This window comes from Aquabacterium sp. CECT 9606, from assembly GCF_918741295.1.
GTDB lineage: Bacteria > Pseudomonadota > Gammaproteobacteria > Burkholderiales > Burkholderiaceae_C > Aquabacterium.
The window spans coordinates 853,215-910,415 of sequence record NZ_CAKKNB010000003.1; the positions used below are offsets into that span (position 1 = coordinate 853,215).

Below are 57,201 nucleotides of genomic sequence, written 5' to 3' on the forward strand. Positions count from 1 at the left end.
GTCAAGGCGGACAGGCGCGTAAAGTCAAGTAAATCCGCCCCCGACTCGATCCGATTGGGCCACGACAGCCCATAAGCGATGGGCACGCGCATGTCGGGCGTGCCGAGTTGCGCGAGCACCGAGCGGTCCCGGCACACCACCATCGAGTGGATGATGCTTTGGGGGTGCAAGACCACCTTGATGCGGTCGGGCGTGAGGCCAAACAACCAACGCGCTTCGATCACTTCCAGCGCCTTGTTCATCATCGTGGCCGAATCCACCGAGATCTTGCGGCCCATGACCCAATTGGGGTGGGCGCAGGCCTGATCGGGCGTGACATCGCGCAAGGTGGCCGGGTCGCGCTGGCGGAATGGCCCACCCGAAGCGGTCAACACGATGTGGTCGATGCGCTCAGCCCAGGTTCCAACGTCTTCCGGCAGGCACTGGAAAATGGCCGAATGCTCGCTGTCGATGGGCAGCAAGGTCGCGCCACCCTCAGCCACGGCCCCCATGAACAAGGCACCCCCGACGACCAGGGCTTCCTTGTTGGCCAACAGCAAACGCTTGCCCGAACGAGCCGCCGCCAAGCATGGGGCCAAGCCAGCCGCGCCCACAATCGCGGCCATCACGACGTCCACCTCGGAGTGAGACGCGATGTCGCACAAGGCCTGCTCACCGCTGAGCACTTCGGTCGACAAGCCCGCTTGCGCAATACCTTCACGCAGCCGGCGCGAAGCGTCTTCATCCGACATCACGGCAAACCGGGGGCGCCACTGCACGCATTGCGCCAACAACTCCTCCACACGTCGGCCACCACTGAGGGCAAACACATTGAAGCGATCCGGGTGCCTTGCCACCACGTCCAGCGTGTTGGTCCCGATCGAGCCTGTGGACCCGAGTACGCACAAACGCTGGCGGTATCCCGCGGACATCACAGCCTCAACCATGGCACAAGGACATCAAAGCAAGCACCAAAGGCAGAACTGGCAGCAAGGCATCGATGCGGTCAAGCACGCCGCCATGCCCTGGCAGCAACTGGCTGCTGTCCTTGGCACCGGCCTGGCGCTTGATGAGCGATTCAAACAAATCACCCACCACGCTCATGCCAACCAGAAAAACAATGCTCAGCACCAGGCCCACAGGCCCGAGGCCCGACAGCAGGTGGCTGTACATGCTGGGTGAATCAACCGACCAGTGGCGGTCAACCGCAATCCAGGCCACCGCCAAAAGGAGCACGGACAACATCCCTGACCAGACGCCTTCCCAGCTCTTGCCCGGGCTGATGCTGATGGCCAACTTGCGGCGTCCGAACGCGCGACCACCAAAGTAGGCGCCAATGTCGGCCGCCCACACCAGGCAGAAGATCGACAAGAGGAAATTGAGCCCTTGAGCCTTGCTCTCGGTCAAGGCGAGCCACGCCACCACCAAGATGCCCAGCCCCAGCAGAGCGCGCAAAACCGTGGGCGACTGCTTCCAGTACCGCGTGCCCCAACGCAAAGCCAAGGCACCGCCCAGCGCCCACAAGGCACCACTGACCCACCACACGGCCGCAGGCACGACAAAGCCGGCCAATGCCTGACCTGGCACGTGAACGTGGGCCGCTGCCGCGCTCTCGGCGTGCGGTGCCGAAGACAGGCCCCAAGGGTCGAGATGAACCGCCTCGGCCACCACATAGCCCAGCACGGCCACTCCCGCCCCCAAGGCCACGGCGCGAAGCCCTGGCCACCCATTCAAGCGCGCCCACTCCCAGCCAGCGGCACTGACGAACAGCAAACCCAAGGCGGCAAAGGGCCACAGGGCTTGCGCTGCCAACGATGGCAACAGGATGGCCATCAGGATCAGCGCCGTGATCACGCGTTGCTTGAGCATGTTCAGAATCTCTCTGACGTGGATTCGTCGTTGTCTACCGCGCCACCCACGGCGCCTTCGCCTTGCCCCGACGCCCCGACGTCGCCAAACCGCCGTTCGCGAACTGCAAATGCCGTCAAGGCCTTGTCGATCTCAGACGCGCCGAAGTCTGGCCAAAGGCAATCAGTGAAGTACAACTCGGCATAAGCGCTTTGCCACAACAGGAAGTTGGACAGCCTCACTTCACCACCTGTTCGGATGAACAAATCAGGGTCGGGCGCATAGCTCATGGCCATGAAACGCGACAATTCTGCTTCGGTCAGAGTTTCTGCCGACAAGCCAGCCGCCATGGCCTTCTGGCAAGCCTGGACAATGTCCCAACGCCCGCCGTAGTTGAAGGCCACCGTCAAGGTCAAACGGCTGTTGTCACGGGTTCGGGCTTCCGCATCCAGCAAGGCATTGCGGATTTTCTCGGCCACGGTGCTCAAGTCACCCGCGATGCGGATGCGAACCCCATCGGCCTTGAGCTTGGCGATGTGCTTGGACAAGGCGACCAGCAACAGGCTCATCAAGCCCGAGACTTCTTCCTCGGGGCGCTTCCAGTTCTCTGACGAGAACGCGAACACCGTGAGGTAGTCGATGTCGCGGTCAGCGCAGGCCTGCACCACCGAAATCAAGGCGTCAACGCCAGCTTTGTGACCCACGCCACGGGGCATGAGGCGTTTGCGGGCCCAACGGCCATTGCCATCCATGACGATGGCAACGTGGCGGGGGCCCGATGATGGACTGGAAGGACTGCGCTTGGCCATGCTGGCTCCAAAACAGATTGAGGCGGTCAAACCGCCTCAGCCTGCATCGAGATCAATGAAAGGCCGATCAAACCGCCAGGATCTCGGCTTCTTTGGCCTGAACCAACTTGTCGATTTCGACAATCGTGCGGTCGGTCAGTTTCTGGACATCATCCTGCGAACGGCGGTCTTCGTCTTCGGTGATTTCCTTGTCCTTGAGCAGGCGCTTGGCTTGCTCGTTGGCATCACGACGCAGATTGCGCACGGCCACCTTGGCATCCTCGCCCGCGCCCTTGACGATCTTCGTCAGGTCCTTGCGGCGCTCTTCGGTCAAGGCGGGCATCGGCACGCGGATCAGATCGCCTTGCGAGGCGGGATTGAGCCCCAGGTCGGATTCGCGGATGGCTTTCTCGATCTTGGCGCCCATGCCTTTTTCCCAAGGCTGCACGCTGATGTTGCGCGCGTCGATCAGGGTCACATTGGCAACCTGGCTGATCGGCACCATCGACCCATAGTAGTCCACCTGCACCTGGTCAAGGATGCCCGGGTGGGCACGGCCCGTGCGGATCTTGCTCAACTCGCTCTTGAAGGAGTCAACAGTTTTGAGCATCTTCTGCTCAAGGGATTTTTTAATGTCGGCAATGCTCATGAAATGCTCCGGATCACACGTGGACCAGGGTGCCTTCGTCCTCGCCCATCACCACACGCTTGAGGGCGCCGGGCTTGAAGATGGAAAACACCTTGAGGGGCAGATTCTGGTCGCGGCACAGCGCAAACGCTGTCGCGTCCAGCACTTGTAGATTCTTGATCAAGGCTTCATCGAAGGTGATGGTGCTGTAACGCGTGGCCAGCGGATCCTTCTTGGGATCGGCTGAGTAGACGCCATCCACCTTGGTGGCCTTGAGCATGATCTCGGCACCGATCTCGGCACCGCGCAAGGCGGCGGCGGTGTCGGTGGTGAAGAAGGGGTTGCCCGTGCCAGCGGCAAAGATGACGACCTTGCCTTCTTCGAGGTACTGCAGGGCCTTGGGACGCACGTAGGGCTCCACGACCTGCTCGATGTTGATGGCGGACATGACGCGGGCGGTCATGCCTTCCTGGCGCATGGTATCGGCCAGTGCCAGCGAATTCATGACGGTGGCCAGCATGCCCATGTAGTCAGCCGTGGCACGGTCCATACCGACCGAACCACCCGCCACGCCGCGGAAAATATTGCCACCACCAATGACGACCGCGACCTCGCACCCCAGCTTCGTCACCTCCTGGATCTCTTGCACCATGCGAACGATGGTGGCGCGGTTGATGCCAAAAGCATCGTCGCCCATCAGGGCCTCACCAGAGAGTTTCAGAAGGATGCGCTTGTAGGCGGCCATGCAGACGTCCTTTGCTAGTTGTTGTCATCAGAGTCACGGCGGGCTGCTTAAGTTTCCTTGAAAACTCAAGTTAGCAGCCCGCGGTCGGGTCAGAAATTACTGACCCTTGGCAGCAGCCATGGTGGCGGCCACTTCAGCAGCGAAGTCGTCCTGCTTCTTCTCGATGCCTTCACCGACGATGTACATCGAGAACCCCTTGACAGTCGTGTTGGCCGACTTCAGGTACTGCTCGACGGTTTGCTTGCCATCGGCGGCCTTCACGAAGACCTGGTTGAACAGCGAGACTTCCTTCAGGTACTTCTGGACGGCGCCTTCGATCATCTTGGTGGCGATGTCGGCGGGCTTGCCCGACTCGGCGGCCTTGGCCGTGGCAACGCTGCGCTCGGTTTCGATCAAGGCAGCTGGCACGTCAGACGAGGACAGTGACACGGGCTTCATGGCGGCCACGTGCATGGCCACATCCTTGGCAGCCGTTTCGTCACCCGTGTACTCAACGACCACGCCGATGCGGGCACCGTGCAGGTAGCTGACCAGCTTTTGGTCGCCGCTGAAGCGCTTGAAACGACGGATGGTGATGTTTTCACCGATCTTGCCGATCAGGGCAGCGCGGGTGGCTTCCACCGTTTGACCGGCGATCTCCAGGTTCGACAGGGCCGCCACGTCAGCAGGGTTCTGCTTGGCGATCAACTCGGCCACGGCCTTGCTGAAGCCCAGGAAGTCGTCGTTCTTCGACACGAAGTCGGTTTCGCAGTTGATCTCAACCAGTGCGCCGGTCGTGCCTTCGATGAAGGACATGACCACGCCATCGGCGGTCACGCGCGAGGCGGCCTTGGAGGCCTTGCTGCCCAGCTTGACGCGCAGGATTTCTTCGGCCTTGACCGAGTCGCCCTCGGCTTCAGTCAGGGCTTTCTTGCACTCCATCATGGGAGCGTCGGTCTTGGCGCGCAGTTCGGCGACCATGCTGGCGGTGATGGCAGACATATGCTTTCTCCGTAAATCTGAATCTGTTGTGAAAAAGGGGCTGAATCAGCCCCTGTGGTGCCAAGTCAGCAGCGATCAGGCAGCTTCGTTGACTTCCACGAATTCGTCGCCATCGGCAGCCACGGCTTGCACGACTTCATTGACGGCGTTGGCACGGCCTTCCAGCACGGCATCGGCCACGGCCTTGGCGTACATCGCCACAGCCTTGGAAGAGTCGTCGTTGCCAGGAATGACGTAGTCAATGCCTTCGGGCGAGTGGTTGGTGTCAACCACGCCAATCACGGGGATGCCCAGCTTCTTGGCTTCCAAAATGGCGATCTTGTGGTAACCGACGTCGATCACGAACAGCGCGTCAGGCAGAGCGTTCATGTCCTGAATGCCGCCGATGTCTTTTTCGAGCTTGGCCAGGTCGCGTTGGAACAGCAGGCCTTCCTTCTTGCTCAGTTGCTCCAGGCCACCGGTCTCGATTTGAGCCTGCATGTCCTTCAGCTTCTTCAAGGAACCCTTGACGGTCTTGAAATTGGTGAGCATGCCGCCCAACCAGCGTTGGTCCACGAAAGGAACGCCAGCGCGTTGAGCTTCGGAAGACACGGCCTCACGGGCTTGGCGCTTGGTGCCGATCATCATGATCGTGCCGCGGCGAGCCGACAGCTGACGGATGAACTTCAAGGCATCCTCGAACGCGGGCAGCGTCTTTTCGAGATTGATGATGTGGATCTTGTTGCGATGACCGAAGATGTACGGAGCCATCTTGGGGTTCCAGAAGCGGGTTTGGTGACCAAAGTGGACACCGGCTTCCAGCATTTCGCGCATGGACACTGCCATAAGTAACTCCAGAGGTTGGGTCTAGAAGCCATCAAAAATCACAACGATGCATCAGTAGCACCAGTTGCAACACCTGAGGTTTGTTGGCTTCGGGATTTTGAGGTTTTGGATGTTTTATCCGAACTATTTCGGAAAAACCCGAAGATTATAGCACGGCGATGGGGGTTTTGACACCCCACCTCCTGCCACCCCCGTTGGCGGCTCAGCGCTTTCGAGAGGTCTTGCGGCCCACCGGGCCTTTGGGCGCGGCCTTGCCGCCCTTCCCTGATGCGGCGCCTGCGGGCTTGCCCGCGGCAGACGCCCGCTTGGCGGACCGCTTGGTTTCCCGGTCTGCGAGTTGCACTTCTGCCAATTCGTCCTGGGCTGAAACCTGCGGAGCGCGCCCCGGGGCGTCCCCACCGCGATGTCTACGGCGCCCGCCCCCGCTGGCCGGCTGATCCTCGCCTTCACGAACCAGACGGAAATCAATCTTGCGACTGTCCAGATCGACGCGGCTGACCTGTACGCGCACGCGGGCACCCGAGGCATAGCGCAAACCGCTGCGCTCACCACGCAATTCCTGGCGGGCCTCGTCGAAGCGGAAATACTCGCCACCCAGCTCGGTGATGTGCACCAGGCCTTCGACGTACAGACCATCCAGGTGGACGAACAAGCCAAAGCTGGTCACCGTGCTGACGGTCCCACCGTATTCCTCACCCAAGCGCTCGCGCATGAACATGCACTTCAGCCAGGCCTCCACGTCTCGCGAGGCCTCGTCGGCACGCCGCTCGTTCGAGCTGCAATGGATGCCTGCGGTTTCCCAGGCAGCAGCCTCCTCCGGCGGAAGCTTGATGCGGGCGGCCACCTTGACGGGCACCTTGGGCAGCCCCTTGGCAGATTGGCCCGCCCCACCCTTGGCGCCTGGGCGCCCCTTGAAATAACTCGGCGATGACTGCACCGGGGGCAATTTCAGGATGTAGCGGTCACTGCCCATCAGCGCCTTGATCACGCGGTGAACCAGCAAATCAGGGTAACGGCGGATCGGGCTGGTGAAATGCGTGTAAGCCTCGTACGCCAAGCCGAAGTGACCGCTGTTGGTTGGCGTGTAAATGGCTTGCTGCATGGAACGCAGCAGCATCGTGTGAATCTGCTGCGCATCCGGGCGGTCCTTGCTGGCTTGTGCCAGCGCCTGGAACTCACCTGGCGTAGGCTCATCGCTGATGCTCAAACCCAGCCCCAAGGCCTTGAGGTAGTTCTTGAGCAAGGTCCGCTTTTCAGGCGTCGGCCCCTCGTGCACTCGGTACAGCGACGGTTGCTTGGCCCGCGAAATGAAATCGGCCGAGCAGACATTGGCCGCCAGCATGGCCTCTTCGATCAGCTTGTGCGCCTCGGTGCGCACTCGCGGCACGATCTTGGCGATGCGACCGTTGTCATCGCACACGATCTGCGTTTCGGTGGTCTCGAAATCAACCGCACCCCGCACCGCACGCGACTTCAACAGCGCCCGGTAAACCTCGTGCAAATCCAGCAGGTTCGGCACCAATTCGGCACGGCGCTGGGCCTCCGGGCCACGCGTGTTGCCCAGAATGGCCGCCACTTCGGTGTAGGTGAAGCGTGCATGCGAACAGATCACTGCAGGGTAGAACTGGTAAGCGTGGACCTCGCCTTCAGCCGTGACCAGCATGTCGCACACCATGGACAGGCGCTCGACTTCGGGGTTGAGTGAGCACAGGCCGTTGGACAACTTCTCGGGCAGCATGGGGATCACGCGGCGCGGAAAATACACCGACGTAGCGCGCTCGTAAGCATCACGGTCCAGCGGATCACCCGGCTTGACGTAATGACTCACGTCGGCAATGGCCACCAGCAAGCGCCAGCCGTTCGGCCCTTTGCTGCGACCAATCTTGGCCGGCTCGCAATACACCGCATCATCGAAGTCGCGTGCATCTTCGCCATCGATGGTGACCAGGGGCACGTCGGTCAGGTCGATGCGGTTTTTACGGTCGGCCGGGCGCAGTTTTTCAGGAAGCTTTGCCGCCTGGGCCAACACATCATCATTGAAGCGATGCGGTACTTCGTACTTGCGCACCGCGATCTCGATCTCCATGCCGGGATCGTCAATGCCACCAAGCACCTCGACAACGCGGCCCACCGGCTGGGCATGCAATGAAGGCAATTCGGTGAGCTCGACCGACACCACCTGGCCTGGCTCTGCATTCGCAATGCCTTTGGCAGGAATCAGGATGTCTTGACCGAAACGGCGATCCTCCGGCGCGACCACCCAGGCCCCACCTTCATGCAGCAGACGGCCAATGATGGGGGTCTTGCGGCGCTCCAGGATTTCAAGCACCTGGCCTTCGGGGCGGCCTTTGCGGTCAAAGCGCAACACACGCACCTTGACCCGGTCCCGGTGCATGACGCTGCGCATCTCTTGCGGCGGGATGTAGATGGTGGACTCGCCGTCGTCCGTGCTCACGAAACCGTGGCCATCGCGGTGGCCATGCACAGTGCCGACGATTTCACTCATCAGGTTCACTAAATGTTGTGGTTGAGTTGTCATATGTCTTATTTTGATGCTAGAATTGCGCTCTTCGCAGCTGACGCCGGAAACATATTTTCCGGATGTTGAAAGCGAAGAAACTGCAGAGTTCTGGCCCAGGTGGCGGAATTGGTAGACGCACTAGTTTCAGGTACTAGCGGGTAACTCCGTGGAGGTTCGAGTCCTCTCCTGGGCACCAGATGCTGCGGTTGATGCTGAGAAATCGGTTGCAAAACCATCGGTTGCAAAACCGGTCGAAAAATTCGAAGAGATTGAACACCTGCCCAGGTGGCGGAATTGGTAGACGCACTAGTTTCAGGTACTAGCGGGTAACTCCGTGGAGGTTCGAGTCCTCTCCTGGGCACCAGAATCAAAAAAAGCCGCATGAATAACATCATGCGGCTTTTTTTATCGTCCCTGAAGCTCAGATAAACCAGGGCGCAAGAAAAAAGGCAACAGACCCACAGCCTGTTGCCTTTCGTGAACACCGCTATCAACGCGGCGTCAAACCTGAAAGCGCTTGAGCAAAGCCTCGGGCCGCAAGGTGTCGTAGTCCTCGAAGGGCTGATGGATCCAGGGACTGGTGGGCAAGGTTTCAACGTAGAAATCTGGCGTGTAACTGGACACACCCTTGACCCACAACACGGCCGACTTCAACTCGGTGATGGCCGGCATGCTGCGCAAGCGGTCCACCACGGCACGCAGCGTCACGCCCGAATCGGCCAGATCATCCACCAGCAACACCCGCCCGGCCAACTCACCCTTGGGCATGGTGATGTACTGGGCCATGTCAAGACGGCCTTGCAGGGTGCCACCGTCATCGCGGTAGGAACTGGTCGCCATGATGCCCAAAGGGCGGTCAAAAATGCGAGACAGCACGTCGCCGGGGCGCAAGCCCCCACGCGCCAAACACAGGATCTGGTCGAACTCCCAGCCCGATTGATGCACCTGCAGCGCCAGGCGCTCGGTCAGATGGTGGTACTCCTCCCAAGACACATACAAGTGCTTGCCGTCATCGGTGAGCATGGGGTCTCCTATCTCGTGATCTCTGATGCTGTGACTGAGCGCCATGGCCGAATTGGGCTTCAAAGCGCGTCAGCTTTGTAGGGATGGCGAAGCAAGATGGTGTGGTCACGGTCGGGGCCGGTGGACACCATGTCGATCGGCGCGCCGATGAACCCTTGCACACGCTCCAGGTACGCACGGGCGTTGGCGGGCAGCTTGTCCCACTCGGTGATGCCGAAGGTCGTGCCTTCCCAACCTGGGAAGCTTTCATAGATGGGCTCACAGGCGATGATTTCATCGGCGTCCAGGGGCAGGATGTCCACGCGCTGGCCATTGAGCTGGTAGCCGGTGCAGACCTTGATTTCATCGAGCCCATCCAGCACATCCAACTTGGTGATGCACAAACCGGAGATGCCGTTGATCAGCACGGAGCGCTTGAGGGCCGCCGCATCGAGCCAGCCACAGCGGCGGGCACGGCCTGTGACGGTGCCACGCTCCTGGCCCACAGTGGACAGGTGGTAGCCGACGGTGCCTTCTTTTTCCCACTCGAGCTCGGTTGGGAAGGGGCCACTGCCAACGCGGGTGGTGTAGGCCTTGGTGATGCCCAGGATGTAGTGCAGCTTGTCGGGACCAACGCCCGAGCCAGCCGCAGCATTGCCCGCCACGCAGTTGCTGGAGGTGACGTAGGGATAGGTGCCGTGGTCGATGTCGAGCAAGGTGCCTTGAGCCCCTTCGAACAGGATGCTGCCGCCCTTGACGTTGGTCTCGTGGAGGCGCACACCCACGTCAGCCAACATCGGCACGATCTGCTGGGCCGCCTTCATGGCGTTGTCATAGATGGGCTGGAATTCGAGCGCGGTGCCGTTGAGGTAGCCGGTCAAGGCGAAATTGTGCAGATCCAGCAATTCGCGCAGCTTCTTGGCAAAGCGCTCGGGGTGCTTGAGGTCCTGCACACGCAGTGCGCGGCGAGCCACCTTGTCTTCGTAAGCGGGGCCAATGCCTTTGCCGGTGGTACCGATCTTGCCGTTGCCGCTGGACTCGCGCAGCAACTCGCGGGCTTTGTCCACTTCAACGTGGAATGGCAGGATCAAGGGGCAGGATTCGCTGATGAACAAACGCGAACGCACGTTGAGCCCAGCAGCTTCCAGTCGCTCGATTTCGAGCAGCAAGTGGGCAGGATCCACCACCACGCCATTGCCGATGTAGCAAGCCACACCATCGCGCATGATGCCCGACGGAATCAGCTGCAGCGCCGTCTTCTTGCCATTGATGACCAGCGTGTGGCCGGCATTGTGCCCGCCTTGAAAACGCACCACGCCCGAGGCGTGGTCGGTGAGCCAGTCGACGACCTTGCCCTTGCCTTCGTCACCCCATTGGGTGCCGACGACGACGACGTTGCGGCCGGTTGATGCAGTGCGGGGGCGAGCCGACGCGGTTGAGCTTTGCATGACTGAATCCTGTAATTCCAAAAAAAGCCGGAGGTATCGAGGCTTGCTGATTGATTGATCAGCGCGAACGCACCGACCACTGTCCATTGAGCAGCGCCAATTCACGGTCGCAGTCAAACTCTTGGACTTCGTGTTCATGACCAGGCAGCACACACACCACGGTGTGCCCCTCCAAACGCAATTGACGCACAGCTTGGCGCAACGCGGGATCCTCACCCCATGGCGCGCGAATCGCCGAACGAACCGCCGAGCCATCACGGCCGGACAACAGATCCCCGACGATCTTGAGGTCGAGACTGAAGCCCACCGCTGGACGGCGGCGTCCGAAGATGGCGCCAACTTCATCGTAGCGACCACCCCGCAACAACGCGTCGGCATGGCCTTCGCCGTAGACGGCAAAGCGCGAGCCACTGTAGTAAGCGTAACCGCTGAGATCGGCCAGGTCGAAGCCGATGCGCACGTCGGGGTGCGAGCGGCGCAAATGCGAAGCCAGCCATTGCAGGTCATCCAGGGCAGCGCGCACCAAGGGATGATCAGGCAACACACGCCTTGCTTCGACCAGGATTTCTTCGTCACCGTACAGGTGTGTCAAGGCCACCAAGGCCTGGACAGCCTGCGGTGACCATGGGCCCGCCAGTTCGCGCAGCGTGGCGGCATCCTTGGCCGCCAGCGCGGCCAGCAATGCATCTTGAGTGGCATCGTCCAGGCGGTCGGCCACGCTCAGGCCCTGCAGCACGCCTTGAACCAGGCGCACGTCGGCCAGATCCAAGACCAGGCCTTTGAGGCCAATGGCCTGCAAGCCCTCGAGGGCCAACTCTTGAACCTCCAGGTCGGCTTCCAGGCCTGCATGGCCAAATATCTCGGCGCCAAACTGCAGGGGCTCGCGGCTGGCGTGTGGGCTGGCCGGACGCGTGTGCAACACCGGGCCGCAATAGCAAAGCCGGGTCAGGCTGTCGCGGTTGAGCAGGTGAGCATCAATGCGGGCCACCTGGGGCGTGCTGTCGGCGCGAACACCCAGCGTGCGACCGCTGAGCTGGTCCACCAACTTGAAGGTCTTGAGGTCGAGCGCATGACCGGTGCCTGACAGCAGGGATTCGATGTGCTCCAACAAGGGAGGCATCACCAACTCGTAGCCGCAACCACGCGCTGCGTCCAACCATGTTCGGCGCAACTCTTCCAGGCGTCGAGCCTGAGCAGGCAAGACATCAGCAATGTGCTCTGGCAGCAGCCAAGCAGACGACATAAGAAATTGGGAGGGGATTAAAAACAGGATTTTACCGGGGTCTGGCGTCAATTTGACGGCCAAATTTTTCCCCGGCGCGAATCTGCACCTGAACCAATGGAATCCTTGTTCAAAAAGTCCAGGTTCAGGTGACTGCTGCAGCACTCAGGGGATACACCCCTGGGCTTTTACTTGCGGGCAGGCGCGGGCGCAGCGCCGCTGTTGCCACGCATGGCTTTGAAGAACTCGCTGTTGGGGTCCAGCACCATCACGTCCGTCTTGCTGCGGAAAGTGGCCCGGTAAGCCTCCAGGCTGCGGTAGAACTGTGCGAACTGGGGATCCTTGCCGAAAGCCTCTGCATAGATGGTCGATGCCTTGGCATCGCCCTCGCCTTTGACCTTCTGGGCATCGCGGTAGGCTTCCGCCACGATGATTTCGCGTTGACGATCCGCATCAGCGCGGATTTTTTCGCTTTCGGCAAAACCGGTGGAACGCAGCTCATTGGCCACGCGCTTGCGCTCGGATTCCATGCGGCGGTAGACAGACTCGGTGATGTTGGCCGAGAAGTCCACTCGCTTGATGCGCACATCGATGATGACGATGCCGAACGCCTTGGCATCATCGGCCAGGCGCTGAACCACGCCTTGCATGACCTTCTCGCGCTCGGTGGACAGCACCGCACCAACCGTGCGCTTGGTCACCTCTTCATTGAGCGCCGCCTGAACGATGGGGCTCAGGCGGTTCTCGATGTTGCGGATGTCCGTGCCATTGTTGCGAATGAACTGGCGCGGATCGGTGATTCGCCACTTGACCAACCAATCGATCACCAGGCTTTTCTTCTCGGCCGTGAAAATGGGGCGCGCTTCCACGCTGTCAAGCGTCTGAATGCGGCGATCCAGAAAGACCACATTTTGAAGCGGCGCTGGCAGCTTGAATTTGAGGCCCGGCTCGCTCTTGACGTCCTTGATCTCGCCCAAGGCGTAGACCACGGCGAACTGGCGTTGATCGACCACGAACAAGGTCGAGGCCAGGATGATGATGACCAGCAGAGCGCCGGCCACGAAGATTCCAATGCGGTTCATGTCAGGTTCCTTGCCTTTGACATTCAACGACTGTCACGTTCACGGCCGCGCAAGCCGTCACGCGATCGAGGGTCTGCGGCGGCGGTGGGTGTTCCACCTGCCACCGCAGCGCTGCCGGTGTCGGCCACTGCCGCACTGCCGGGAGCAACCGGCGTGCTGGTCGACGCGGTGCTGGTCGCGTTACCCGATGCGGCACTCATTTGAACAATCTTGTCCAATGGCAAGTAAAGCAGGTTGGAACCCGAGCGGGAATCCACCATGACCTTGGTCACGTTGCTGTACACCTGCTGCATGGCATCGATGTAGAGGCGATCACGCGTCACACCGGGCGCCTTCTGGTACTCGGTCAACACCGATTTGAAGCGTTGCGCGTCACCCTCAGCATGGGCCACCACGTTGGCGGAATACGCGGCCGCTTCTTCACGAAGACGGGCAGCCGTGCCTTGCGCTTTGGGGATCACGTCATTGGCGTAGGCCTGGCCTTCGTTCTTGGCACGCTCGCGGTCGGCACCGGCCTTGAAGGCGTCATCGAACGCGGCTTGCACTGGCTCGGGCGCCTGCACGCTCTGCACATTGACGTTGGCGATGATCACGCCAGCGTTGACCTTGTTGACCTGCGCCTGAATGGACTTGACCAGCTCAGCGGCAATCGCATCGCGCTGCTCGTACAACACCGAGTCCATGGTGCTGTTGCCCACGATCTCACGCACCGCTGATTCAGCGGCTTGCGCCACGGCTTCATCAGAGCTGCGGTTCTCGAACAGGTACTGGCGAGCATCGCTCAGGCGGTATTGGACCGTGAAGCGGATGTCAACGATGTTCTCGTCGCGGGTCAGCATGGAGGACTCGCGCGAACCGGTCGCCTGCATGACTGAATTGGTGCCCACATCGATCGACCGCAGTTGGGTCAGGTTGACGATTTCATGGCTTTGGAAAGGGTACGGCGCACGCCACTGGAAACCGGCTTCGGCCGTGTGGCTGAAGCGGCCGAAGGACATCACCACGGCCTGCTGGCCTTCCTGGACGATGAAGAAGCCACTGCCCAGCCAGATCAAGGCCACGAGGCCCGCGATCAAACCAACGCCAATGCCGGCATTGTTGCCATCGGGTGACAAACCACCACCGGGGCTGTTGTTGTTGTCACCACCGCCCTTGCCTGCGAACAGGCCGCTGAGCTTGCGGTTGAAGTCGCGCCACAACTCGTCAAGGTCAGGCGGGCCATCATTGCGGCCGTTGTTGTAGACCACTTGCGGCCCGGCGGACTGCGGCAAAGCGAGCTTGAGCGTCCGACGGCCCAGCCAGCCCAGACGCCGAGCAGTGCCGGCGACCAGTTGAGCTGCGGCAGCCAGCACACTCAAGGCTGGCTGGCGAGGGCTTTCAGGCACTTGGCCTGGCTCCAGGGATTGCATGTTCATGATTGGACAGTCGTCGAAGGAGTTTCCAGGGGCCCGGCGCCGGGCTCCTGTTGAGATTTGTCGGGATTGTGCATTGTGAATGGGCTTTGCAAACCGGGAAACGCGCCAGGGTCATCGCCCAAGCCATTCAAAGCGGCTTCGGCAATGACTTGCCGCAACACATCGAGCCCCTGCCCCCGCAAGGCACTGACAAAAACGCGCAGGCAGCGGCGCCCGGATGGCAGCTCGAACACGTCAAGGCTGTGCCGAGGCTGCTGGTGCTCGGGCAGGCAATCACACTTGTTGAAGACCAGGACCTGGGGGATGTCGGCCGCGCCGATGTCGCCCAGCACACGGATCACCTCGCTGAGTTGCTCCATCAGCACAGGGCTGGCAGCGTCAACCACGTGCAGCAGCACATCGGCCTCGGCCGCCTCTTGCAAGGTTGCCTCGAAAGACTCCACCAGGGTGTGCGGCAGATCGCGGATGAAACCCACGGTGTCGGACAAGGTCACGCTGCGCTGCGCCTGCGCCAGGTAGAACTGCCGCGTGGTGGTGTCCAACGTGGCAAACAACTGATCGGCCGCGTAAGTGCCCGCCTTGGTGAAGGCGTTGAACAAGGTCGATTTGCCGGCGTTGGTGTAGCCCACCAGCGACACGCGGAATGTGCCCGTGCGTTCACGCGAGCGGCGCTGGGTGTTGCGCTGGCGCTTGACCTTGACCAGTTGTTCTTTGAGCGACTTGATGCGCTGGTCGATCATGCGGCGGTCCAGCTCGATCTGCGTTTCCCCAGGGCCGCCACGCATGCCGGCGCCGCCACGTTGGCGCTCCAAGTGAGACCAACGGCGAACCAGGCGAGTGGACAGGTATTTCAGCCGGGCCAGCTCGACTTGCAGCTTGCCTTCATGGCTTCGGGCGCGCGCGCCGAAGATCTCAAGGATCAACCCGGTGCGGTCCAAGACCTCAACACCCAGGTGACGTTCAAGATTGCGTTGTTGAGCGGGAGAAAGTGCCTGATCAAAGATCACGGCCTGGGCCTGGTGCAGGGTGACCAGCTCTTTGATCTCGTTGGCCTTGCCCGAGCCGACAAAAAAAGCGGGGTCGGGGGCTTTGCGCTTGGCAGTGACTTTTTCAACAGGCTGGTCGCCTGCGGATTCAGCCAGCAAGGCAAGCTCGTCAAGGGTGGGATCGAATGACGATCCCGGCCCAAAATCGACGCCTACCAGCACAACCCGAGGTGCATCGGACGGTTTTTGCACAGACTGCGATGAGGATGTCAAGGCGTCAGTGCGTCAGTGCAACACGGATCGGTGCTGGATAAGCGTGAAGACATGGCTGACAAAATCAGGCCGCGTCTTCGGTCGAGTCGTTGGCGTGGAAATTCACCGCACGGCCGGGCACGACGGTCGAAATCGCGTGCTTGTAGACCATTTGGGTGACCGTGTTGCGAAGCAGCACCACGTATTGGTCGAACGACTCGATGTGTCCCTGGAGTTTGATGCCGTTGACCAAATAGATGGACACCGGCACATGTTCTCTGCGCAAAAGGTTCAGGAAGGGGTCTTGTAGGAGTTGCCCTTTGTTGCTCACGATATGCTCCGTGTTGAAAAGTTTCGGACTTGACACCTTAACACAGCGCCTAAGCTGCGTTCGATGAAGGGATTGTGAAGCGGGGGTAAAGCGCCGCTATTTATCGACGAACGGATTGCTGGACGATTTGGTCTGGATGCGCAATGGCGTGCCGGTGAGCTTGAAATGCGCCCTGAACCGCGTTTCCAGGTAGCGCTTGTAGGAATCCGTGAGGTGTTCCAGAGAATTGCCGTGAATGACGATGATGGGCGGATTTTGTCCACCTTGGTGCGCGTAACGCAATTTTGGCCGAGAAACACCACCACGCTTGGGCTGCTGAAACTCAACCGCCTCCAGCAGCAAACGCGTCAGGATTGGTGTCGGCATCTTACGCGTGGCGGAGGCCCAGGCGTCGGCGATCGATTTCCATACGGGCCCCAAACCTTGGCGTTTGATGGCTGAAATGTGCAGGATAGGCGCGAACTTCAAGAACGCAAGGCGGGTCTCGATGGAACGGGCCAACAGTTCGCGCTGGTAGCTGTCAACCGCGTCCCACTTGTTGATGGCCAGCACCACTGCACGGCCTGATTCCAGAATGAACCCGGCAATGTGGGCATCCTGGTCGGTGACGCCTTGTGTGGCGTCCAGCAACAGCAGGACCACATTGGCGTCAGAGATGGCTTGCAAGGTTTTGACGACCGAGAACTTCTCGATGGCCTCGAACACCTTGCCCTTGCGACGCAGGCCGGCGGTGTCGATCAACTCGAAGCGCTGACCCTCGCGCTCGAAAGGCACGCTTATGGCATCACGGGTGGTGCCGGGCATGTCGAAGGCGACCAGGCGCTCTTCGCCAAGCCAGGTGTTGATGAGGGTGGATTTGCCCACATTGGGGCGCCCTGCCACGGCCAGCTTGATGGGCGCATTGGCATCAACCTCGGCTGACTCGTCCTCGTCTTCCTCACCCTGGAAGAAATCGTCCAGCGCCATGTCGAGCAGGCTGCGAATGCCCTGCCCGTGCGAGGCGGAGATCGGAATGGGATCGCCAATGCCCAGCTCGAAGAATTCGGCCAGTTGCACGCCTTCCTGCATGCCCTCAGCTTTGTTGGCGGCCAGCAGTACCTTTTTGTTGGCGGTGCGCAAGTAACGGGCGATGTCGTGGTCTTGTGCGGACAGGCCGCCGCGGGCATCCACCACGAAGACCACGGCATCGGCCTCGGCCACGGCTTGGCGGGTTTGCTTGGCCATCTCCTTGAAGATGCCCTCGGTGCAATCGGGTTCGAAACCGCCAGTGTCGATGACCAGGAACTCGCGCGAGCCCATGCGGCCTTCACCATAGTGGCGGTCGCGGGTCAACCCGGCGAAGTCGGCCACGATCGCATCGCGGCTCTTGGTCAGGCGGTTAAACAACGTCGATTTGCCGACGTTGGGTCGTCCGACCAACGCAATGACAGGTTTCATGAAACTCCAGGAGAACTTTTAATTGGCACGCAAAGCGTAAAGCGTGCCGGAACGGGTGGCAACCAAAAGCAAGCCGTCGGACACCACCGGAGCAGCGCTCAAGGCGCCATCCAGGGAAAGGCGGGCCACGGTACGGCCGTCGTCCGAGGCGAGGATGTGCAGTTGCCCATCGTAGTCAGCCACAGCGATGAACTTGCCCCACACAGCAGGCGCGCTCAGCTTGCGGTGGGTGAAGCGGTCGACGCGCCAGCGGATTTCACCGTTTTCAGTGCGCCAGGCGCTGAGGCGATCAGCACTGTCCGCCCCCACCACCGTGGTGTCGTCGGCAGCCACGGCTTGTGTGCCGGATTGAGGACGCGACCAGCGCAAGCTGCCGCGGTTCATCTCGATGCAGGCCACCGACAACTGGAAGGCGCGAACACAAATCTCGTCGTCCGCACGTGCACCAGGGCCCACGAGGTCGGCCAGGCGCTCGACTTCATTGGTGCCCCGAGGCGTGCCCACGCTGAAATCAAACCGAGGTGTGCCCTTCAAGGGATCCAGCCCCACAAAACGAGCCCCCTGCCCCACCACCAAGGTGTCGCGGAAGGCGGACAGCAAGCCGGGCGTGGACAGGGAAAGCGGGTCACCACCGGGGCGCTGGTAGTTCCAGAGCCAGCGGCCATCCAGGATGTCATAGGCGCGCACGCTGCGGTCCACGCTTTGCACGAAAACGCGCTCGCCAGCCACCAGTGGCGCGGTGATGACACGGCCCGGCAGGCGCTCACGCCACAAGACCTTGCCTTGATCGAACGTGATCAACTCGTTGTCGGTGGTGACCACGGCCGCGTAGCGGCCATCGCTGCCCACCGCCGCACTGAGCTTGGCGTTGGCTTCAGCACGCCAGCGCTCTTGCCCGGTTTTGATATCCGCCGACAAGACTTGCCCGTCGCTGGCGGCCCAGGTCACCGAATCTTTGGTCACGGCCAGCGAGGTGGTGCCCTCCACCGATCCCAGGCGCTTGCTCCAGACCGTGCTGATGCCCTGGGTGGCGGTGAAGGACTCGAGCGGTGCGGGCTTGGGCTTGGTCGAGCCACAGGCTGACAAAAGTGCAACGGCGGCGGCCAAAGCCGTGGCGCCAAGAGCGCGTCGGAAAGGAGTCATGGTCAGAAGGTGGTCCATGGACAGAGGTTCGGGTGTGGGGTCAGTTGGTGGGGGCCAGTCCGGGCGGCATGCCGGCAGGTGCGGCCACATCGGTGGCTGGCACAGCCGGAGCCTCAGGCGCCTGGCCCGCTGCGGTCAGCTTGCCTTCGACAAAACGGCGGTATTCCACGGTGGCCGGCAAGGCCTTCCAGGCTTCTTTGTAAGCCTTGACCGCCTCGTCTTTCTTGCCCTGCGCGAACAGGATGTCACCCCGGCGGTCAGCGACCAAGGCCGCGTAGGCGGGGGGCGTCTCGGCGCTCAACACCTTCAAAGCTTCGTCATGTTGCTTGATGTCAAGCAGCAGGCCAGCCAGGCGCAAACGGCCAATGGCCACCAGGTCTTTGTTCTTGCCGTTGTCCACCAACCATTTCAGGCTGGCCCGCGCCAGCTCGGGCTTTTGACGGCCAGCTTCGACCTTGGCGACCAAGAGGGCACCTTGCTCGGCAAACGTGGTGCCGGCATAGCTGTCTTTCAGATCGGCAAAAACCTTCGCCGCTTTGTCGACTTCACCTGCGCTGGCGGCACGGTCCAGCTCTTCGTACAGGCTGCCGGCGCCCACAGACAGCTTTTGCTGCCAGTAGAGGTACCCGGTCCAGGCGGCGTAACCGCCCAGGGCCAGCACCAGCACCCAGGTGACCAGGTTGCCGTACTGTTTCCAGAGGTGCTTGACCTGATCAAGCTGTTCTTGTTGTTCAAGGTCGTAAGTGGCCATGACGTTTTTATAGGTGTAGGTGGAAGCGTTGGATTATGACTGGCGATGGGCTCGCAATGATTCCGCCCATGCCGCAGGCTGCGCGAGGGGCTGAGCGAGCTGTTCGCCACCGTCGCGCAATGGCTTGACGGCGACCTGCCCTTGGGCGACCTCATCGGGCCCGAAAATCAGGGCGAAACGCGCGCCGCTGGCATCGGCTTTCTTGAACTGCGCCTTCGGGCTGGCGGGACCATCTCTACCTGCGGGGTTGAGCAAGACGCGGACACCTGCCTGGCGCAAGGCCTCGATCGTGCTCATCACCGTGGACAGCGGCGTACCTGCAAAGACCAGTGCCACGGCGTCTGGCGCGTTGGACGGCGACTCGATGCCCAGTTCTTGCAACAGCAGCAGCAAGCGCTCCATGCCCAGGCCCCAGCCCACGGCTGGCGCAGGTTTGCCGCCCAATTGTTCGATCAGACCATCGTAGCGCCCACCGCCACAGATGGTGCCCTGGGCACCCAATCGATCGGTGACCCACTCGAACACGGTGAGGTTGTAGTAGTCCATGCCGCGCACCAGGCGCGGGTTGACCTTGTAGACGACCCCTGCGGCGTCGAGCACTTGCTTGACGGCATTGAAGTGGGCCAAGGAAGCCTCACCCAGGAAGTCCATGAGCTTGGGGGCCGCCTCGACCACGGGCTGCATCGCCGGGTTCTTGGTGTCCAGGATGCGCAAGGGATTGCTGTGCAGGCGGCGTTTGCCATCTTCGTCCAGCTTGTCTGCGTGCAACTCGAAGTGCTTGATCAGGGCTTCGCGGTGGGCGCGGCGCTCGTCGGGCTGGCCCAGACTGTTGAGTTCCAGGCGAACATCGGTGCCGACGCTCAAACCCAGGTCGCGCCACAGGGCCACCGTCATCAGGATCAGTTCGGCATCGACATCGGGGCCTGCGAAACCCAGCGCTTCGGCGCCAACCTGGTGGAACTGGCGATAGCGCCCTTTTTGGGGGCGCTCGTGGCGGAACATGGGGCCGATGTAGAACAGGCGCTTGCCGCCTTCGTACAAGAAGCTGTGCTCGTTCATGGCACGCACCACGCCAGCCGTGCCTTCGGGGCGCAGGGTCAGCCGGTCGCCGTTGAGGCTGTCGGCAAAGGAGTACATCTCCTTTTCGACGATGTCGGTGACTTCACCCAGGCCGCGCACGAACAGGGCCGTGGGCTCAACGATGGGCGTGCGGATGTTGCTGTAACCGTAGCGGCGCATGAGGGCGCGCACGGTCTCTTCGAGCCATTCCCAGCGCGCCGAGTCGGGCGGCAGGATGTCGTTCATGCCTTTGATGGCTTGGAGAATGTCGGCCATGAAATGAAATTGGAGACGGTGTCTGTGAGAGCGGCGCAAAGCCTGCGCCGGGAAGGAAAATCAAGCCTGTACGGCCGCGCCAAAACGCCGATCGATGTAGTCCTGCACCAGCTTCTGGAAATCATCGGCGATGCGGTCGCCACGCAGGGTCAGGGCCTTCTCGCCATCGATGAACACAGGCGCCGCAGGTGCCTCGCCTGTGCCAGGCAGGCTGATGCCGATGTCGGCATGCTTGCTTTCGCCCGGGCCGTTGACGATGCAGCCCATGACGGCCACCTTCATGTTTTCCACGCCCGGGTACTTGACCCGCCAGACCGGCATCTGGGCCCGCAGAAAATCGTCGATCTGTTTGGCCAGTTCCTGGAAGGTGGTGCTGGTGGTTCGGCCGCAGCCTGGGCAGGCGGTCACGCTGGGCACGAAGGTGCGCAAGCCCAAGGCCTGCAAGATCTCAAGCGCGACCACGACCTCCTGGGTGCGTGACTCGCCCGGCTGAGGTGTGAGCGAGACGCGGATGGTGTCGCCGATGCCCTCTTGCATCAGCACGGACAGCGCCGCGGCAGAGGCCACCGTGCCCTTGGTGCCCATGCCAGCCTCGGTCAAGCCCAGGTGCAGCGGGTAGTCGCAGCGCTGCGCCAAGCCTCGGTACACGCTGATCAAATCCTGAACGCCGCTGACTTTGCAAGACAGGATGATTTGCTCGGGCGCCATGCCCAACTCACGGGCAGCCTGGGCTGATTCGAGCGCCGAATTGATCAGGGCCTGATACATCACCTGCTGGGTGGTCCAAGGTTGGGCTCGCCGGGCATTGTCGTCCATCAGCGAGGCCATCAACTCCTGATCCAGGCTGCCCCAATTGACGCCGATGCGCACAACCTTGTCGTACTTGAGGGCCGCTTCAATCATCTGCGCGAACTGCTTGTCGCGCTTGTCGCCCTTGCCCACATTGCCAGGGTTGATGCGGTACTTGGACAGGGTCTTGGCGCACTCGGGGTAGTCGGTGAGCAAGCGGTGACCGTTGTAGTGGAAATCGCCCACCAAGGGCACATCAATGCCCATGCGATCAAGCTGTTCACGGATGTGGGGCACAGCCTCGGCGGCTTCCGGTGTGTTGACCGTGATGCGCACCATCTCTGAGCCAGCTATGGCCAGCTCCTTGACCTGGATGGCCGTGCCAATGACATCGACCGTGTCGGTGTTGGTCATGGACTGCACGCACACGGGTGCGTCGCCTCCAATCTTCACGACACGCTGCCCCCAGACGACGCGGGCCTGCCGCGATCGCCGTGGCGCCGGCCTGGCTACTTCGATCGGGTTGACCAAGGAGGAAGAAAAGTCGTTCATTTCAGTTCAAGCCGCGCCACATTGTTGCGCGTGTGAGAGGCCAGATCAACCGGCTGACCTTGGTAGATCACATCCAGGGCCGAAGAGTTTCCAAGGTGCAGTTTGAAAGGCGGCGTTCCGCTCAACTCTACAGTTTCACCCTCTTTGAGGTGGCGTGACAACAAGATGCCCTTGCCATCACGGATCTCGACCCAGGCAGGCCGGCTGCTCTTGAGCACCAAAGGCCCTTCGCTCGCGCTGCTGGGCGACGAGGCGGCCTGCATGGGCAAGCCACTCTCTGTCTGCGAGGCAACTGGCTCGGGCATGGCGGATGAGGCTGTCACCTCGACCTGAGACGGAACCACCTCGGGCGAGTTGACCGCCGAATGTGCGGAAACCTGAGGCGCAGAGGCGGTTGCCGCCACCGTCGCGGGAGCCGTTTGGGCATTTGGCAGTGCCCACCGGGGCCACTGCACTGAATCGGGCATGAAATAGACCACCAGCGAAGCCAGCAGCAACACGATTGGCGCCAGCCACTGCGGCTTGAGCACAGCTTTCCAGTCAAACGACTCGCCTGAATCAAACGACAAATTGGCGCCGCGCGATTCCTTGAATGGTTGGTTCAAAGCAGGCTTTTGCGGCGACAGCGGGATGGCTTGGGCCGCCGGCAAAGCGGCCAGAACGGGTGCCGGATCGATTTTCAGGCTACGGCACACCGTCATGGCCAGCGCACGCGTGAAATTGGCATCGGGCAATTGGTCATGGCGACCGCTTTCAAGCGCCTCCAGCTTGGCCGGAGACACTTTGATCATCGAGGCCAGGCCATCGATTTCCAGGCCCTGCGCTTCACGGGCCTCGCGCAGTAAATCGCCCGCTTTGGAGCCCATCGGAGGCTGCGCGGTGAACGCGTTTGGGTCACTCATCAAAACGCCCTAACTCCAACGCCGTGGCCTCGCGAGAATTGGGGAAGCGACTGCGCAAAATACCGGCCAGTTCATCGCGGCCGCCCACATTGCCCATGCGATTTTCGACACGGGCGCCCAGCCAGATGGACTCGGGCGTGATTTGCTCAGGAATGTTGTTCACCCGGCGAATGTAAAAGCGCGCGCGCTCGTAGTCGCCTCGGCGGTACAGCACGGCGGCCAGGTTGTAGGCGGTGGCCGGGTTGGTCACGTCCAGCTCGTAGGAACGCGCCAAGGACTTCTCGGCCTCCGGCAACAGGCCAGCGCGCACCTGGCAAACACCGCGCGCCATCAAGGTCTTGCTGGTGGCAATGCTCTGCGGCAAATTGGCGGCGCGCTCGAACAGCGCATCGGCTTCCGGGTAGCGCTGCCTGTTGCACAACCACCAGGCGTAATTGTGGATGGCGCTGCCATTGCGCTCGTCCAGCTGGATGGCACGCTTGAAACTTTCGTCCGCCAGGCCAGGCTCGTTCATGGCGCTGTAGATCAGGCCGCGCAACTCGTGCGCCTCGGACATTCGGGCGTCAAGGGCCAGCACATGCTTGAGCTCGTCCAGGGCCGTGGTGAGTTGGCCTTGCGCGAAATACGCAGTTGCCAGTTCGAGTCGGATGCGCGCCCGTTTGCGCACCTCGCTCTCATCCGAGGCCGTGACCACGTCATCGGACACGGAAGCGGCAGCCGACCTGGCCATGGTCGTGCTGGGGGAAACACGGTCAGCCTGGGGTCCGTTGACACAGCCCGCCAGGGAACCAAGACTCAGGGCCACAACAACGCCCAGGCAAGCCAGGGGCGTACAACGGGAAATGGTCATGCGGTCGGTCTCCTGCGCCGGGAACGGGCCGCTGGCGCTCAATTCGATGGAGGGGTACCGCGGCCAGCGGCCCCCGGGATCAGGGTGACAACAACGGGTTGACGGGTCATGCGGCCCTTGGCATTGGTGCGATCTTGCACCTCACCAGCCAGTTGACCACAAGCGGCATCGATGTCATCGCCACGGGTTTTGCGCACAGTGGTGATCAAGCCTGCATCCGCCAGAATCCGGGCAAAGGCCTGCACGCGGGCGTTGTCTGAGCGATGCAAGCCAGACGCGGGGAATGGATTGAATGGAATCAGGTTGAATTTGCACGAAATGCGGCCGCGCACCAAGTCAATCAATTGATGCGCATGTTCATCAGTATCGTTCACGCCATCGAGCATGCAGTACTCAAAGGTGATGAAATCACGCGGTGCAGCGGACAGGTAATCTGAGCAGGCCGACAACAACTCGTCAATCGGGTATTTGCGGTTGATGGGCACCAGCTCATCGCGCAACAAATCGTTGGGGGCGTGCAATGACACGGCCAGGGCCACCGGGCAGTCATTCTTGAGACGCTCGATCATGGGCACGACACCCGAGGTGGACACCGTGACCCGACGACGCGACAAGCCATAGCCATGGTCGTCGAGCATCATGCGCAAGGCCGGCATCACGGCCGAATAATTTTGCAAAGGCTCACCCATGCCCATCATCACCACATTGCTGATAACGCGCTCGGTTTGCCCCAGGCGCTTGCGCAGCGAATGCTCGGCATACCAGAGCTGGGCGATGATTTCGCCGGTGGTCAGGTTGCGGCTGAAGCCTTGATGGCCGGTCGAGCAGAAGCGACACCCCACGGCACAGCCGGCTTGGGACGAGATGCACAAGGTGGCTCGATCGTCCTCGGGGATGTAGACGCTTTCGACGGCGTTGCCGGCACCCACATCAAACAACCATTTGATGGTGCCATCGGCAGAAACATGTTCGCTGATGATGGGCAGAGGCTTGAGGGTGGCGACACCTTGAAGCTTGCCACGCAGCGACTTGGCCAAATCCGACATCTGTTCGAAGTCAGAAGCGCCTTTCTGATGAATCCAGCGGAACAGCTGGGTGGCGCGAAAACGCTTTTCACCCAGTTGTTCACAGAACGCGGCCAAGCCATCCAGGTCGAAATCAAGAAGGTTGGCAGCGCTCATGGGCAATCGACTCAGCGGCTGTAAACGTTCAGGCCGGGGAAGAAGAAAGCGATTTCTTGAGCAGCGGTTTCAGCAGCGTCAGAGCCGTGGACAGCGTTGGCATCAATGCTGTCGGCGAAGTCGGCGCGGATGGTGCCCTTTTCGGCCTTTTTCGGGTCGGTGGCGCCCATCAGGTCGCGGTTCTTGGCGATGGCGCCTTCGCCTTCGAGCACTTGCACGAACACGGGGCCGGAGACCATGAAATCGACCAGGTCCTTGAAGAAGCCACGCTCTTTGTGAACACCGTAGAAGGTTTCGGCTTCTTGACGCGACAGTTGCACCAGCTTGGCAGCGGCGATCTTCAGGCCAGCGCCTTCAAAGCGGGCCACGATTTGGCCGATCACGTTCTTGGCAACAGCATCAGGCTTGATGATCGACAGGGTGCGTTCGATAGTCATTATTCAGTTCTCCTAAGTCTAGATTTGACAAAACCCAGCATTGTATCGCCGGGACATGACGGTCAGGTCAGCGGCGTCCGCGGCCACCACCACCGCCGCCGTGATTGCCACCACCACCGCCCTGGCCGCCACCGCCTCGGCCGGAGCGCCCGCCCACCTTGTTGAAGTAGGCATCGGCGCCGATGTAGCCAACCGAAGTTTGCAGAGGATCAGGCTGGCGAGGTCCGCCCTTTTTATCGGAAGGGGAATGCCCCGCGTCGTGGTCCGGACGGCCAAAGCCCTGGGTGATGCGCTTGGAGCCTTTGACAAAACGCTTGTCAAAGGTCTGCTCCAGAGGATTGGGAATGGGGCCGATGTGGTCGAAATCGTCGTTGTGGTCGCCTTGCGGGCCTTGCTGAGCCTGCACACCGCCTTGCGGGCGATCCATGGGCGGGCGGCCAGAACGATTCTGGTTTTGATTGTTGCGACCCTGGTTGCCGCCTTGCGGACCATAGCCGCCTGGCCCCTGGGGACCACGGCCATTGCCTTGCTGGCCATTGCCCGCCTGCTGGCCACGGCCTTGGCCTTGGCCACCTTGACGGCCCTTGAAGTTGTCTTGGCCTTGCAGTGCTGGCTGCTGGCCGCCACCTTGGGGCTTGCCATTGCGTCCACCCTCCTGGCGACCACCCTTCTGGAAGTTGTCAGGGCGGTCAAAGCCGGCCAGCGACTTCACGGCGCGAACGTCGGATTCGCCCAGTTCGACCCACACACCGCGCTTCAGGCCACGCGGCAGCACGATGGCGCCATAACGCACGCGGATCAGGCGGCTGACGGCCAGGCCCACGGTCTCGAACAGCTTGCGCACTTCGCGGTTGCGGCCTTCGGTGATGACCACGCGGTACCAGTGGTTCACACCTTCGCCACCGCCATTTTCGATGGACTTGAAGGAAGCCATCTGGCCTTCGATGCTGACACCTTCCAGCAGCTTGTTCTTGGAGGATTCAGGCAGCGTGCCCAGCACGCGCACAGCGTATTCGCGTTCCACGCCAAAACGTGGGTGCATCAGCTGATTGGCCAGCTCGCCCGATGTGGTGAACAACAGCAGGCCTTCGGTGTTCAAGTCCAGGCGGCCCACCGACATCCACTTGCCGTTTTGCAGGCGTGGCAGGCGGCGGAACACCGTTGGACGGCCTTGCGGATCGTCATGGGTGACCACTTCGCCCACGGGCTTGTGATAGGCGAGGATGCGTGCCGGCTGAGGCGCGATGCGGATCCGGATGGGCTTGCCGCCGATCTTGACCTGGTCGCCATAAGACACGCGCTGACCGATGTGGGCGGCGTGCCCGTTGACGGTGATGCGACCGTCCTCGATCATCTGCTCGATATCGCGGCGCGAGCCCACGCCCGATTGGGCCAGGACCTTTTGCAGCTTGGGCGCATCGGGCTCGGGGCGCAAAACGCGCTTTTGCGGATCAGCCTCGGCACCCTCGGCCTCGTCTGCAGTGGCTTCGTCACGCACCGTGTCGAAATCACCCGACAGCAGCTCGGCAAACACCTCATTGGCCTGCTCGGCGGCGATCGCTGCTCGACGCGATGGCAATTGATCCGGATCGCGGGCTTCATCGCCCTCGCCTTCCAGGGACTCACCACCGGCTTCAGCACTTTGCTCGCCAGCCTGATCGGGGGCATTGCGCGCAGGGCGCTCACCTCGCTGACCACGAGGGCCGCGATCTCGCCGACCACGCTCACCGCGCTCTTCGAAGCGCGGCTCGGCATCGGCTGGCACGGCTTGCTCACCGCCTTGCGACACTTGTACCGAATCGGGCGCCGGCTCGCTCATGTCGGGGCCCAGTTGCAAGAAGCCGTCACCGGCAGGCTCACGGACCACGGGCACCTCTTCACCAGCCACCTCGGCCTGCGCTGGCGCTGCGGCTTCAACCTCAGCGGCCGGCTTCTTGCGCGGCGCGCGCTTGGGCTTGGCTTCAACAGCTTCTTCAACCACGGGCTCGACCACCGCTGGCGGCACATCCTCAGCCGCCGCGGCCGCCTTGCGCCGACGCGGAGCAGGCTTGGCAACCTCTTCCGCCACAGCCTCAGCTTCCGGCTCGACCTGGCTTTCGGCGGCCTTGGTGCGGCGCGCCCGCTTGGGCTTGGGCGCATCTTCGGACGCATTGAGCGCGGACGGGTCCAGCTCAGGTGAGGATTCGTTGGGGTCTTGCATAGGCGCGTTGTCTGAAGTCATGGAACGGGAGAGGATTCGGCGGGATCGGCTGGGTCAGCCGCATCGGCATCGGGGGTAGAAGGATGTTCGGACTCGAGCAATTCGGCTTGCGCCTCCAACAGCGTGCCCTGCCCTTGTTCGTCGTGTTCTTGTTGTGTGGCGCTGGCGGCTTGAGCCGCTGCGTCAGGGTCATTGTCCAGACCAGGCAGCATGCCCTGGGCGCCCAACATGCCATCCAGCGCCGGCAGTTGGTCGAGCGATTTCAAGCCCATGTCGTCCAGGAAATGACGCGTGGTGGCGTACAGGCCGGGCCGGCCGGGAGCGTCACGGTGGCCGATCACCTCGATCCAGCCACGGTCTTCAAGCTGCTTGACCATCTGGGTGCTGACGGTCACGCCACGAATGTCTTCAATGTCGCCCCGGGTGACGGGCTGCTTGTAAGCAATGATCGCCAGGGTTTCCATCGTCGCCCGCGAGTACTTGGGCGGCTTTTCAGGGTTGAGCCGATCCAGGTACTCCTGCACGTCGGCGGTAGTTTGAAAGCGCCAGCCCGAAGCCGACTCCCGCAACTCCACACCCCGACCCTCCCACTGCTGGGAAATCTCGGCCAACAAAGCACGCACCCCGTCTGCCGACAAGGTGTCTTCGAAGAGGGCACGCATTTCGCGCACCGTCATGGGCTGATGTGCGCATAAAAGCGCCGCTTCTAGTACGCGTTGAGCGTCCTGAGGATTGAGGACTTCCATCTCTTCAATCGGTAAACACACGCCACCCGTTCAGGGTGGAGGTTCAAACGCCGCGCGCCCTGGCTGTCGGGCTGCGCGGCACGGACCCAAGTGGCATCGGCCGGCAAATGAATGCACACGCCTGATGACCGAGTTTGACCGCCTGGTTGGGCTGGTTGGACGCCTTGGGTTTGATCTTGTGCCCCATCGAAGGGCATCCGCTTATGGGCAAAGCCGTCAGATCAAACGTTCTTTGCCGGATGGTTGGCGCGCCTTGGCGAACCACCAGATTTGCGGGCCATTATGCACCAGTTACAGGTTTTTGGTTGGCCATTTGCAGACGGCCCCAAGCCTGGGCCAAGTCGTCTGGCAAAGGCGATTCAAATTGAAGGGCTTGCCCGGTGATGGGATGCTCAAACCCAAGCCGATACGCGTGCAGGGCCTGGCGAGTCAGACCCAAGGCCGGGGCGCCAGCGTAAACCGCGTCGGCCACCAAGGGGTGCTTGCGGCTGGCCATGTGAACGCGGATCTGGTGGGTGCGCCCGGTGTGCAAGGTGCACTCCACGGCGCTGAAAGTGCGCCGGATCGGCCCTTGCGGGTGGTCCTCGTCGAGCACGGCACGCCCCAGACAACGCACATCGGTTCGCGCCGGCTTGCCCGAGGCCAGCACCGCCATCTTCACGCGCGAAGCCGGATCGCGGCCGATGGGTGCCTCAACCGTGAAAGCGTCGGCCACCGCACCGTGGACCAAGGCCACGTATTGGCGCTTGACCAATCGATCGGCAATGGCCCGCGACAAAGCGGTGACCGCCTCCAGCGTCTTGCCCACCACCATCAAACCACTGGTGTCCTTGTCCAGGCGGTGAACAATGCCGGCCCTGGGCAGGTTGACCGCGCCCGCATGGTGGGCCAACAGGCCGTTCATCAGGGTGCCACTCCAATGACCAGCCGCCGGGTGCACGACCAGGCCCGCCGCTTTGTCAATGACCAACAGGTGCTGGTCTTCGAACACGATGGGCAGCACCATGGGCTCGGCCACGAAAGCCTGGCTTTGCGCGGTGGGCCGCAGCTCGATCCACACACGCTGGCCACCGCTGACTTTACGCGAGGGTGAATCGGCCAATTTGCCATCAACGCGCACGCAACCCGCCTCGATCAAGCTTTTAAGATGGCTGCGCGAGAACTCGCCCGCCAGGCCGACCAGCCAGGCGTCCAGGCGCGCCCCGTGCTGAGCCGCCGTGACCACGCCCTCGCGGGTCACCACGGGCAAAGGCTGACTGACCGGCGCCGTGGCCTCGGCGCCCCAATCTTCGTCCAAAGCGTCAATGTCCAAAAGCGGCGAAGGTGAAACAGGAGATCGGGACATGAAAGCTTTGCAGACAGGTGGATGAAAGGGGCGGTGCCATGCTTCTATACTGCCGGGTAATGCGCACCTCGTGCGAAACTCTACGCGGTTCCAACCTCCGCCTTATACACACGTGAAACTGCTGAAAAACACCTTGTGGGGCCGGTCATCTGGCGTGAAAAACGGACTGGCCACCAGCTTGGCCGCCGTGCTGATGGCGCTCAGCCTGAGCGGCTGCGGATCAACGCCTGAAGACGAGTTTGGCGGCATGGCACCTGACAAATTGTACGCAGACGCGAAAGAAGAAGCGGCTGACGGCAATTACGAGAACGCCATCAAGCGCCTGGAGAAAGTGGAAGCCCGCGCTTCGGGCACGATGCTGGCCCAGCAGGCCCAACTCGACCTGGCCTACGCCTATTACAAGACCGGCGAAAAGGCTCAAGCACTGGCCAAGCTGGAGCGCTTCATCAGACTGCACCCCACCAGTCCCGCCGTGGATTACGCCATGTACCTTCAAGGCCTGGTGAACTTCAATGACGACCTGGGCTTGTTTGGCCGTGTGGCCCGCCAGGATCTGGCCGAGCGTGACCAGCAGGCGGCACGCGATGCGTATGAATCGTTCAAGCAACTGTCGACGCGTTTTCCAACATCCAAGTACACCGCCGACGCCAAGCTGCGCATGAACTACATCGTCAATTCGCTGGCCTCTGGCGAAGTGCACGTGGCACGCTACTACCTGCGCCGTGGCGCCTACCTGGCGGCCGCCAACCGGGCGCAACAGGCGCTGACCGACTACCGCAGCTCACCCGCCATCGAAGAGGCCCTGTACATCATGGTGCGCGCCTACGACAAGCTCGGCTTGACTCCGTTGCGGGATGACGCCGAGCGCGTGCTGAAGCAAAGCTTTCCCAACAGCCCTTACCTGGCTGGCGGCGTCAAAGCCGCCGACAAGCCCTGGTGGCAACTGTGGTGAGTTAGTTGGCCGAACTGCCCCCGGCGGTGAATCCGGTCAAGCGCCCCTGGTCATGAACCGCCGGCCCCTCGGCGGGCACATCCACGGGCTCTTCCACCGGCGTGGTCTCTGAAGAAGATTCAGAGTCCGCCGATGCCAAATGGAGCTTGTGCACAAAGCGGCGCCCACGGTCGTAGGGGAACACGTCGTGCACATAGCCGGCTTTGATGCGCTCCTTGTGTTGCTGCCAGAAATCAGCTTCCAGCAACTCGGCGTGGTGCTTCATGAAGATGGCCCGCACCCGCGGGTCGCCCAACAGGAAGGGCCCGAAGGTCTCTGGGAAAACGTCATGGGGGCCGACTGAGTACCAGACCTCGCCAGACATTTCTTCTTCCTCGTTGCGCGGCAAGGGCACCGTGCGGAAGTTGCAATCGGTGATGTATTCGATCTCGTCGTAGTCGTAGAACACGACCTTGCCGTTGCGGGTGACGCCAAAGTTTTTCCAGAGCATGTCGCCCGGGAAAATGTTGGCGGCCACCAGGTCCTTCAATGCATTGCCATACTCGATCACCGCGTGCTCCAGCTGCTCGCCATCGGCCTCCTGGATGTAGATATTGAGCGGCACCATGCGCCGTTCGATGTACAGGTGCTTGAGGATGAGCACATCGCCCTCCTCTTCCATCACGCTGGGCGAAAAATGCTTGAGTTCGGCGATCAGTTCGTCATCGAAGCGGTCGCGCGGGAAGGCCACGTTCGTGAATTCGAGCGAGTCGGCCATGCGGCCCACCCGGTCGTGCTGCTTCACCAACACGTACTTGGACATGATCAGATCCCGCGTGGTCTCTTTCTGCGGTGGGAAGAAGTCCTTGATCACCTTGAACACGAAGGGGTAGGACGGTAGATCGAACACCAGCATGACCATGCCCTTGATGCCCGGAGCAATGCGGAATTTGTCGCTGGAATGGCGAAGGTGGAATAAAAAGTCGCGGTAGAACAGGTTCTTGCCGTGCTTCTGCAGGCCCAGGGCGCTGTAGATCTCGGCGCGCGGCTTGCGTGGCATCAGCGTGCGCAGGAACTGCACGTAGGCCGAAGGCACCTCCATGTCGACCATGAAATAGGCGCGGGCAAAGCTGAACAGCGCCAGCAGATCGTCCTCGCCAAACAGAGCCGCGTCGATGTAAAGGCGCTTCTTGGAGTTGTGCAGGATGGGGATGGCAAACGGCAGGCTGCGGAAACCGTTGATCACCTTGCCGACGATGTAGGCGCCCTTGTTGCGGAAGAACAGCGACGACAGCACCTGGATCTGGAAATTGGTGCGCAGGCGCACATTGCCGACCTGCTCTTGCAGCGCTTCGAACACAAAACCGACATCACGGTTCAAGTCTTCAAACGGCTCGTCCAGCTCGTAGCTCTGGATCACCGTCTTGAGCATCGCACGCAGGTTCTCACGCGTGGGGTAGTAGGCGCGGAAAGTGGGCTTGGCCTTGGGGTCCTCGTCCTCGATGTACTCGGTGGACACCGCCGGCCGCACAAAGATGAAATCGTTGCGGAAATAGCGCCGGTGCAGCATCCGGATTGTGACCGAGTTGAAAAAGGTCTCGGCCAGTTCGGGCTGCTTGTGGTTGGTGAGCAAGCCAATGTAGAACAGCTTGATCTGGTGCCAGACCTCCATGGGCAGTTCGCTGGCCAGATAATCGTTTTCCAGCCGGGCAACGGCCTCGTTCACGCGCAGGTCATAAAACTCGATGCGCACCCGCTGCGCCAGTTGCTGGCCATGCCAGTCGGCCTGCTCAAAACGCACCTTGGCGTCGGCGCTGGTCTCGCGGAAGATCTTGTAGTGGCGGTCAAACCCATCGAGCATGGCCTTGGCGATTTCAAAGGCGCGCGAATCGGTCAATTGCGTTGGAAGCATGGGGCTGCCTGGATTTAAACCGCTGAGTCGGCGGCGGGTTGCGGGGTGTGGCGTTTCTTCAGTTCGGACAAGGCTTTGGCATAAGCCACCGCGAGCGCCTCTGGGTGCTCCACGGTCATGCGCATGTCCTTGATGTGGCCATCATGCAAGCCGTAGACCCAGCCATGCACGACAACCTCCTGGCCGCGCTCCCAGGCGTCTTGCACCACGGTGGTCTGGCAAACGTTCAAACTTTGTTCCAGCACGTTGAGCTCGCACAGGGCGTCCAGCCTGGCGGGGCCGTCTGGCAACTGGAAAAGCCAGTCACGGTGCTGGTTGCGCACATCCTGCACGTGGCGCAACCAGTTGTCGGCAATGCCGATACGCTGGTTGTTCATCGCCGCTTTGACGCCGCTGCAACCGTAGTGCCCGACCACGATGATGTGCCGGACCTTGAGCGAATCGATCGCGAATTGCATCACCGAGAGACAGTTCAGGTCGGAGTGCACCACCACGTTCGCCACATTTCGGTGCACAAACAACTCACCTGGCAGCAGGCCCACGATTTCATTGGCCGGAACGCGGCTGTCGCTGCAACCGATCCACAGATACTGCGGCGACTGCTGTTGCTGCAGACGGGTGAAGAAACCGGGCGTGCGGTTTTCAATGTCGCGGGCCCAGGCCCGGTTTTTTTCGAACAGGGATTCAAGTGTCATGGGTGAGAGTGTAGTCAGGCTTGATTGGGTCACAATGGGCCGATGCAAGAGACTTCACCCAAGGCCACGCTCGACTACCCCATGGGCGACACCCTGCCCGCCATTGGCCAGGCTTTGGCCGTGGCGCCTGGTGTGCGCTGGGTCCGCATGCAGTTGCCCTTTGCGCTGGACCACATCAACTTGTGGTTATTGCGCGATGAACTGGATGGCCGCCCTGGCTGGACGATCGTTGACTGTGGCATTGCCAACCAAGCCACCCAGGAAGCTTGGTCACAGGTCTTTGCGACGCAGTTGGAAGGCATGCCGGTTCTGCGCGTCATCGTGACCCACATGCACCCTGATCACGTGGGCAACGCACATTGGCTGACCGAGCGCTGGAGCATCCTGGACTGGCCCTGCCGCCTGTGGATGAGCGCCACCGATTTCCACGCCGCCCAACTGGCCTGCCAGCACACCACCCATGGCGGTGAGCGCGCCGCTTCGTTTTTTGCCAGCCATGGCCTGACGGACCCGGAATCAGTGGCCAAGATCAGGGCACGCACCAACTACTTTGGCTCGATGGTGCCGCAGATGCCCGCCACCTTTCATCGCTTGCTGGATGGATTGAGCGTGCAGATTGGCGGGCACCGCTGGGTTTGCCATGTGGGCCACGGCCATGCACCGGAGCACATGGCCCTGCACTGCCCCGAGCTGAACGTGCTGATATCGGGCGACATGGTGCTGCCGCGCATTTCAACCAATGTCAGTGTGTACGACACGGAGCCCGAGGCCAACTCGCTGACCCTGTTCCTGCAATCGCTGGACAGGATGCGTAGTTTGCCCAAAGACACGTTGGTGCTGCCATCGCACGGCAAGCCATTCACTGGTCTGCACACACGCATTGACCAGTTGCACGAACACCACCGCGATCGCCTGGCCGAGGTGGTCGCGGCCTGCCGGCAGCAGCCCACCACGGCGGCAGACCTCCTGCCGGTGCTGTTCAAGCGCCAGCTCGACTTGCACCAGACCACCTTCGCGATGGGCGAGGCGGTGGCCCACCTCCATGCGCTATGGCACCAGGGCACGCTCACGCGGGCCCTGGGCACTGACGGCGTTTACAGGTTCAGCTGCTCACGGGCTGCTGAATGGATTTGATCAGGCGGCGACGGCGAACCACGCCCAGAACGGCCAGACCAGCGAGGGCACTGGCCCAGGCTTCCGCCTCGGGCACCATGAGCACCAACTTGCCATTGATCCCCATCAGGTAAAGGCGGCCAAGGCCATCTTCGCCAAAGGAGGTCGGCCCGCTCAAGCCCGTGCCCGCGAGCAAGGAGGCGGTATCTTCACGCAAGTCGATCGGTTTGCCATCAGCGCCCAACAGGAACGAAAACACCCGGCTGGACACAAAATCGCTGAAGAAATACCGACCGTCGGCACCATCAATGCCGGGCCCTCGGTAGACATACCCACCAGTGATCGAATTACCCAATCCACCCGGTGCATCCAGATGCGCATAATCGAACAAGGGGTCGGTCAGGCCTGAGGCATCCCCGCCCACGATCGGCGTTTCAACCGAGCCCTCGCGCAGGCGCCAACCGTAGTTGTGGCCACCCGGGTCGCTCGCTTTTTCAAGATTGATTTCCTCTCGGACATCCTGGCCAACGTCGCCAATCCAAAAGTCACCGGTTTGCCGGTCAAAGCTGTTGCGCCACGGATTGCGAAGGCCCAGGGCCCAAATCTCCGGCCGCGTGTCCACCTGGTTCACCAGCGGATTGTCAACAGGCACGGTGTAGCCCGTCCCTGCCCCGCTCACATCGATCCGGAGCACCTTGCCCAGCAAACTGTTTCGATTTTGCCCGTTGTTATGCGGGTCATTCGCGTCGCCGCCATCACCGGTCGCGATGTAGAGGTTCTTGCTGTCTCCGGGCCTGAACGCCAGCCAACCCGCCTTGTGGTTGGCATAGGGCTCCTGAGGAATGCTGATGACGTTTTGCGCCGAAGCCGGATTGGCCACATTGCTGGACGGATTGGCCACGGTGTAGCGCTCAACCACCGTGTTGAGGGTCGTTTTGTCGATGTAGTTGACGTAGAACCTGCCATTGCTGGCATAGCCAGGGTCAAATGCCAAACCCAAGAGACCGCGTTCGCCTGCGGTATCGACTTTGGTCGACAGGTCCAGAAACGGGGTTGCCAAGGTTTGCCCATTGGCAATGATTCGAACCGTTCCGCCTTTTTCAAGAACGAAAAGGCGATTGTCTCCGGTAGGGGCGGTCAGGTAGACAGGCTGGCTCAAATCACTGGCGACAACCTGGCCACTCAGCGCGTGGGCCCCTGACATTGCCACGGCCAAGGCCATGGCTGCGCCCAACTTTGCCAAAACAAAGCGTCCTCTCATGCTTTTTCTCCTTGTGGCCTATGCTGGCCGGTGGCGGAGATTAAGCATGGATGGCAGGGCTTGGCAAGACTAGGGCTTTTCAGGCCCAGTCGGGAATCATGGCGTGGCGGAGTTGGTCCCGCGCTTTTTCATAGTCGGGCATGACGGACATGACGACCTCCCAAAAGCGTGGGCTGTGGTTCATTTCGCGCAAGTGGGCCAACTCGTGCACCACCACATAGTCGATCACGTGATCAGCGAAATGCATCAGCCGCCAATGCAAGCGGATGGAGCCATCCACACTCGCACTGCCCCAACGCGTGCGAGCCGACGACAGGCTGATCCGGCTGACGCTCACACCCATCAAAGGCGCAAAGTGCTTCACCCGCGCATCAAAGCGCAGTTTGGCCTGCTTCTTCAGCCATGACTGGAAAAGCTCACCGATCTGCTCGGAGGCTGCATCCGGGCTCAGCCCCATCAACAAGGCCCGCCCGCCTTCGCTCAAGTTGACGCCTTTCGTGAGGGGATCCAGCACCAGGGTCAGCGGCTCGCCAAGGTAAGGCAATTCGGCACCATGCTGCCAATCGATGCGGGTAGCCTTCTGCTTCAATGCGCGCTCGCGCTGCTCGACCAGCTTGTTGCAGATCCAACGGGATTTGGCATGCAGGGCGGTTTCGATGTCGCCGGACGACACCCACCGCGGCGCGCGCACGCTCAGCCCTTCGGAACTGACCACCATGCCGATGCTGCGGCGGCGAACACGCTGGAATTCATAGGCCACGATCACATCGCCCAGGCGCACTTCGCGCTCGGCCTGGGGATGGCGAAATACGGGGATGTCGGGCTGGGCCGGAACGGGCATCGCGGGCGACTGGACCAGGGCCGCGGATTGCGGCTCCTTGCCAGTGGCACCATCCACCCAGGGCAGGCCCATCTGCTCACCCGACGACACTGGTGTCACTGTCTCAGGCGTTCGGTCACTCATCACTCAAACTTGTCTTTCATGTCAGCTCGCCCATGTGTGTGGCCACGGGGCTGTCTTCGCCATGTGCACGCCGATCCCGCAGGATCAGGAAGTCGGCAAAGGACGACAGATCGGGATGGATCGTCAGATCGGAAACCTGCTGACGCAGGTCGATCAATTCTGTTTCGCTCATGGAGGCGGCCTGCCCGGTGCGGACCAGGTGAGGCTCGCAGCCCACCGACTGCGCCGCCAGAACGTCGCGCGGAAGGTCACCCACCATGGGCACGCCCGCCAGGGACACGCCGAAGCGTTGCCCGATCATCTTGAACAGACCAGGCAGCGGTTTGCGGCAGGTGCACTGGTCTTCGGGCGTGTGGGGGCAGAAGAAAACGGCCTCGACCCGGCCACCATGGCGGGCCAACAATTGGTTCATCCGCGCATGCATGGCGTTCAGGGCCACCATGTCGAACAAACCGCGGCCAATGCCAGACTGGTTGGTCGCCACGACCACATGCCAGCCGGCGTGGTTGAGCCGGGCGATTGCTTCCAGCGCACCGGGCAAAGGCACCCACTCGTCCGCCGACTTGATGTAGTCGTCCCGCTCGTGATTGATGGTTCCGTCGCGGTCTAGGATGACGAGTTTCATGCCCACTCCGAAAGGGGTCATGCAGCCAACCTGGACAGGTCGGCCACGCGGTTCATGGCCTGGTGCAAGGATGCCAGCAAACCGAGGCGATTGGTGCGCAATGCGGCATCTTCCGCGTTGACCATGACGCCATCAAAAAATGCATCCACGGGCGTCTTCAGAACCGCAAGGGCCTGCAGGGAAGCGGTGTAGTCCCCTTGCTCGAAGGCGGAGACCGCCTTGGCCCCCGCGGTGGTGAGCGACTCGTACAAGGCGGCTTCGGCCGGTTCTTTCAGCAAGGAGGCATCAACCTTGGCCTCGACTGCGTCCTCGACTTTCTTGAGAATGTTGCCCACGCGCTTGTTGGCCGCGGCCAAGGAGGCGGCCTCGGGCAAGGCAGCGAAGGCACGCACCGCCGCCAGGCGCTGGCCGATGTCGGCCAGGCGCTGTGGGCGCAAGGCCAACACGGCGTCGACTTCCTGGGCGCTGTAGCCCTGTTCGCGCAGGCTGCCCGCCAGGCGGTCGTAGATGAAGTCGGTCAGGGCTGGCGTGGCATCGGTGATCTTGTCGCCGAACGAAGCGGCGGCCTGGCGCAAAGTGGGCTCCACGGCCAAAGGCAGATCGCGCTCGATCAGCATGCGGATCACGCCCAGCGCGTGGCGGCGCAATGCGAAGGGGTCTTTGTCGCCAGTGGGCAATTGGCCGATGCCGAACAGGCCCACCAAGGTCTCCAGCTTGTCGGCCAAAGCGACGACCACACCGACCAGATCGCGGGGCAACTCATCCCCAGCGAAACGTGGCTTGTAGTGGTCTTCAATGGCTTGCGCCACCTGGTCGCCCAGGCCATCGTGGCGGGCGTAGTAGCCACCCATGATGCCCTGCAGCTCAGGGAACTCGCCCACCATGTCGGTCAAGAGATCCACCTTGGCCAGGCGCGCCGCGGTGTCGACGCTGGCGGCCAGCGATGCCTGACCCAATGATTCGACCAAGCCTCTGGCGATGGCGCGCACGCGCTCCACGCGCTCGCCTTGCGTGCCCAGCTTGCCGTGGTACACCACCTTGGACAGGCCTGCCGCGCGGGACTCCAAGGTCTTCTTGCGGTCCTGGTCGAAGAAGAATTTGGCGTCGGCCAAACGTGGGCGCACCACGCGTTCGTTGCCGCCCACCACCGCACTGGCATCGTCGGGGCTGATGTTGCTGACGATCAGGAACTGGTTGGTCAATTTGCCGGAAGCGTCCAACAAGGGGAAGTACTTCTGGTTGGCCTTCATGGTGAGGATCAGGCACTCTTGCGGCACTTCCAGGAAGGCGTCCTCGAAGCGGCCGGTCAGCACGTTGGGGCGCTCGACCAGGGCAGTCACCTCGTCCAGCAATGCATCGTCGTCGATGGGATGCAGGTTGGTGCCGGCCTTGCTGGCGGCCAATTTGAGCAGGCGCACGATCTCACCGCGGCGAGCCTCGAAACTGGCGATCACAGCGCCTTCCTGCGCCAACTGATCAGCGTAGGTGTCTGCGTTCTGAAGCACCACCGGGTTGACCTTCGCCTCGAAGCGATGGCCTTGGGTACTGCGGCCCGACACCAAGCCAAGGGCGCTGACGGACACCGCCTGGTCGCCATGCAAGGCCACCAGGCCATGCGCGGGACGCACAAAGTTGACACTGGTCCATCCTGGCTGGAAATCAGCGCCCGGGCCTTGCTCCAACTGGTAGTTCATCACCTTGGGGATGGGCAGCTTGGCCAGGGTCTCATCCAGGGCTTTTTGCAGGCCTTCGCTCAAGGTCGCGCCAGCCTTCACGCTGTCAAAGAACAAGGCTTCGGCCTTGCCATCGGGCAGGCGCTTCAAGCTGGCAACGGCCTCAGGGCCCGCGCCCAGCGCCGAAAGACGCTTTAGCAGGGCCGGCGTGGCCTGGCCTTCGGCGTTCAAGCCAACGCTCACCGGCATCAGCTTTTGCTGCACGGCTTGGTCGGCGGCCTTGGCCAGCACTTTGGTCACATGCACGGCCAGGCGGCGAGGCGACGCGAATGCCGTGACCACCGAATCGCCACCTGCCAAGCCTTGCGATTTCAGGCTTTCGGCCAGCACCTGGGCAAAGGATTCGCCCAACTTTTTGAGCGCTTTGGGAGGCAACTCTTCAACGAACAACTCAACGAGCAAATTGGAAGCGCTCATGCTCAGGCGGCTTTCTTTTCTAATTGTGCAAGGACCTCTTGCGCCCAGGCTTTGGGGGCCATGGGAAAGCCCAGACGGGCACGGCTGTCGAGGTAGGCCTGGGCCACGCTGCGGGCCAGGTTGCGGATGCGGCCGATGTAGGCAGCACGCTCGGTCACGGAAATGGCGCCACGTGCGTCCAGCAGGTTGAAGCTGTGCGCTGCCTTGAGCACCTGCTCATAGGCGGGCAAGGCCAAATGTTGTTCGATCAGGTACTTGGCCTGCGTTTCATAGTTGGTGAAGGCACCCAGCAGGAACTCGACGTTGCTGTGCTCGAAGTTGTAGGTGGATTGCTCGACCTCGTTCTGGTGGAACACATCACCGTACTTCAGCGTGCGCTGCACTTTCACGCCATCGGGGCCCACTTCTTCCCAACTGGTCCAGACCAGGTCATAGACGTTTTCAACGCCTTGCAGGTACATGGCCAGGCGCTCCAGGCCGTAAGTGATCTCGCCTGTCAAAGGCTTGCAATCGATGCCGCCCACTTGCTGGAAATAGGTGAATTGCGTCACCTCCATGCCATTGAGCCAGACTTCCCAGCCCAGGCCCCATGCGCCCAAGGTCGGGTTCTCCCAGTCGTCTTCAACAAAGCGGACGTCGTTCTTCTTCAAGTCAAAACCCACGGCCTCCAAAGAGCCGAGGTACAGCTCCAGGATGTTGGAAGGCGCCGGCTTGAGCACGACCTGGAACTGGTAGTAATGCTGCAGGCGGTTGGGGTTCTCGCCAAAGCGTCCATCCTTGGGGCGGCGGCTGGGCTGCACATAGGCCGCGCGCCAAGGCTCCGGACCCAGTGCGCGCAAGAAAGTGGCGGTGTGGCTGGTGCCGGCGCCCACTTCCATGTCATAGGGTTGCAGCAAAGCGCAGCCCTGGGCATCCCAGTAGCTTTGAAGGCGCAAGATCAATTGCTGGAAGGTCAGCATGGTATTTTTCAGGTCAGAGGGGGAGCATCAACAAGTGACGCGAATGCCCGATTCTAAAGACTCGCGGCGGCACCCCGCGAACGGCGCCTCAAGGCCAGCACGGCCAGGCTCGCCAAAGCCACCATCGGCCACAAACCGAAACGCCCTGCCCACTCGGCATAAGGCGTGTTGCCTGCACGTCCCTGGACCGATGCCGCCAAGGCACCGCGGGTGTTGGTAGGCAAGGCGGCGGTCACCTTGGCAGTGTGGTCAATCACGACCGTGGCGCCGGTATTGGTGGCCCGGATGGTGGGCAATTGGAACTCCAGCGACCGCATGCGGGCGATCTGCAAATGCTGGTAAATGGCCACGGTGTCACCGAACCAAGCGAGGTTGCTCACATTGGCAAACAGCGTTGGGGCGGGCTGCTCAGGCGCCACGAAGCGCTGGGCCAACTCTTCGCCAAACAAATCTTCGTAGCAGATGGTAGGCGCGATCCATTGGCCTTTGACGCCGAACGACGGCGCAGCACGGGGGCCCCGGGTGAAATCGCCCAAAGGCATGTTCATCATCTGCACGAACCAGTGGAAGCCCAGTGGAATGAACTCGCCAAAAGGCACCAGATGATGCTTGTTGTAGCGGTAAAAGCCATCAGGCAAGGCCTTGGTGGCCGACGACAAGCCCACCACGGAGTTGGTGTAACCCTTCTCGAAACTGCCCAGCGGAACCCCGATCAAAGCGGCCCGATCGCCTTCATGGAATGCGCCGGCCAGCTCAGCCCAATAGCCATCGGGCATCTGGTCAGGCAGCAAAGGAATCGCCGTCTCGGGCGCCACCACCAGGTCGCCACGCGCCGCCAACAATTGCTGCGCGTGCCAGACCAGTTGGTCAATCAGATGCGATTGCGCGAACTTCTCGTCTTGAGGAATGTTGCCTTGCAACAAGGTCACCGACAAAGGGGCACCATGAACGCGAGTGAAGGCATTCGCTGGCCGCCCATCGACAAAATGCAAGCCGCCCAAGACGAGCACCAAGACCGACGAACTGGCCAACAATGACCGCAGCCTGGGCGCGGACAGCACCACCCAGGACAACATCAACACCCACGCCGCCCCCATGGCATAGACGCCAACCCAGGGCGCCAGGACGGCCAATGGAGAGTCCACCAAGGCGTAACCGCTGGCGGCCCACGGAAAACCGGTGAATATGCACCCCCTGATCCACTCGGCCAGCCACCAAAGTGCCGCCAGCAAGACACCATCCGAGAGCCAGGCGCCACGCCGCCAACCCACCCAGGCTGCGGCCATCAACGCCATGAAGCTCGACAAGGCGGCACAAAGGGCCAACACCGCCAAGCCCGCGATCCAGGCCGGCAAGCCCCCAAATTTGTTCAGGCTCACGAACATCCACCCGGTGCCACTGACCAGCCAGACCGTGCCAAACAAGGCGCCACATTGGGTAGCCAGCGCGACCGACGTCAAACCCCGAAGAACAGCGACAAAAGCGGCCACCGCCAGCGACAGCAACAGGGTCGGCCAAGCCGCCCCCCAAACCGCAAGCCAAGGAGAAAAAGCCCCCGCCACACAGGCCCCGGCCAGCATGGATGAGCACAACGCCCAGCCCGCACGCAATCCGCCCGGAACGGCCCGGGCACCTGAAACCAGCGTTGTCACAGTCAGGATCCGCTCATTTCAGCGGCATCGGGTGCGCGCGTGACCTTGAACCAGCGCACCGCACCACCCCTGGCCAACATGACCGAAAATCTAAGTCCAGCCACCTCGACAGCCTCCCCTCGGCGCGGCACCCGGCCCAGTTCGTGGGCCACGAAACCACCGATCGTGTCGAAATCGTCCATCGGCAAATGAATCCCGAAAGCCTGGTTCACAGCCTCGATCTCAGCGTCGCCAGCCACCCGTTGGCTGCCATCGGCCAACGTGAAGATGCCGCTGTCGCTCTCGCCCACGTCAAATTCGTCCTCGATCTCGCCGACGATTTCTTCCAGCACATCCTCGATGGTGATCAGGCCGGCGGTTTTGCCGAATTCGTCGATCACGATGGCCATGTGACTGCGGTTGGCGCGAAAGTCGCGGAGCAACTCGTTCAACCCCTTGGATTCGGGCACGAACACCGGGGGCCGCAACAAAGTGCGCAGGTTCAACTCCGGGGCCCGCTGCAGCTTGAGCAAATCCTTGGTCATGAGCACGCCGATGATGTTTTCACGGCTGCCTTCAAACACCGGAAAACGCGAGTGCCCGGCATCAATCACCTGGTTGAGCAGATCTTCGTAGGGGGCGTTGATGTCGAGCAAATCCATGCGCTTGACGGCGACCATCACATCGCCGGCGCTCATCCCGGCCATGCGGATCACCCCTTCCAGCATCACGCGGGATTCAGGTTCGATCAACTCCCGCTGTTCGGCGGTGGCGAGCGATTCAATCAGCTCATCGGTGGAATCCGGACCAGGCGAGATGAATTCAACCAGCCGCTCAAAAAGACTGCGACGGTCTTTTTCACGGTCATGTTGTTGCAGGAAGGCGGTTCTGTCGGCTTTGGTGGGCCGACTCTGGGAAGGTTCGGACACGGCAGGGGTGTCTTGGTGGCGATGTTGCAAGAATACCCGATCAAGATCGCGATTGTGCAACCCCACCGCTTCAAAGCCTTGGCAGCCGGGGCTACACTCTCAGGATGAGCTTGATACCTGTCACCATCCTTACCGGTTTCTTGGGCAGTGGAAAAACCACTTTGCTCAAGCGCATCCTGACCGAAGCACACGGTCAGAAGATCGCCGTCATCGAAAACGAATTCGGTGAAGAAAACATCGACAACGACATCCTGGTGGCCGACACCAAGGAGCAGATCATCCAGATGAACAATGGCTGTATCTGTTGCACCATCCGGGAAGATCTGCGCGCCACCCTGACCGACCTGGCCGCCAAGAAACGCGACGGCAGCCTGAAGTTCGACCGGGTCGTCATCGAGACCACCGGCCTGGCCGATCCCGGCCCCGTGGCGCAGACCTTCTTCATGGACGACGAGATCGCGGAGATCTACCTGCTGGACGCCATCGTCACCCTGGTCGATGCCAAGCACGGCCAGACCCAGCTTGACCAGCGCCAGGAAGCCCAGCGCCAGGCCGGTTTCGCCGACCAGATCTTCATCAGCAAGACCGACCTGGTCACCACGGCCGAAGCCGACGACCTGTCACACCGTCTCAAGCACATCAACCCACGCGCGCCTCAGCAACGGGTGCATTTTGGCGAAGTACCCCTGGGCAATGTGTTCGATTTGCGCGGCTTCAACCTCAATGCCAAGCTGGAAATCGATCCCAGCTTCCTGACAGACGACGCGCATGACCACGGTCACCACGACCACGGCCATGATCACGTGCACGACGAGCACTGCGATCACCCGCACCACCACAAGCACGACGACGATGTGAAATCCTTCGTCTACAAATCCACTCGCCCTTTCAACCCCAGCAAGCTTGAAGACTTTCTCGGGTCGATGGTGCAGATCTATGGCCCGCGCATGCTGCGCTATAAAGGCGTCTTGAACGTCGTTGGCATGGACCGCAAGGTGATTTTCCAGGGTGTTCACCAGTTGATGGGCAGCGATGTAGGCCCCAAATGGTCACCCGGCGAAGACAAAACCAGCAAAATGGTCTTCATCGGCATCGATTTGCCCCAAGACCTGTTCCGCACAGGCCTTGAACAGTGCCTGGCTTGAGGGGCAGATGGGGCCGAGGGATAGTCTGGTGAAGTTGAGCTAGGAGCCTCGCTACAATCCGCGCGCCTTCATTCATGCCCTGATTGCCAAAAAGCAGCACAACCAAGGCGATGGAGCCATTAGCTGGCCATGCGTCTCTTAGGAGGATCCTGTGACGAAAGCATCTGACAAGCCCTCGACCAAATCGAGCGCCACCGCCCCCGCCAAAACGGCCAAGGCGGTCAAGGACACGCCGGTCAAAGCCGCTGCCAGCAAGCCCGTCGCCAAGGCCCCTCCTCAACATGCTTCGCCGACTTCCGCCAAAAAAGAGACTCCCGCCACCAAGAAAACCAGCACGGTGACCACAGCCAAACCGGCTCCATCCCCTGCTCCCGCTCAAGCTTCCCCTAAAACGGTCGAAGCTGCCGTAGTGGCCAAACCCGTGGCCCCGGCACGTTCACCGTCCAAAATCAGTACCCCAGATCACATGTCTACTACCGCAACCAAGGTTGACAGCAAGCTCGCCAACGCGTGGAAAACCAAAGCCGGCCGGGACCTCACCGAGCCCGAGCTGATGGCCATGCCAGACTCCGAGTACATGAATGAAAAGCAATTGGACTTTTTCCGTGGTCGCCTGACCGTGCTGAAAGACGACCTGCTGTCCAACGCCGGCGAAACCACCGAACACCTGCGTGAAGACACCTCCATCGTCCCCGATCCGGCCGACCGCGCCACCATCGAGGAAGAGCATGCCCTGGAACTGCGCACCCGCGATCGCGAACGCAAGCTCCTCAAGAAAATCTCCCAAGCGCTGACTCGCCTGGATTCTGGCGAATATGGTTACTGCGACGAAACTGGTGAGCCCATCGGCCTGGGCCGCCTGATCGCCCGCCCAACCGCCACCTTGTCGCTGGAAGCCCAACAGCGCCGCGAGCTCAAGCAAAAGATGTTCGGTGACTGATCTGCTGCTGCGCACCCTCACTTCTATGCCCTATTTCGGCCTGCGATCATGAGCAAGGACTCCGGCGGATTTTTGCGCAAGGTGGCGCGCTTCGTCGCCAATCCCACCACGGATTGGACGCAGCTGGACGCGCCTACGGGCGGATCCCCCGAAAGCGAGTACGCCAAGACCGAAATCAAGGCCATGATCGAGCGCAAGCGTCGCAACGATTTCGTGCGCAAGCGCGAACTCGACATGCTGCGCAAGATCCGCCGCGAGGGCCTGAGCCAGGACAACGCCCTGGCTTTGTCCGGTGCCTCCAACCTCGACTCTGAGTCACGCCCCCACAGCGGCCCTCGTTCCGACATCGCGGTCAAGGCCAAAATCGATGCCATCGAGCAGCAGATGGTCGGCGATCAAAGCGCGTCGCGACAAGCAGCAGCGCCGGTGGCCCACAGGCCCCCTCCTTTGCCCTTGAACGCCGCCGCGGCCTATGCGCCCACTGCCCCCAATGAGCTGGGTTCACCCGAGAAGTTCAAGGCTCGGTCCGAATTGAGCCCCCTGGAATTCGATCCCCCCGAGATTTCGCAGGCCGTGTTCGATTCGGCGCGCGCCAATCAGCCTCGCATGAGTGGCTCCTCATCGCCACCGCCCATGCTCAACGATCACCTCTCATCGGCAGGTTTTGCAGACGGCGCCGGCGTCGACGTGACCGAAATGGAGCACGATCCCGAGCTGGATGAAGCCGTGATTGCCTTCGCGAATGCCGATTTTGACGAATGTGAACGGGCTTTGCTGGCCCTGATCGCCCCAGGTGGCTCGCGGCACCATCAGTCGGAAACCTGGATGGCGGTCTTCGACCTTTACCGAGCCCTTGACCTGCCGCAGAAATTCGACCACTTGGCCGTCTCGTTCGCACACCAGTTCGGGCTGTCCGCGCCACATTGGTATTCGCTGCCTCAGCGGGTGCAGGCCTTCGTGGCCATCAGCGAGCGGCAAGCTGCAGCAGCCGCCAAGGAAAACCAGGACGACCAAGAAGGCCCGATCACGGAGCCCGGCGAAGGCACGCCTCCAGAGGCTCGGGGCGTCGAGGGCTGGTTGTCACCGGCCGTGATCGACTCCGAGGCCGTTGCTCAACTGCGTTACGAAATCCTGCAGTTGCCCCGTCCATGGACCATGGACTGGAGCAGCGTCCAGAAAGTCGCCCCCGAGGGTGCCGCCCAACTGAGCCAGTTGATGAAAGCCTGGGCCAAAGAGCCCATCGGCATGGCCTGGATTGGCGCCGACCAGTTGCTGTCCGTGCTGGCCGAAAGCTCACCCTCCGGCGTGAGGGACACCGACCCCGCTTACTGGATGCTCCGCCTGGACACCTTGCGCCTGTGCAACCGGCCTGACCAGTTCGACGAAGTGGCCATCGAGTACTGCGTGACCTATGAGCTGTCGCCGCCCTCCTGGGAGGCTTCGGCATGCCAGGTGCGCCACATGCGCGATGGCGTCACGCCCCAGACGATGATGCTGTCTCACGTCAGCGACGTGACGACCAGCTTTGTCGAATCCCAACTGCACGACGACATCGAGTTCGTGCAGGTCGCCGCCTTGAACCTGTCAGGCCAGTTGATTGGCGACATTAGCGAGACCTTGCGCAAGCTGGACAACCAGCTGGGTGCCAGCATCACGCTGGACATCGATTGCGAGCACCTGCTTCGCGTCGATTTCATCGCTGCCGGAGACTTGCTGAACTGGGTCCTGGCACGCCGCGCCGAGGACCGCGAAGTCACCTTTGTCAAGCCGCATCGGCTGGTGGCGCTGTTCTTTGGTGCCATGGGAATCAACGAGCACGCCAAGGTCAAGCTGCAACTGATCTAATGCCTCAGCCCGATCACCGGGCCAGGCACTCACTTGAAAAACCCCATGGATTCTTATCACGGCACCACCATTGTCAGCGTGCGCCGTCAAACACCGACCGGCTGGCAAGTGGCCATCGGTGGCGACGGACAGGTCACGCTGGGGCACATCATCGTCAAGGCCACCGCCCGCAAGGTGCGCAAGCTTTACCGCGACCAGGTGCTGGCCGGGTTCGCGGGCGCCACGGCCGATGCCTTCACCTTGTTCGAGCGCTTTGAATCCAAGCTGGAAAAGCACCAGGGCCACCTGGCACGCGCCGCCGTCGAGTTGACACGCGACTGGCGCACCGACCGTGTTCTGCGCCGTCTGGAGGCCATGCTGGCCGTGGCCGACCGCGAGACCTCGTTGATCATCACCGGTAATGGCGATGTGCTGGAACCCGAACACGGCATCATCGCCATCGGCTCAGGTGGGGCCTATGCCCAGGCAGCTGCGCGCGCCCTGGTCAGCCACACCACCCTGGACGCCGCAGATGTGGTCAAGAAGTCGCTTGAAATTGCTGGCGACATCTGCATCTACACCAACCAAAGCCACACCATTGAAACCCTTGGATGACGCCATGAGCGGCATGACACCTCAAGACATCGTCGACGAACTCGACCGCCACATCATTGGTCAACGGGAAGCCAAGCGCGCCGTGGCCATCGCCTTGCGCAACCGCTGGCGCCGTCAGCAGGTTGAAGGCAGCATGCGCGGCGAGATCACGCCCAAGAACATCCTGATGATTGGCCCGACCGGCGTGGGCAAGACCGAAATCGCCCGCCGCCTGGCCAAGCTGGCCGACGCGCCTTTCATCAAGGTCGAGGCCACCAAGTTCACCGAGGTGGGCTATGTGGGCAAGGACGTCGACACCATCATCCGCGACTTGGTGGAGTACGCCGTCAAGCAAGAGCGTGCCGTGCAGATCCAGACCCAGCGCGTGCGCGCCGAAGACGCCGCCGAGGAACGCCTGCTGGATGTGCTGGTGCCCCCACCGCGCTCCGAGTTCGGGATCTCGTCACCGCTGCCCGACAACACTGCCCGGCAAGTCATGCGCAAGCGTTTGCGCGAAGGTTCGCTGGACGACCGCGAGATCGACATCGAACTGGCCGACAACAAGACGCCGGCCCTGGAAATCATGGGGCCGGCCGGCATGGAAGAAATGGCCGAGCAATTGCGCGGCCTGTTCGCCCAGGCCAGCGGTCAGCGCCGCAAATCGCGCAAGGTGACCGTGGCCGAAGCACGAGTGCAACTGATCGAGGAAGAAGCCGCCAAACTGGTGAACGACGACGACATCAAGACGCGGGCGCTGGAGCGCGCCGAGCAAAACGGCATTGTCTTCATCGACGAGATCGACAAGGTGGCCAGCCGTGTGGAGGGCCAGGGGGCGGAGGTTTCGAGGCAAGGCGTGCAGCGCGACTTGCTGCCCTTGGTTGAAGGCACCACGGTGAACACCAAATACGGCATGGTCAAGACCGACCACATCCTGTTCATTGCCTCAGGCGCCTTTCACCTGTGCAAGCCCAGCGACTTGATTCCCGAGTTGCAAGGCCGTTTTCCGATCCGCGTGGAGTTGTCTTCCCTGTCGGTCGGCGACTTCGAGGCCATCCTCACGCAACCCAGCGCCAGCCTGATCAGGCAGTACCAGGCCTTGCTGGCCGCCGAAGGCGTCACCCTGGAGTTCACGCCCGACAGCATCCGCCGGCTGGCGCAGATCGCCTACGACGTGAACGAGCGCACGGAAAACATTGGGGCGCGCCGTCTGGCCACCGTGATGGAGCGCTTGCTAGACGAGATTTCGTTCAATGCACCCAACTTGGCAGGCCAGACCAAGACGATCGACGCTGAACAGGTGGATGCTCGCCTGGGCGAGTTGTCGCGCAACGAGGATCTGTCGCGCTTCATCCTTTGAATCAAGCCTCGGAGGCCAGGGTCAGCAGGCCCTCGAAGATGAGGTTTTCGACCACGCGCACCGGCAGCTCGGTCACATGGGCCAGGCGAGACACCGCGCCACCCGACATCACCAGCAGGGGCTCGCGCCCCGTGTGCTGCTGAAGCCGGCGCAGGCTGCGCTCGATCGCCCCAGCGATGGCGTCCGTGCCGCCGCTCATCAGGGCATCGCTGGTGTTGGTGGGAAAGTCATGCACCTCGCCGGTGGGCACTTTCAGGCCCGCAGTGCCACTTTCAAGTGCGCGGTACATCAGGCCAAAGCCCGGCATGATCAGGCCGCCCAGGAAACGCCCTTGCACATCGACAGCGTCCACCGTGACCGCGGTGCCGACCATCACGGCCAGCACGGGCGGTGGCGCATCCGCAGACACCTGCAGGGCACGTTGCCGGGCACCGATGATGGCGGCCCAGCGGTCGGCGCCCAGGCGTGCGGGGTGCTCATAGCCGTTCACCACCCCCGACGCGCGCGCCGAAGACACCACCCAACGAGGCTTCACGCCCCAGTTGGCCAGTTGCTCTTCAACGCGCCGCTTGATGGCATCGCCAGCGACCACGCAACCCAGCATGGCATCCGGAGCCGCCAATGCTTGCCACTCCTGGGTCCAGAGGTGGTCAATGTCTTCCAGGACCACGGCCGCATGTGCCAGCAATGTGGCGCCGGGCAGGCCCTGCGAATACAAACCCCATTTGAGCCGGGTGTTGCCAATATCGATGACTAAAAACGACATGCATCTTTCTCGCGAACAAAGCACCCGAACGATAAGGTGAAACCCGATTTTGCCTGCAAGACCAGGTGTCCATCGTTGTGGCAACGCAGCATGTCGCAACAAGCACCTGTGTGTCGTCATGGACAAGGCATAGTATCGACCCGCCGTCTGGGCAAATGCATGGCTGGGCACGAAAACTGCCCGCATCCAAACAATGAACATCACAATGACATCAATCGCGCGCGCGCTGCTTCTCTCGATCGCCATGCTGGCCCAGCCAGTCCTGGCGAACACCGAGGTCAAGGGCATTAAATTCACCGATACATTGCAGCTCGCCTCGCAACCACTCCAGCTCAACGGCGCGGGATTGCGGGTCAAGGTGATCATCGACCTCTACGCGGCCGGCCTGTATGTGCCCAAACCAGACACCAACGCGGCCAACGTCATCAGCCAGCCCGGCCCCAAGGTCATGAAGATCGTGCTGCTGCGCGATCTGACGGGAGAGGACTTTGCCGACGCCACCGTCAAGGGCTTCAAAGCCAACAACAGCGAGTCCGACCTGGCCAAATTCCACGCCAAGCTGGATGAAATCAGGGCCATGATGCTGGACTTTGGCCCGGTCAAGAAAGGCACGGTCATCCAGATCGATTTCGTGCCGGGTGAAGGCACACACGTGCTGCTGGATGGCAAACGGCGTGGCCCCGAGGTCACAGGTGATGATTTTCAGCAAGCCGTGCTGCGCATCTGGCTGGGGCCCAAACCGGTGGATGCTGACTTGAAGCAATCGCTGTTAGGCGGCAAATAACGCACAAAACACCCAACTGTGATCAATGTCATGGCCGAAACGACTTGAAACAAGTTCGTTTATTGTCGATAAGGTGATCATCTGCATTGATTTTGCAGGCCCCTCATGATTGATCAAGCATTGCCCACCCTCCAGGACTGGATCACGGTTTTCACCCGTGCAGTCATTCCCGTCCTGCCCGCCTCAGTCGCCGAGCTGGCGGAATTGCGGGCCATGGAGGACGTCAAGGGCAATGTCGATGCGCACATGCTGTCGCACAACCTGGGCGGCGATCCTTTGATGACGCTGAAGGTGTTGATGCAGGTGTCGCGAGATTGCCACCGCCGTCACGTCAACTCGCCCGAGACCCTGACTGCGGCCATCCTGATGCAAGGCATTGGGCCGTTTTTCAGCTCCAACGAGAACGTGCCCTCGGTGATTGACTGGCTGTCAGAGTACCCTGAGGCCTTGAGTGGATTGCTCAAGGTCATCAAGCGGTCCCGCAGGGCGGCGCACCTGGCCGTCACTTTTGCCAGCCACCGTCAAGATGAAGATGCCGACATGATTCAAGAGGCGGCTCTGCTCCATGACTTTGCAGAGATGCTGCTTTGGTGCCATGCCCCTGTCTTGGCCCTGACCATGGCGCAACGTCAGAAAGCCGACCACACACTTCGTTCAGCAGATGTGCAGAAAGAAGTGCTGGGCATCGAATTACCAGACTTGGCGCACTCCCTGATGGAGGCTTGGCACCTGCCGGAACTTCTGATCAAGAACACCGACGACCGGCATGCGGACCACCCTCGGGTGCAAACCGTGCTGCTGGCCGTTCGCATTGCCCGCCACACGCAGTATGGCTGGGACGACCCCCATGCCCAAGCCGCCCTGCCTGATGACATCGCCGATGTGGCGCGGTTGCTGACGCTGTCCGACGAGTCGGCCAAACGCAAGATCATGGAAATCGACGGTTGATCAAACCCCGCCCCAGATCAGCGAATCGACACTGAACTGCGCATGGCGTGCACCACGCCACTGCCCAAAGCCGCGCCAAAGCGCTTGGCCAGGCGTTCAGCCAGGTTTTCCTTGAGCGTGTAATCGATGATGTCTTCGGCCTTGATGACATCGCGCGCCAGGATGTCCAGGCTGCCCAGGTGATCGGCAAGCCCCAGCTTCACCGCCTCCTGGCCATTCCAGAACAGGCCAGAGAACGTGTCGGGTGATTCTTGCAGGCGCTTGCCACGGCCCTGGCGAACCACGGCGATGAATTGCTGGTGGATCTGGTCCAACATGGCCTGCGCAAAAAGCTCGTGCTGCGGATTGCGCGGCGAATACGGATCGAGCATGCCTTTGTTGGTACCTGCCGTCAGCAAGCGGCGCTCCACACCTGCCTTGTCCATGATGCCGACAAAGCCAAAGCCGTCCATCAACACGCCGATGGAACCCACCATGGAAGCTTTGTCCACGTAGATTTCATCGGCACCCACGGCAATGTAATAGGCGGCCGAGGCGCACATCTCCTCGCACACGGCATAGACCTTCTTCTTGTGCAAGGCCTTCAGGCGGCGAATCTCGTCATTGACCAGGCCTGCCTGGACAGGGCTCCCCCCCGGAGAGTTCAAGCGGATGACCACGGCCTGGGCGCCGGTATCTTCGAATGCGCTGCGCAAGGCGGTGGTCAGGTTGTCGGCATTGGCTTCGGTGTCGCCACCAATCTCGCCGCGCACCTCGACCAGGGCGGTGTGTGGCGCCGAAGGTGCCGTCGACGCGGGCATGTTCTCCAGCGCCGCCCAGACTATGCTGGCCGCGATCAGGAGCCACACGATGCGCCAAAGCCAGCGCCAGCGCTGCTCTCGGCGCTGCTGCAGCAAATAGGCCCGGGCAAATTCCTCCAACATGCCCTGCTGGGCGGCAGCGACAGGGGAGGACGACGGATCAACTGCGCTCATGGACAAGACACTCTCTTAGAAAATAGGCTGAATTCGGTCGGTAGGATACCAATACACCTGCTTGTCACGCTCTTGCACGGTCATCTTGACCAGGCGCTTGCCCACGCAAGGGCCGCCCACACACTGGCCATTGGGCGGGTCGTACAAGGCGCCGTGGACCGAGCAGATGATGAAGCGCTTGTCCTGGTCCCAGAACTGGCCGGGCTGCCAGTCCATCTGGGTGGGCACGTGGGCGCACTGGTTCAGGTAGGCGACCACCTCGTTGTCGTAACGCAAGGCAAAGGCCGACACACTCTGGCCCCATTCCAGCACATCAAAGACCACCGCCTCGCCGCATTCTTCCAATGCAGACGACTCGCACAAGAACTGGGGCTCTTTGTTCAATTCAGGCATGTTGCATCAGCCAACGCTGCAGTTCGGCCACCGAATGGGCCACATAGCGGGTCGGGTAGTCGGCAAAGGCGGCGGGCTCGTGGGCACCGTAGCTCACTGCCACCGAATGTGATCCCGCGTTGACCGCCAGTTGCAGATCGTGTGTGGTGTCGCCAATCATCAAGGTGCGGTCAGGGCTGATGCTGAACTCGGCCATCAGTTCCTGCAGCATCAGCGGGTGCGGCTTGGATTGGGTCTCGTCGGCGGTGCGGGTGGCATCGAACACGCCGCGCAAGGCCACGTGCTCCAGGGCTTCGTTCAGGCCAGAACGGGTTTTGCCCGTGGCCACGGCCAACCAGTGGTGGCGAGATTTGAGTTCGGCCAGCAGCTCCAGCGAGCCCTCGAACAGGCTGAGCTCATGTTGACGCTGGAAATAATGGTGCCGGTAACGCAAGCCCAGCTCGGGCACGCGCTCTTTGGGCAAGGTGGGGGCCACGTGCGCCAAGGCATCGTGCAAGCCCAGGCCGATCACGTAAGACGCCGCCGTGCGCGAAGGAATGGGCAGTTGCAAGTCACCGCAGGCCGCCTGGATGCATCGAACGATCAGCGCGGTTGAGTCGTACAGCGTGCCGTCCCAATCAAAAACGATCAGATCGAACTGGCGCGGGCGAAGTGGAGAAGAGGGTTGCATGTGGGCACTTTACTTGGGCACTGCCGCCAGCGCGGTCAACAAGGACTCGCAATCGTCGGGCAAAGGGGCTTGAAATGTCATGTCTTCGCCGGTGAGGGGATGCGGCAGGCGCAAATAGCGGGCGTGCAGGAACATGCGTTCGAAACGCACGCCAGCAACCGCACTGCCCCGGGCCATGGCCTTGTTCAGGGCGAAATCACCATATTTGTCATCGCCCACGATGGGGTGGCCCTCGCTGAGCAGGTGGACGCGGATCTGGTGCGTGCGGCCGGTCTTGATGGTCACGTCCAACAGGCTGAATCCGGCGTAGCGATTCATCACCTTGACCAGGGAAATGGATCGGCGTCCATCGTCGTTGTCATCTGCCACGGCTTTGACACGGCGTTCGCCATCGGCCGTCAGGAACTTGTGCAAAGCCACGTCAATGACCTTTTTATGGCCAGGCCAGGCGCCGATGACCAGGGCCGCGTAGGTCTTCTGAACCTTGCGCTCGCGAAAATGGTCTTGCAGTGTGGTCAAAGCGCTGCGTTTTTTGGCCACCAGCAATATGCCGGAGGTTTCTTTGTCCAGTCGGTGGACCAATTCCAGAAACTTGGCTTGGGGACGCGCGCGGCGCAATTGCTCGATCACGCCGAAACTCACGCCACTGCCCCCATGCACCGCCACGCCAGCGGGTTTGTTGATGGCGAGCACGTGCTCGTCTTCAAACAATATCGGGAACTCCTTGGCCGGTACCGTGCTTTCGGATTCGGTGGGTTTGTCCGTGAGACGCAGGGGCGGCACGCGCACTTCATCTCCCAGGTTCAGGCGCGTGTCGGCCGAGGCGCGGCCTTTGTTGACCCTCACCTCGCCACTGCGGATGATTCTGTAAACCAAAGTTTTAGGCGCCCCCTTGAGCACCTTGATCAGGTAATTATCAAGACGCTGCCCAGCGCCGCCTTCGTCGATGGTCAAGCGCTGCACTGCAGCAGGCGTCGAAGTGCTTGAATTCACTGGCTTTTTTGGACTGTGAGATGCGGTTTTCGCACCTATAATGGGCTGAGCCACGTGATGAAGTGTTGTGATTGTTAAATTGCAGTCGCAATCTTTGGCGAAGCCAAGCGAGAGTTTACCTTTTGAGACCGCTTGGCATCGCCCAGACGTGGCCCGGCGGGGAGTCCCGCCAAATTGATGGTGATGCAACTCGTGCTGCGTTCCGGAGAAAACCACCCAAGGTGTGGTCTTGCCAGGTCGCCGCGTGTGTCAGAGCCAATGTCGAACGAACCACGACTCAAGGTTTTCATGGCGCCAGAGATTCATTTCGCTGGTGTCCGCGTCGAGTGACCGCACTAATGTCCCGGCCTATCCTGCACGTTTCCATTGCCGCCCCACACCTCGCCATGCTCCGCACAACGGAACGTGGCGCTGAGGTGCGCGCGAGCCACTGGACAATACGGCCCGATTCGCCCTCCCCCTGCCCGATGCCCTGGTTTGACGAGGACTTGCTGTACAGCGGTCCCGACATTCCGTGGTGGTCGCCAGGGGTTTGTGCCATGTCACCCGCGCACGCGCCCCTGCTGCACTGACCCTTCGGGGTCACCAGCCACGGCAATTCCTTCTCGGTTCTTTCTGCGTTGACTCGTGCATGAAGGTTGCCACTGACTCCGGTCGGTGGTGAATCGAGGTCTGCCTGGTGCCATCCAGGGCCGGCCTCGCATGGACTGGAGTTCACATGAAACGCATGCTGATCAATGCCACGCAGCCTGAAGAGCGCCGCCTGGCCATCGTCGACGGACAAAAGCTCCTCGACTTCGAGACCGAAATCGAGGGTCGCGAACAGCGCAAGGGCAATATTTATAAAGCCGTTGTGACCCGCGTCGAGCCTTCGCTCGAGGCCTGCTTCGTCGACTACGGCGAAGAGCGCCACGGTTTCCTGCCCTTCAAGGAAATCTCGCGCCAATACTTCCGCGAGGGCGTTGACGTCCGTTCGGCCCGCATTCAAGACGCGATCAAAGAGGGGCAGGAACTGCTCGTCCAGGTCGAAAAAGAAGAGCGTGGCAACAAGGGCGCAGCCCTGACCACCTTCGTGTCGCTGGCCGGCCGCTATTTGGTCCTGATGCCCAACAACCCCCGTGGTGGTGGCGTCAGCCGCCGCATCGAGGGCGATGACCGCGAAGAGCTCAAAGAAGCGATGGATCAGCTCGAGTACCCCAAGGGTATGAGCCTGATCGCCCGCACTGCCGGCATCGGCCGCACCGCTGCCGAGCTGCAGTGGGACCTGAACTACATGCTCAAGCTGTGGACGGCCATCGACGAGGCCTCCGGCACGGGCAAGGGCGCCTTCCTGATTTACCAGGAATCGTCACTGGTGATCCGCGCCATCCGCGATTACTTCACCTCCGACATCGGCGAAATCCTGATCGACACGGACGACATCTACGAGCAGGCCAAGCAGTTCATGCTGCACGTCATGCCCGACACGGCCAACCGCGTGAAGCGATACCGTGACGATGCCCCCCTGTTCTCGCGTTTCCAGATCGAACACCAGATCGAAACGGCCTTCAGCCGCACGGTGAACCTGCCTTCCGGCGGCGCCATCGTGATCGACCACACCGAAGCGCTGGTGTCGGTGGACGTGAACTCGGCGCGCGCCACCCGTGGCAGCGACATCGAGGAAACCGCCACCCGCACCAACCTGGAGGCGGCCGACGAAATCGCCCGCCAGATGCGCTTGCGCGACCTGGGCGGCCTGATCGTGGTCGACTTCATCGACATGGAAGAGTCGAAGAACCGCCGCGAGGTCGAAACCCGGCTGCGCGATGCCCTTCGCTTTGACCGTGCCCGCGTGCAACTGGCCGCCATCAGCAAGTTCGGCCTGCTGGAAATGTCGCGCCAACGCCTGCGCCCTGCGCTGAGCGAAGGTTCGCACATCACCTGCCCGCGCTGCAACGGCACCGGCCACATCCGCGACACCGAATCGTCGGCGCTGCAGATCCTGCGCATCATTCAAGAAGAATCGATGAAGGACGGCACGTCCGCCGTGCACGTGCAAGTGCCGGTCGAGGTAACCTCGTTCCTGCTGAACGAGAAGCGCACCGAGATCACCAAGATTGAACTGAAGCAACGCGTGACCGTGCTGTTGATCCCCAATAAGCACATCGAAACGCCGAACTACAAGCTTGAACGCCTGCGCCACGATGATCCGCGCCTGGAAAACATCCAGACCAGCTACTCGATGATCGAGGAGCCCGAGGAAGACGTCGGCATCACGCGCCGCGAAAAGAGCAAGCCCAAGCAAGAGCCGATCATCAAGGGTGTCTTGCCCGATCAGCCCGCGCCCACGGCCGCCCCCAAGCACGAGCCCGCGCTGGAATCGGCCGTCACGCCTGTCGCCATCGTGCCCAAAGCTGTGGCAGCGCCCGCCCCCTCGACGGGTGGATTCTTCGGCTGGATCAAGAGCCTGTTCTCCAGCACGCCAGCATTCACGCCCGCACCTGAAGTCAAGCCCGTGGAAGAGGCACCGAAGGACACCGCCAAGGATGATGGCAAGGGTGGCCGAGGTGGAAACAAGGGCCGTGGCCGTCGCGATGGTCAAGGCCGTGGCGGCGAACGCAACGGCAATGGCGAACGCGCCGAGCGTGGCGGTGAACGTGGTAGCCGTGGCGAACGCAGCGAGCGCCCCGCCGCCGAAGGCCGTGAGCCCCGTGAAGGTGGCCGTGGTGGCCGTGGACGTGGCCCGCGTGAAGACCGCGTCGCCGCAACCGAGATCACCAATGAGCTGAATGCCCGCGGTGAAGCGGCTGCACCACGCCAGGCCGACGAGCCCCGCCCCGAAGGCGGCCGTGGACGCGGTGGACGTGGCCGTGGCGACCGTCAGGATCGTACCCCCCGTGACAACGTCACGGTGGATACGCCTGAAAACGCCTTCGTCGACAC

The 57,201-nt window shown here is 61.6% G+C and carries 52 protein-coding genes and 2 tRNA genes (2 of these 54 running past the window's edge); 12 read left to right on the forward strand and 42 right to left on the reverse strand.

Going from position 1 to position 57,201, the window contains the following annotated elements:
* The 8 genes from ispC to rnr all read right to left on the reverse strand — a co-directional run.
* Window positions 1-911 carry the 5' portion of a 1-deoxy-D-xylulose-5-phosphate reductoisomerase gene (gene ispC / locus LQ232_RS16610; RefSeq protein WP_230181477.1) on the reverse strand. Its footprint begins 286 nt before the window's first position, so the window shows 911 of its 1,197 coding nt (coding positions 1-911); the start codon lies at window positions 909-911; its stop codon lies off the left edge, out of view.
* A gap of 7 nt (window positions 912-918) precedes the next feature.
* A complete protein-coding gene (locus LQ232_RS16615; protein ID WP_230181478.1) occupies window positions 919-1,848 on the reverse strand; it encodes a phosphatidate cytidylyltransferase in 930 nt (309 codons plus the stop codon).
* Between the two features lie 2 nt (window positions 1,849-1,850).
* A complete protein-coding gene (gene uppS / locus LQ232_RS16620) occupies window positions 1,851-2,636 on the reverse strand; it encodes a polyprenyl diphosphate synthase (protein WP_230181479.1) in 786 nt (261 codons plus the stop codon).
* A gap of 67 nt (window positions 2,637-2,703) precedes the next feature.
* Complete coding sequence (gene frr / locus LQ232_RS16625) at window positions 2,704-3,264, reverse strand: ribosome recycling factor (protein WP_230181480.1); 561 nt, start codon at window positions 3,262-3,264, stop codon at window positions 2,704-2,706.
* A 13-nt stretch (window positions 3,265-3,277) separates the two neighbouring features.
* On the reverse strand, window positions 3,278-3,988 hold the full coding sequence (gene pyrH, locus LQ232_RS16630) for a UMP kinase (RefSeq protein ID WP_230181481.1): 711 nt from the start codon (window positions 3,986-3,988) through the stop codon (window positions 3,278-3,280).
* A gap of 96 nt (window positions 3,989-4,084) precedes the next feature.
* Window positions 4,085-4,969, reverse strand: a complete 885-nt coding sequence (tsf, locus tag LQ232_RS16635) for a translation elongation factor Ts (RefSeq protein ID WP_230181482.1) — start codon at window positions 4,967-4,969, stop codon at window positions 4,085-4,087.
* 75 nt (window positions 4,970-5,044) lie between these two features.
* Window positions 5,045-5,794 (reverse strand): 30S ribosomal protein S2, encoded by a 750-nt coding sequence (gene rpsB / locus LQ232_RS16640; protein ID WP_230181483.1) that lies wholly within the window; start codon window positions 5,792-5,794, stop codon window positions 5,045-5,047.
* 202 nt (window positions 5,795-5,996) lie between these two features.
* A complete protein-coding gene (gene rnr, locus LQ232_RS16645; protein WP_230181484.1) occupies window positions 5,997-8,300 on the reverse strand; it encodes a ribonuclease R in 2,304 nt (767 codons plus the stop codon).
* Between the two features lie 126 nt (window positions 8,301-8,426).
* On the opposite strand from rnr, the gene LQ232_RS16650 reads away from it, so the two are divergent.
* Window positions 8,427-8,511 (forward strand) — tRNA-Leu (locus LQ232_RS16650).
* Window positions 8,512-8,594: 83 nt separating this feature from the next.
* Window positions 8,595-8,679: transfer RNA gene (locus LQ232_RS16655), tRNA-Leu, on the forward strand.
* Between the two features lie 137 nt (window positions 8,680-8,816).
* Here the strand turns inward: LQ232_RS16655 and LQ232_RS16660 are convergent.
* The 19 genes from LQ232_RS16660 to LQ232_RS16750 form a co-directional block, all read right to left on the reverse strand.
* A complete protein-coding gene (locus LQ232_RS16660) occupies window positions 8,817-9,338 on the reverse strand; it encodes a phosphoribosyltransferase (protein WP_230181485.1) in 522 nt (173 codons plus the stop codon).
* A 59-nt stretch (window positions 9,339-9,397) separates the two neighbouring features.
* On the reverse strand, window positions 9,398-10,765 hold the full coding sequence (locus LQ232_RS16665; protein ID WP_230181486.1) for an adenylosuccinate synthase: 1,368 nt from the start codon (window positions 10,763-10,765) through the stop codon (window positions 9,398-9,400).
* Window positions 10,766-10,823: 58 nt separating this feature from the next.
* Entirely contained in the window at window positions 10,824-12,008 is a 1,185-nt protein-coding gene (locus LQ232_RS16670; RefSeq protein WP_230181487.1) for an ATP phosphoribosyltransferase regulatory subunit, read from the reverse strand.
* A 167-nt stretch (window positions 12,009-12,175) separates the two neighbouring features.
* A complete protein-coding gene (hflC, locus tag LQ232_RS16675) occupies window positions 12,176-13,069 on the reverse strand; it encodes a protease modulator HflC (protein ID WP_230181488.1) in 894 nt (297 codons plus the stop codon).
* 23 nt (window positions 13,070-13,092) lie between these two features.
* The gene (hflK, locus tag LQ232_RS16680) at window positions 13,093-14,484 is read right to left on the reverse strand and encodes an FtsH protease activity modulator HflK (protein WP_230181489.1); all 1,392 of its coding nucleotides are present in this window, start codon (window positions 14,482-14,484) and stop codon (window positions 13,093-13,095) included.
* Window positions 14,481-15,743: a GTPase HflX gene (gene hflX / locus LQ232_RS16685; protein WP_230181490.1), complete on the reverse strand. Its 1,263-nt coding sequence runs from the start codon at window positions 15,741-15,743 to the stop codon at window positions 14,481-14,483. The genes hflK and hflX overlap by 4 nt, the downstream gene beginning before the upstream one ends.
* Before the next feature lie 64 nt (window positions 15,744-15,807).
* Window positions 15,808-16,053 carry an RNA chaperone Hfq gene (gene hfq, locus LQ232_RS16690; RefSeq protein WP_230181491.1) on the reverse strand — a complete coding sequence of 82 codons (246 nt, stop codon included), beginning with the start codon at window positions 16,051-16,053 and terminating at the stop codon, window positions 15,808-15,810.
* A 96-nt stretch (window positions 16,054-16,149) separates the two neighbouring features.
* The gene (gene der, locus LQ232_RS16695) at window positions 16,150-17,490 is read right to left on the reverse strand and encodes a ribosome biogenesis GTPase Der (RefSeq protein WP_230181492.1); all 1,341 of its coding nucleotides are present in this window, start codon (window positions 17,488-17,490) and stop codon (window positions 16,150-16,152) included.
* Between the two features lie 18 nt (window positions 17,491-17,508).
* The gene (gene bamB, locus LQ232_RS16700) at window positions 17,509-18,633 is read right to left on the reverse strand and encodes an outer membrane protein assembly factor BamB (RefSeq protein ID WP_230181493.1); all 1,125 of its coding nucleotides are present in this window, start codon (window positions 18,631-18,633) and stop codon (window positions 17,509-17,511) included.
* A gap of 40 nt (window positions 18,634-18,673) precedes the next feature.
* Window positions 18,674-19,384, reverse strand: a complete 711-nt coding sequence (locus LQ232_RS16705; RefSeq protein ID WP_230181494.1) for a tetratricopeptide repeat protein — start codon at window positions 19,382-19,384, stop codon at window positions 18,674-18,676.
* A gap of 33 nt (window positions 19,385-19,417) precedes the next feature.
* Window positions 19,418-20,719, reverse strand: coding sequence for a histidine--tRNA ligase (gene hisS, locus LQ232_RS16710; protein WP_230181495.1), 1,302 nt, complete (start codon window positions 20,717-20,719; stop codon window positions 19,418-19,420).
* A 60-nt stretch (window positions 20,720-20,779) separates the two neighbouring features.
* On the reverse strand, window positions 20,780-22,060 hold the full coding sequence (gene ispG, locus LQ232_RS16715; RefSeq protein WP_230181496.1) for a flavodoxin-dependent (E)-4-hydroxy-3-methylbut-2-enyl-diphosphate synthase: 1,281 nt from the start codon (window positions 22,058-22,060) through the stop codon (window positions 20,780-20,782).
* Window positions 22,057-22,962 carry a helix-turn-helix domain-containing protein gene (locus LQ232_RS16720; protein ID WP_230181497.1) on the reverse strand — a complete coding sequence of 302 codons (906 nt, stop codon included), beginning with the start codon at window positions 22,960-22,962 and terminating at the stop codon, window positions 22,057-22,059. The genes ispG and LQ232_RS16720 overlap by 4 nt, the downstream gene beginning before the upstream one ends.
* The gene (gene pilW / locus LQ232_RS16725; RefSeq protein ID WP_230181498.1) at window positions 22,955-23,812 is read right to left on the reverse strand and encodes a type IV pilus biogenesis/stability protein PilW; all 858 of its coding nucleotides are present in this window, start codon (window positions 23,810-23,812) and stop codon (window positions 22,955-22,957) included. The genes LQ232_RS16720 and pilW overlap by 8 nt, the downstream gene beginning before the upstream one ends.
* A gap of 38 nt (window positions 23,813-23,850) precedes the next feature.
* Entirely contained in the window at window positions 23,851-24,993 is a 1,143-nt protein-coding gene (gene rlmN, locus LQ232_RS16730) for a 23S rRNA (adenine(2503)-C(2))-methyltransferase RlmN (protein ID WP_230181499.1), read from the reverse strand.
* 11 nt (window positions 24,994-25,004) lie between these two features.
* A complete protein-coding gene (gene ndk / locus LQ232_RS16735) occupies window positions 25,005-25,430 on the reverse strand; it encodes a nucleoside-diphosphate kinase (RefSeq protein WP_230181500.1) in 426 nt (141 codons plus the stop codon).
* Window positions 25,431-25,497: 67 nt separating this feature from the next.
* Window positions 25,498-27,651: a 23S rRNA pseudouridine(2605) synthase RluB gene (gene rluB / locus LQ232_RS16740; RefSeq protein WP_230181501.1), complete on the reverse strand. Its 2,154-nt coding sequence runs from the start codon at window positions 27,649-27,651 to the stop codon at window positions 25,498-25,500.
* Window positions 27,648-28,292, reverse strand: coding sequence for an SMC-Scp complex subunit ScpB (gene scpB, locus LQ232_RS16745; protein WP_230181502.1), 645 nt, complete (start codon window positions 28,290-28,292; stop codon window positions 27,648-27,650). The genes rluB and scpB overlap by 4 nt, the downstream gene beginning before the upstream one ends.
* A gap of 364 nt (window positions 28,293-28,656) precedes the next feature.
* The gene (locus tag LQ232_RS16750) at window positions 28,657-29,721 is read right to left on the reverse strand and encodes an RluA family pseudouridine synthase (RefSeq protein ID WP_230181503.1); all 1,065 of its coding nucleotides are present in this window, start codon (window positions 29,719-29,721) and stop codon (window positions 28,657-28,659) included.
* A 118-nt stretch (window positions 29,722-29,839) separates the two neighbouring features.
* Here LQ232_RS16750 and LQ232_RS16755 point away from each other — a divergent pair, with 118 nt between their 5' ends.
* Window positions 29,840-30,673 carry an outer membrane protein assembly factor BamD gene (locus tag LQ232_RS16755; protein ID WP_371820291.1) on the forward strand — a complete coding sequence of 278 codons (834 nt, stop codon included), beginning with the start codon at window positions 29,840-29,842 and terminating at the stop codon, window positions 30,671-30,673.
* Between the two features lies 1 nt (window position 30,674).
* Here the strand turns inward: LQ232_RS16755 and aceK are convergent, their stop codons facing one another.
* Together aceK and can are read right to left on the reverse strand one after the other, a co-directional pair.
* Window positions 30,675-32,564, reverse strand: coding sequence for a bifunctional isocitrate dehydrogenase kinase/phosphatase (gene aceK / locus LQ232_RS16760; RefSeq protein WP_230181504.1), 1,890 nt, complete (start codon window positions 32,562-32,564; stop codon window positions 30,675-30,677).
* A gap of 14 nt (window positions 32,565-32,578) precedes the next feature.
* Entirely contained in the window at window positions 32,579-33,259 is a 681-nt protein-coding gene (can, locus tag LQ232_RS16765; RefSeq protein ID WP_230181505.1) for a carbonate dehydratase, read from the reverse strand.
* Window positions 33,260-33,301: 42 nt separating this feature from the next.
* Between can and LQ232_RS16770 the strand changes: the two genes are divergently transcribed.
* Complete coding sequence (locus LQ232_RS16770; RefSeq protein WP_230181506.1) at window positions 33,302-34,393, forward strand: MBL fold metallo-hydrolase; 1,092 nt, start codon at window positions 33,302-33,304, stop codon at window positions 34,391-34,393.
* On the opposite strand, the gene LQ232_RS16775 is transcribed toward LQ232_RS16770, so the two are convergent.
* The 7 genes from LQ232_RS16775 to LQ232_RS16805 all read right to left on the reverse strand — a co-directional run bounded on the left by LQ232_RS16775 (window position 34,362) and on the right by LQ232_RS16805 (window position 42,840).
* Window positions 34,362-35,633, reverse strand: a complete 1,272-nt coding sequence (locus tag LQ232_RS16775) for a sorbosone dehydrogenase family protein (RefSeq protein ID WP_230181507.1) — start codon at window positions 35,631-35,633, stop codon at window positions 34,362-34,364. The two genes, LQ232_RS16770 and LQ232_RS16775, sit on opposite strands and share 32 nt — an antisense overlap.
* Before the next feature lie 79 nt (window positions 35,634-35,712).
* Window positions 35,713-36,597, reverse strand: a complete 885-nt coding sequence (locus LQ232_RS16780) for a M48 family metallopeptidase (protein WP_230181508.1) — start codon at window positions 36,595-36,597, stop codon at window positions 35,713-35,715.
* Window positions 36,598-36,613: 16 nt separating this feature from the next.
* On the reverse strand, window positions 36,614-37,222 hold the full coding sequence (gmhB, locus tag LQ232_RS16785) for a D-glycero-beta-D-manno-heptose 1,7-bisphosphate 7-phosphatase (RefSeq protein WP_230181509.1): 609 nt from the start codon (window positions 37,220-37,222) through the stop codon (window positions 36,614-36,616).
* A 17-nt stretch (window positions 37,223-37,239) separates the two neighbouring features.
* Window positions 37,240-39,372 carry a glycine--tRNA ligase subunit beta gene (gene glyS / locus LQ232_RS16790; RefSeq protein WP_230181510.1) on the reverse strand — a complete coding sequence of 711 codons (2,133 nt, stop codon included), beginning with the start codon at window positions 39,370-39,372 and terminating at the stop codon, window positions 37,240-37,242.
* A gap of 2 nt (window positions 39,373-39,374) precedes the next feature.
* Window positions 39,375-40,331, reverse strand: a complete 957-nt coding sequence (glyQ, locus tag LQ232_RS16795; protein WP_230181511.1) for a glycine--tRNA ligase subunit alpha — start codon at window positions 40,329-40,331, stop codon at window positions 39,375-39,377.
* Between the two features lie 53 nt (window positions 40,332-40,384).
* Entirely contained in the window at window positions 40,385-41,911 is a 1,527-nt protein-coding gene (gene lnt / locus LQ232_RS16800) for an apolipoprotein N-acyltransferase (RefSeq protein WP_230181619.1), read from the reverse strand.
* Window positions 41,912-41,985: 74 nt separating this feature from the next.
* Window positions 41,986-42,840 carry an HlyC/CorC family transporter gene (locus tag LQ232_RS16805; protein WP_230181620.1) on the reverse strand — a complete coding sequence of 285 codons (855 nt, stop codon included), beginning with the start codon at window positions 42,838-42,840 and terminating at the stop codon, window positions 41,986-41,988.
* Between the two features lie 155 nt (window positions 42,841-42,995).
* On the opposite strand from LQ232_RS16805, the gene LQ232_RS16810 reads away from it, so the two are divergent.
* Window positions 42,996-44,036, forward strand: a complete 1,041-nt coding sequence (locus tag LQ232_RS16810) for a GTP-binding protein (protein ID WP_230181512.1) — start codon at window positions 42,996-42,998, stop codon at window positions 44,034-44,036.
* A 138-nt stretch (window positions 44,037-44,174) separates the two neighbouring features.
* On the opposite strand, the gene LQ232_RS23680 is transcribed toward LQ232_RS16810, so the two are convergent.
* Entirely contained in the window at window positions 44,175-44,303 is a 129-nt protein-coding gene (locus LQ232_RS23680) for a hypothetical protein (protein WP_371820274.1), read from the reverse strand.
* A 199-nt stretch (window positions 44,304-44,502) separates the two neighbouring features.
* Here LQ232_RS23680 and dksA point away from each other — a divergent pair, with 199 nt between their 5' ends.
* From dksA to hslU, 4 genes are read left to right on the forward strand one after another with little or no spacing between them, the layout of a single operon-like run.
* Window positions 44,503-44,976: an RNA polymerase-binding protein DksA gene (gene dksA, locus LQ232_RS23685; protein ID WP_371820275.1), complete on the forward strand. Its 474-nt coding sequence runs from the start codon at window positions 44,503-44,505 to the stop codon at window positions 44,974-44,976.
* Between the two features lie 48 nt (window positions 44,977-45,024).
* Entirely contained in the window at window positions 45,025-46,821 is a 1,797-nt protein-coding gene (locus LQ232_RS16820; RefSeq protein ID WP_230181514.1) for an STAS domain-containing protein, read from the forward strand.
* A gap of 45 nt (window positions 46,822-46,866) precedes the next feature.
* A complete protein-coding gene (hslV, locus tag LQ232_RS16825; protein ID WP_230181515.1) occupies window positions 46,867-47,415 on the forward strand; it encodes an ATP-dependent protease subunit HslV in 549 nt (182 codons plus the stop codon).
* Between the two features lie 4 nt (window positions 47,416-47,419).
* Window positions 47,420-48,751 carry an ATP-dependent protease ATPase subunit HslU gene (gene hslU / locus LQ232_RS16830; protein WP_230181516.1) on the forward strand — a complete coding sequence of 444 codons (1,332 nt, stop codon included), beginning with the start codon at window positions 47,420-47,422 and terminating at the stop codon, window positions 48,749-48,751.
* Between the two features lies 1 nt (window position 48,752).
* Here the strand turns inward: hslU and LQ232_RS16835 are convergent, their stop codons facing one another.
* Window positions 48,753-49,517: a type III pantothenate kinase gene (locus LQ232_RS16835; RefSeq protein ID WP_230181517.1), complete on the reverse strand. Its 765-nt coding sequence runs from the start codon at window positions 49,515-49,517 to the stop codon at window positions 48,753-48,755.
* A 205-nt stretch (window positions 49,518-49,722) separates the two neighbouring features.
* On the opposite strand from LQ232_RS16835, the gene LQ232_RS16840 reads away from it, so the two are divergent.
* Window positions 49,723-50,301, forward strand: coding sequence for a chalcone isomerase family protein (locus LQ232_RS16840; protein WP_230181518.1), 579 nt, complete (start codon window positions 49,723-49,725; stop codon window positions 50,299-50,301).
* Window positions 50,302-50,406: 105 nt separating this feature from the next.
* Window positions 50,407-51,249, forward strand: coding sequence for an HDOD domain-containing protein (locus LQ232_RS16845; RefSeq protein ID WP_230181519.1), 843 nt, complete (start codon window positions 50,407-50,409; stop codon window positions 51,247-51,249).
* A 17-nt stretch (window positions 51,250-51,266) separates the two neighbouring features.
* On the opposite strand, the gene LQ232_RS16850 is transcribed toward LQ232_RS16845, so the two are convergent.
* Genes LQ232_RS16850 through LQ232_RS16865 form a run of 4 tightly spaced genes read right to left on the reverse strand, consistent with a single transcriptional unit; the run spans window position 51,267 to window position 54,279 of the window.
* Window positions 51,267-52,223, reverse strand: a complete 957-nt coding sequence (locus LQ232_RS16850; RefSeq protein WP_230181520.1) for a S49 family peptidase — start codon at window positions 52,221-52,223, stop codon at window positions 51,267-51,269.
* Between the two features lie 15 nt (window positions 52,224-52,238).
* The gene (locus LQ232_RS16855) at window positions 52,239-52,616 is read right to left on the reverse strand and encodes a Rieske 2Fe-2S domain-containing protein (protein WP_230181521.1); all 378 of its coding nucleotides are present in this window, start codon (window positions 52,614-52,616) and stop codon (window positions 52,239-52,241) included.
* The gene (locus tag LQ232_RS16860) at window positions 52,609-53,286 is read right to left on the reverse strand and encodes an HAD family hydrolase (RefSeq protein WP_230181522.1); all 678 of its coding nucleotides are present in this window, start codon (window positions 53,284-53,286) and stop codon (window positions 52,609-52,611) included. The genes LQ232_RS16855 and LQ232_RS16860 overlap by 8 nt, the downstream gene beginning before the upstream one ends.
* A gap of 9 nt (window positions 53,287-53,295) precedes the next feature.
* Entirely contained in the window at window positions 53,296-54,279 is a 984-nt protein-coding gene (locus tag LQ232_RS16865; RefSeq protein ID WP_230181523.1) for an RluA family pseudouridine synthase, read from the reverse strand.
* A gap of 718 nt (window positions 54,280-54,997) precedes the next feature.
* Between LQ232_RS16865 and LQ232_RS16870 the strand changes: the two genes are divergently transcribed.
* Window positions 54,998-57,201: the 5' portion of an Rne/Rng family ribonuclease gene (locus tag LQ232_RS16870; protein ID WP_230181524.1), read on the forward strand. The gene runs 841 nt beyond the window's last position; only the first 2,204 of its 3,045 coding nucleotides appear in the window; it begins with the start codon at window positions 54,998-55,000; the stop codon falls past the right edge of the window.

What these genes read in the sequence shown, in the direction of transcription:
- LQ232_RS16615 (WP_230181478.1), bottom strand. Translation starts at nt 1,848, where the DNA reads ATGCTCAAGCAACGCGTGATCACGGCGCTGATCCTGATGGCCATCCTG.
- uppS (WP_230181479.1), bottom strand. Translation starts at nt 2,636, where the DNA reads ATGGCCAAGCGCAGTCCTTCCAGTCCATCATCGGGCCCCCGCCACGTT.
- frr (WP_230181480.1), bottom strand. Translation starts at nt 3,264, where the DNA reads ATGAGCATTGCCGACATTAAAAAATCCCTTGAGCAGAAGATGCTCAAA.
- pyrH (WP_230181481.1), bottom strand. Translation starts at nt 3,988, where the DNA reads ATGGCCGCCTACAAGCGCATCCTTCTGAAACTCTCTGGTGAGGCCCTG.
- tsf (WP_230181482.1), bottom strand. Translation starts at nt 4,969, where the DNA reads ATGTCTGCCATCACCGCCAGCATGGTCGCCGAACTGCGCGCCAAGACC.
- rpsB (WP_230181483.1), bottom strand. Translation starts at nt 5,794, where the DNA reads ATGGCAGTGTCCATGCGCGAAATGCTGGAAGCCGGTGTCCACTTTGGT.
- rnr (WP_230181484.1), bottom strand. Translation starts at nt 8,300, where the DNA reads ATGAGTGAAATCGTCGGCACTGTGCATGGCCACCGCGATGGCCACGGT.
- LQ232_RS16660 (WP_230181485.1), bottom strand. Translation starts at nt 9,338, where the DNA reads ATGCTCACCGATGACGGCAAGCACTTGTATGTGTCTTGGGAGGAGTAC.
- LQ232_RS16665 (WP_230181486.1), bottom strand. Translation starts at nt 10,765, where the DNA reads ATGCAAAGCTCAACCGCGTCGGCTCGCCCCCGCACTGCATCAACCGGC.
- LQ232_RS16670 (WP_230181487.1), bottom strand. Translation starts at nt 12,008, where the DNA reads ATGTCGTCTGCTTGGCTGCTGCCAGAGCACATTGCTGATGTCTTGCCT.
- hflC (WP_230181488.1), bottom strand. Translation starts at nt 13,069, where the DNA reads ATGAACCGCATTGGAATCTTCGTGGCCGGCGCTCTGCTGGTCATCATC.
- hflK (WP_230181489.1), bottom strand. Translation starts at nt 14,484, where the DNA reads ATGAACATGCAATCCCTGGAGCCAGGCCAAGTGCCTGAAAGCCCTCGC.
- der (WP_230181492.1), bottom strand. Translation starts at nt 17,490, where the DNA reads ATGAAACCTGTCATTGCGTTGGTCGGACGACCCAACGTCGGCAAATCG.
- bamB (WP_230181493.1), bottom strand. Translation starts at nt 18,633, where the DNA reads ATGACTCCTTTCCGACGCGCTCTTGGCGCCACGGCTTTGGCCGCCGCC.
- LQ232_RS16705 (WP_230181494.1), bottom strand. Translation starts at nt 19,384, where the DNA reads ATGGCCACTTACGACCTTGAACAACAAGAACAGCTTGATCAGGTCAAG.
- hisS (WP_230181495.1), bottom strand. Translation starts at nt 20,719, where the DNA reads ATGGCCGACATTCTCCAAGCCATCAAAGGCATGAACGACATCCTGCCG.
- ispG (WP_230181496.1), bottom strand. Translation starts at nt 22,060, where the DNA reads ATGAACGACTTTTCTTCCTCCTTGGTCAACCCGATCGAAGTAGCCAGG.
- LQ232_RS16720 (WP_230181497.1), bottom strand. Translation starts at nt 22,962, where the DNA reads ATGAGTGACCCAAACGCGTTCACCGCGCAGCCTCCGATGGGCTCCAAA.
- pilW (WP_230181498.1), bottom strand. Translation starts at nt 23,812, where the DNA reads ATGACCATTTCCCGTTGTACGCCCCTGGCTTGCCTGGGCGTTGTTGTG.
- rlmN (WP_230181499.1), bottom strand. Translation starts at nt 24,993, where the DNA reads ATGAGCGCTGCCAACCTTCTTGATTTCGACCTGGATGGCTTGGCCGCG.
- ndk (WP_230181500.1), bottom strand. Translation starts at nt 25,430, where the DNA reads ATGACTATCGAACGCACCCTGTCGATCATCAAGCCTGATGCTGTTGCC.
- rluB (WP_230181501.1), bottom strand. Translation starts at nt 27,651, where the DNA reads ATGACTTCAGACAACGCGCCTATGCAAGACCCCAACGAATCCTCACCT.
- scpB (WP_230181502.1), bottom strand. Translation starts at nt 28,292, where the DNA reads ATGCGTGCCCTCTTCGAAGACACCTTGTCGGCAGACGGGGTGCGTGCT.
- LQ232_RS16750 (WP_230181503.1), bottom strand. Translation starts at nt 29,721, where the DNA reads ATGTCCCGATCTCCTGTTTCACCTTCGCCGCTTTTGGACATTGACGCT.
- aceK (WP_230181504.1), bottom strand. Translation starts at nt 32,564, where the DNA reads ATGCTTCCAACGCAATTGACCGATTCGCGCGCCTTTGAAATCGCCAAG.
- can (WP_230181505.1), bottom strand. Translation starts at nt 33,259, where the DNA reads ATGACACTTGAATCCCTGTTCGAAAAAAACCGGGCCTGGGCCCGCGAC.
- LQ232_RS16770 (WP_230181506.1), top strand. Translation starts at nt 33,302, where the DNA reads ATGCAAGAGACTTCACCCAAGGCCACGCTCGACTACCCCATGGGCGAC.
- LQ232_RS16775 (WP_230181507.1), bottom strand. Translation starts at nt 35,633, where the DNA reads ATGAGAGGACGCTTTGTTTTGGCAAAGTTGGGCGCAGCCATGGCCTTG.
- LQ232_RS16780 (WP_230181508.1), bottom strand. Translation starts at nt 36,597, where the DNA reads ATGAGTGACCGAACGCCTGAGACAGTGACACCAGTGTCGTCGGGTGAG.
- gmhB (WP_230181509.1), bottom strand. Translation starts at nt 37,222, where the DNA reads ATGAAACTCGTCATCCTAGACCGCGACGGAACCATCAATCACGAGCGG.
- glyS (WP_230181510.1), bottom strand. Translation starts at nt 39,372, where the DNA reads ATGAGCGCTTCCAATTTGCTCGTTGAGTTGTTCGTTGAAGAGTTGCCT.
- glyQ (WP_230181511.1), bottom strand. Translation starts at nt 40,331, where the DNA reads ATGCTGACCTTCCAGCAATTGATCTTGCGCCTTCAAAGCTACTGGGAT.
- lnt (WP_230181619.1), bottom strand. Translation starts at nt 41,911, where the DNA reads ATGCTGGCCGGGGCCTGTGTGGCGGGGGCTTTTTCTCCTTGGCTTGCG.
- LQ232_RS16810 (WP_230181512.1), top strand. Translation starts at nt 42,996, where the DNA reads ATGAGCTTGATACCTGTCACCATCCTTACCGGTTTCTTGGGCAGTGGA.
- dksA (WP_371820275.1), top strand. Translation starts at nt 44,503, where the DNA reads ATGTCTACTACCGCAACCAAGGTTGACAGCAAGCTCGCCAACGCGTGG.
- LQ232_RS16820 (WP_230181514.1), top strand. Translation starts at nt 45,025, where the DNA reads ATGAGCAAGGACTCCGGCGGATTTTTGCGCAAGGTGGCGCGCTTCGTC.
- hslV (WP_230181515.1), top strand. Translation starts at nt 46,867, where the DNA reads ATGGATTCTTATCACGGCACCACCATTGTCAGCGTGCGCCGTCAAACA.
- hslU (WP_230181516.1), top strand. Translation starts at nt 47,420, where the DNA reads ATGAGCGGCATGACACCTCAAGACATCGTCGACGAACTCGACCGCCAC.
- LQ232_RS16835 (WP_230181517.1), bottom strand. Translation starts at nt 49,517, where the DNA reads ATGTCGTTTTTAGTCATCGATATTGGCAACACCCGGCTCAAATGGGGT.
- LQ232_RS16840 (WP_230181518.1), top strand. Translation starts at nt 49,723, where the DNA reads ATGACATCAATCGCGCGCGCGCTGCTTCTCTCGATCGCCATGCTGGCC.
- LQ232_RS16845 (WP_230181519.1), top strand. Translation starts at nt 50,407, where the DNA reads ATGATTGATCAAGCATTGCCCACCCTCCAGGACTGGATCACGGTTTTC.
- LQ232_RS16850 (WP_230181520.1), bottom strand. Translation starts at nt 52,223, where the DNA reads ATGAGCGCAGTTGATCCGTCGTCCTCCCCTGTCGCTGCCGCCCAGCAG.
- LQ232_RS16855 (WP_230181521.1), bottom strand. Translation starts at nt 52,616, where the DNA reads ATGCCTGAATTGAACAAAGAGCCCCAGTTCTTGTGCGAGTCGTCTGCA.
- LQ232_RS16860 (WP_230181522.1), bottom strand. Translation starts at nt 53,286, where the DNA reads ATGCAACCCTCTTCTCCACTTCGCCCGCGCCAGTTCGATCTGATCGTT.